The sequence below is a fragment of the Bacillus sp. FJAT-42315 genome (assembly GCF_002797375.1).
Taxonomy (GTDB): domain Bacteria; phylum Bacillota; class Bacilli; order Bacillales; family Domibacillaceae; genus Bacillus_CE.
In genome coordinates, this window is sequence record NZ_KZ454942.1 from 83,709 (window position 1) to 136,583 (window position 52,875).

Genomic DNA, 52,875 nt, shown 5'->3' on the forward strand with positions numbered 1-52,875 from the left:
TTAACACACTCATACTTGGGCTTGATAAAATGATCAGCAAGAAATTACCTAGCAATAAAGAAACATAGCTGATGTAGTAGAAAGGACTTTGAATTAAGTAGTCGGCTATATGATTGATGGACTCTCTTTTCACAACAACGATCAACAAAATAAAAGACGCCGATAATAAATGAATGATACTAAAGCTTGATGCATATAGACTTAAATCCGACAAGAGCCATAATTCTAATAAAAGCTTTGGAATGATCGTCTTAGCCAATGAAATAATAAACAGACTCATACTCGCAAAGTAAAAGCTTTGAACGATCGTCAATCCTTGCTTATATTTGAGCAATCCTATACAAAGTAAAAAAAGAATAGGAATGATCGCATTAAATTCAGGATAGCCCGTATAGCTAACTAAGAAAACAAGAAAAACAGTCATGAAGAAGGACAACAATATAAGACCGCCCCAAGAAAACTTAGGATAACCGATTAAATATACATAAAAAACAATGTGACATAACCCAATGATGAAAAAAACGAGCATATCAATCATTTATGTCTAACCACCATTCTTGGAAAGATAGTGCTGCCACGTTGTATTCACTTTTTTGAATAAACGACGAGATACGGGTACACGAGCCTCGTTCGTTAAAACAACCACTTTTTCTTTCATATTGAATTCAACAATTTTCTCTACATTCACGACATAAGATTGATGACAGCGGATTAAACGCTCATCACGATCCTCCACCTCTTTTAGCTTCCCGTAAAAACGAATGACTCGATTAGCTGTTATTAGCTCTAGACGATGAGGCTCGGCTGTCATCACATACTCAATGTCTGCAAAAGGAACTCGTATCGTCGCATGAGTATTTTCTAAAATGAAATCATTCACTGGTGCAAAGCCTTGATTCGATTGTTTATATTTTAATAAACATGTTTCAATACGAGCATAAAGCGTTTCCTGACTTAAATGTTTGTCAATAAACGTTAAAGCAGACACCATGTACTGGTATGAAATAGGGGCAAATTCCGAATGGGTCGTAATAAACGCAATAATCCCCCATTCATCTACTCTACGGATGTCCTGTGCCACTTTAAATCCTTTTTGCTCCTCATTCTTTATTTCAATATCTAAAAAATAAATGTTATTCCTGGAAGAATGAGCGATTCTTTCGATAATACGTTCACCTTTACTCGTAGCAAAAATGGGTACATCCCCCATCTTTTGTTCCTCACAAATGGCCCTGATCATTCGCTTTAATTTTTCCGCTTGAATCACATCATCTTCTAAAATAAAAACGCTCATGTCCTCACTCTTTCTGCCATAGAAAAGCTTTTTTAAACTAACCGCTCAACTTAAGGATACCACAACCTTTTTATATAATAGTTACCAAGCTCAATCTATAAAGCGGGTTTGAAGAATATAGTCGGAAGGTTGGAGAAATAAACCACAAAGTCGAAGAAACCCCAAAAAAAACCCTTTCTCGCAATTGCGAGAAAGGGTTTCGAAAACGCCAAATTAACGTTTTGAGAACTGAGGTGCACGACGAGCGCCTTTAAGACCGTATTTTTTACGTTCTTTCATACGAGCGTCACGAGTTAAGTAACCAGCGCGTTTTAATGTTGGACGGAATTCAGGATCTGCTTGAAGTAACGCACGAGCGATACCGTGGCGGATTGCTCCAGCTTGACCTGTGTAGCCGCCTCCGTTTACGTTTACATGTACATCGTAGCTGCTTACAGTTTCAGTAGCAACTAGAGGTTGCTTGATTACTGTACGTAAAGCTTCGAATGGGATATAGTCTACTACGTCACGTCCGTTGATGACGATTTTTCCATCTCCAGGTACTAAGCGCACGCGAGCAACTGAGCTCTTGCGGCGGCCTGTTCCGATATATTGAACTTGTGCCAAGATAATGACCTCCTCTTAATAATTATTAATTATCCGCGAAGTTCGTAAACTTCTGGTTTTTGTGCTTCATGCTTGTGCTCTGCACCAGCATATACGTGTAATTTCTTCGCCATTTGACGTCCTAAAGAACCTTTTGGAAGCATGCCTTTAATTGCAAGCTCAAGCATTCTTTCTGGATAGTTTGTGCGCATTTCTAAAGCAGTACGGGTTTTTAATCCACCTGGGTACATGCTGTGACGGTAATAAATCTTATCCGTTAATTTCTTACCTGTTAATTCGATTTTCTCTGCATTGATGATGATCACGTGATCACCAGTGTCAACGTGTGGTGTATATGTTGGTTTATGTTTACCGCGTAAAATAGACGCTACTTCGCTTGAAAGGCGACCTAAAGTCTTGCCTTCAGCATCAACAACGTACCATTTACGTTCGATTTCGCTAGCTTTTGCCATATAAGTCGTACGCATTTGTGTTTACCCTCCTAAAAAATATGTTTTTGGTTCACTGTATTTATATCACGAATTGCTTTCCGGGGCTCATCGTGGGGTTAAATAACATACCATATGATATAATATATCTTTCAGAAATCATTGTCAAGAAAAAATGTCACACCCGGATTAGTTGCCATAGAATACTTGCTGAAGATACAAGCCTTCTGCTGGTGCCGTTTTACCGGCTTGCCCCCGATCCTTCGCTTCTAAAATTTTTTTTACTTCATAGGGATCTCGTTTTCCCATCCCTACTTCCATCAATGTGCCTGTCATAATACGGACCATATTATATAAAAATCCATTTCCGACAAATTTCAGTTCAATTTCATGATCTCGCTGTTCAATAGTAATCTCTTTTACTTCTCTCACTTTATCCTGCACTTCCGTTTTCGCTGAACAAAAGCTCGTGAAATCGTGCGTACCGATCAAATAAGCAGCTGCCTGACGCATTGACTCCAAGTTAAGGTCAAATGGACAGTGATAGGCGTAAAAGCGCTTAAACGGGCTTCTATGCGGCTCTTGATAGATTTTGTACCGATACTCCTTCCCGATAGGCGAAAAACGAGCGTGAAACGATTGTGGAACGGTTTCCGCTGTTAATACGGCAATGTCTCCTGGAAGCTGGCTATTTAATGCGACAGACCAACGCTCAGCTGGTAGCTCGAGCGGCGTGTCAAAATGAATGACTTGTCCAACGGCATGAACACCAGCATCCGTGCGCCCAGAAGCGGTCACTTTCACACCGCGACCTTTATGCATTTTTTTCAGTACTTTTTCGAGTTCCTCTTGCACGGTGCGACCGTTCGGCTGAATTTGATAGCCAGAAAACAACGCTCCGTCATAAGAAATGATACATTTAATGCGATTCATCTTTCACCACTCCGTTAACTCCTTAAATAAAACAGGACGACAGCTAAAATTAGCAGCACCAGCAGCGAGATGGTGTCTTTCATCGACCACTGCAACAACCGATATTTCGTCCGTCCTTCGCCACCGCGATAGCCTCTTGCTTCCATCGCTGTTGCTAAGTCTTCTGCTCGCTTAAATGCGCTAACAAACAACGGAATCAAAAGTGGCACAATCGCCTTTACTCGTTCTTTGATTGGACCACTAGAAAAGTCCGCTCCCCGAGCCATTTGCGCTTTCATAATCTTCTCGGTTTCATCCATTAATGTCGGAATGAAACGCAGGGAAATCGACATCATTAACGCCAGCTCATGGACAGGTAGCTTCATCTTTTTAAATGGCTTCAGTAAGCTTTCTAGTCCATCTGTGATTGAAATAGGTGACGTCGTCAACGTCAATAGCGACGTCATAAAGATTAACAGTAGAAACCGCAAAGAAATAAATGCCCCTTGCTGTAAGCCGCCTTCATAAATTTCAATCCAGCCTGCTTTCCAAAGGAGATCGCCTTCCTTCGTCAAAAACAGATGCAATGAAAACGTAAAAATAATGATCCATAAGACCGGTTTTAACCCAATAATTAAAAAGCGAATATTAATTTTAGATAAAAAGATCGATAGAAAAGTAAATAAGAGCAATAAACCATAAGTGACTACGTTATTAGCTAGAAAGACGATCGCTACATAGACAAAAATAAATAAGAGCTTTGCCCGAGGATCTAGTCGATGGACAACAGAGTCCAGCGGCAAATAGCGGCCAAAGACCATTTTTTCCATCATCGACCCTCACCTCGCTTATGCACAAGTTGCAACTGCTCAACAAGCTCATCCATCGTCAAGCATGTTTTTTCGAGTTTGATACCAGACTCTTCTTCAAAACGATGCTGAAAACGAACGACCTCTGGTACACTGAGCCCTAATTGAAACAATTCTTCTCGTTTAGAAAATAGCTCGCGCGGCTTGCCTTTTTGATATACCTCACCTTGATGCATAATGACCATTTCATCGGCATACAGAGCGGCATCCTCCATGCTGTGCGTCACAAGAATGGTCGATAAGTTTCGCTCCTTATGAAGGGTAGCAAACATCTTCATCATTTCCTTGCGCCCTCTCGGATCAAGGCCGGCTGTTGGCTCATCTAATACAATGACTTCGGGTTCCATCGCTAGCACGCCAGCAATCGCTACTCGCCGCATTTGCCCCCCTGATAAGTCAAAGGGTGATTTGTTTAATATTTCCTCAGACAACCCCACCTGGCGGATCACTTGTTTTGCTCGTTGCTTCGCTTCTTCTTCCGATACACCGAAATTCATCGGACCATAGCAAATATCTTTTTCGACCGTTTCTTCAAACAGCTGATGCTCTGGAAACTGAAAGACAATCCCTACACGCTTGCGGACGTCTTTTAGATTCTTTTCCTTCTTTTCTGATGAAACGATCCGATCACCAATATGAACTTGACCGCTTGTTGGCTGTAGCAAGGCATTTAAATGCTGCAAGATCGTCGACTTCCCTGAGCCTGTATGTCCAATAATCGCTAAATAGGTGCCTCCTGGAATCGTGAAGCTGACATTGTGAAGGGCCTTATGTTCAAAAGGAGTGCCTGCCGCATAACGATACTCTACTTCTTGAAGTTGGATATCCATAATTCCCTCACCAGCTCTTCTTCTGTTAAATGATTTTGTTGAATCGAAAAGCCATGTGATCGTAACTGGTCACTTAATTTTACAGAAAAGGGTACATCTAGCCCTAATTGAACCAGCTCTTCATTCATTTGAAAAATCTCTTCAGGCGTACCGACCGTATGTACCGTCCCTTTATTTAACACAATGATTCGATCTGCTCGTGCGGCTTCCTCTAAATCATGTGTAATCGAAATAACAGTTAAGTCTTGTTCTTCGTTTAATTGGCGTACGGTCTGTAACACCTCTTCTCTCCCTCTGGGGTCAAGCATGGACGTAGCCTCATCCAATAAAATGATCTCTGGTTGTAAAGCAATGACTCCGGCGATTGCCACTCGTTGCTTTTGACCTCCAGATAGATGGTGCGGCTCTTGATTCAGAAAATCGAGCATTCCTACTTTCTGCAAGGAATCTTGTACCCTTTCTTTCATCGCCGCATACGGAACACCGTTATTTTCTAACCCAAAAGCCACATCATCCTGCACAGTTGTGCCAACAAATTGATTATCTGGATTTTGAAAGACCATCCCAAGCCGTTTGCGAATCTCCCAAACTTGCTCTTCCTCTAATAAAGTGCCACTAATGGTGACACTCCCCTTCTCAGGATAATGAAGACCATTTAACATTTTGGCGAGAGTCGACTTTCCTGAACCATTATGACCAACAATGGCTAACCATTCTCCTCGATGCACATTTAACGTAATATCTTTCAAAGCATGATCTGCTTGTTCTGGATATCGGAAATACACATGTTCAATCGAAATGATTGGCTCCTTCATGGCTCTCCCCCTCTCGACTTACCTATTCAAAAAAGTTGTCTATACAAAAAAAGCCCGCACCCCATTCCAAAGAAAAAGTACTTTTCTGCCAATAAAACGGCCTCTTAATACGAGTAAGAGCGGAAGGGGTGCATGAGCTAGACGAGTCACCCTAAGTTGCTCATCATAACGCTCAAGCTTCATACTATTCAGTCTTCAACGAAAATAAGAAAAGCGCGTACTGCTTTCTTATTGTTATAAAAAAAGGGCAAAACCCAAGCATAGCTGGAGTGTTCTGCCCTTGTAGTGGTTTCATTGATAATTACACAAGCTCAATAATAACCATTGGTGCACCGTCACCACGACGAGGACCCATTTTCATAATGCGAGTATAACCACCTTGGCGCTCGCTGTAACGAGGAGCAACGTCTGAGAAAAGTTTTTGTATTGCATATACAGGCTTTTCTTTCTTCTTGCCATTCTCGTCTTCTACTTCAACCACTGATGCTACTTCGTTACGAAGGAAAGCAGCTGCTTGACGACGAGCATGTAAGTCACCACGTTTACCAAGTGTAATCATTTTTTCCACAACTGAGCGAAGTTCTTTCGCACGTGCTTCAGTTGTTTCAATGCGCTCGCTGATGATCAAGTCAGTCGTTAAATCACGAAGCATTGCTTTACGCTGAGCGCTTGTACGTCCTAGCTTTCTGTAAGACATGAAGATACCCTCCTTTGTTGAAATCGTTTTTTATTCTGTCATCAATCTTCTTTTCTTAATCCTAAACCAAGCTCATCTAGCTTCGCTTTCACTTCTTCAAGTGATTTACGGCCAAGATTTCGAACCTTCATCATATCCTCTTCACTCTTGCTTGCAAGCTCTTGTACTGTGTTAATACCAGCACGCTTTAAGCAGTTGTAAGAACGGACAGAAAGATCAAGCTCTTCAATTGTCATTTCTAGAACTTTTTCTTTTTGGTCTTCTTCTTTTTCAACCATAATCTCAGCATTTTGAGCTTCGTCTGTTAAGCCTACGAAGATGTTTAAGTGTTCAGTTAAGATTTTTGCTCCTAAAGAAATTGCTTCTTTCGGACCAATACTACCATCTGTCCAAACATCCAATGATAATTTATCATAGTTTGTTAATTGTCCAACGCGCGTGCTTTCTACTTGGTAGTTTACACGCTCAACTGGCGTATAGATGGAGTCGATCGGAATCACACCAATTGGATGATCTTCCTTTTTGTTTTGAACAGCTGGATTATAACCTCTTCCACGCTGTGCTGTTAAACGCATACGGAAATGTGCATTCTCACCTAAAGTTGCAATATGCAAATCTGGGTTAAGAATTTCCACATCACTATCGTGCGTAATATCAGCAGCTGTGATTACGCCATTTCCTTGCACATCAATCTCTAGCGTTTTTTCCTCATCAGAGTAAATTTTCAGCGCTAGCTTCTTAATATTTAAGATGATTGATGTAACATCTTCCACGACGCCTTCAATTGTTGAGAACTCATGCAATACCCCGTCAATCTGAATAGATGTGACAGCAGCACCTGGGAGTGAGGATAATAGTATACGACGTAAGGAGTTACCCAAAGTTGTACCATATCCACGCTCAAGTGGTTCTACGACAAATTTTCCATGAGTGGCATCATCGCTGATCTCAACCGTTTCAATTTTTGGTTTTTCAATTTCGATCATTCAATTATACCTCCTTCAATACGTCGAAACCCCGGCTTAACATTCAACCGAAATTCCCCCATGTTTACGTTCCCGATTGCGCACAACAACTGGTTTACTAAGTCTGTATTGAACGTAACATTCTATTATATCCCATTATTGACAGAGATATAAAAATTATACAGAAAAATTAAACACGGCGACGTTTTGGAGGGCGACATCCGTTATGTGGAACAGGAGTTACGTCTTTAATAGCAGTAACTTCTAATCCTGCAGCTTGAAGCGCACGAATTGCAGCCTCACGACCAGAACCAGGACCTTTAACAGTTACTTCTAGAGATTTCATACCATGTTCGATTGATGTCTTCGCAGCTGTTTCAGCAGCCATTTGTGCAGCAAACGGCGTTGCTTTACGTGAACCTCTAAAACCAAGTGCACCTGCACTAGACCAAGACAGAGCATTACCATGAACGTCTGTAATAGTTACAATTGTATTGTTAAATGTTGAGCGAATGTGAGCGATACCTGATTCGATATTCTTTTTCACACGACGCTTACGAGTTTGTTGTTTACGAGCCATGTCGAAAATTGACCTCCTTTACCGATTATTTTTTCTTGTTAGCTACAGTTTTACGAGGACCTTTACGAGTACGAGCATTGTTCTTCGTATTTTGTCCACGAACTGGTAAACCACGACGATGACGTAGTCCACGGTAAGAACCGATTTCCATTAGACGTTTGATGTTAAGAGAGATTTCACGACGAAGGTCACCCTCAACTTTCAATTTGTCAATGACTTCACGGATTTTGTTTAATTCATCTTCCGTAAGGTCACGTACACGAGTGTCTTGAGAAACACCAGCTTCCGCTAAGATTTGTTCAGCAGTATTTCTGCCAATACCATAGATGTAAGTTAATGAGATAACTACACGCTTGTCGCGTGGAATATCAACACCTGCTACACGTGCCATATATATGTGCACCTCCCTTTATAATTATCCTTGTTTTTGTTTATGTTTAGGATTTTCACAAATCACCATAACTTTACCTTTTCTGCGGATGATCTTACATTTTTCACAGATTGGTTTTACTGATGGTCTTACTTTCATTTTTCCAACCTCCTTCATAGTCCGGAGTGCATTAATTATTTATAACGATAAGTAATTCTTCCACGAGTCAAATCGTAAGGAGAAAGTTCCACTGTCACTTTATCTCCTGGCAGAATACGAATGAAGTGCATACGGATCTTTCCAGATACATGAGCTAGAATCGTATGACCATTTTCTAATTCTACTTTAAACATTGCATTTGGTAATGTTTCAGCTACAATACCTTCAATTTCAATAACATCGTCTTTCGCCATGAATTTCTTCTCCCTTCTCTTTTCATACAGAACCCCGCTATACCGGTGTAAGCGAGCCTGGTATTATTCTTGAATCAACGTTTGGAAAACACCTTTTGATTTAGGCTTTCGTTAAAATTTCAAAACCTGATTCGGTAATCGCGACAGTATGTTCAAAATGAGCACACATTTTTCCATCTTGGGTAACGACTGTCCAGTTGTCTCCAAGAGTCTTGACGTAACGACTTCCAGCATTCACCATCGGTTCGATTGCAAGCACCATCCCAGGTTTGAGCGTTGGACCTTTGCCGGGCGTACCATAATGAGGAATTTGAGGATCCTCATGCAAGTTTTGACCGATTCCATGTCCTACATACTCACGAACTATTGAAAAGCCATTAGATTCAACATAGGTTTGAATCGCATGGGAGATATTTGAAAGACGTTCACCTGGTTTCGCTTCTTTTAAACCGATAAAGAGCGATTCCTCTGTTACCTCTAATAGCTTCTGAGTTTCAGGAGCGATCAAGCCAACAGGGTACGTCCAGGCAGAATCACCATGATAGCCTCGATAGTTTGCACCGATATCTAAACTGATGATGTCTCCTTCTTTTAATACTCGGTCTCCTGGAATGCCATGGACCAACTCTTCGTTCACTGACGCACAAATGCTGCCACGAAAACCATTATACCCTTTAAAAGAAGGAATTGCATCATGCTGTTTAATAAATTTCTCTGCAATTTCATCTAACTCTTTTGTTTTTATACCGGGAGAGATATGCTTTTGCAATTCTTTATGTGTCAAAGCGACAATTCGACCTGCTTCTCTCATAATCTCAATTTCTCGAGGGGTTTTGCAAATGATCATTTTATTTAAGTCCCTTAAGTAACTCATCGATGTCTTCAAAGACTACATGAATTTCCTGTTGACCGTTAATATTCTTTAAATAACCTTTTTGCTCATAAAAATCTAGTAATGGTTGAGTTTGTTTTAAATTCACATCCAACCGATTTTGAACAGTTTCTTCATTATCATCTGCGCGCTGATAAAGTTCGCCGCCGCAACGATCACATTTATCTTCAACAGCAGGTGCATTGAATACCATATGGTAAGTAGCTCCGCAGTCTTTACAAATGCGACGTCCAGTTAAACGTGCCATGAGAATATCTTTATCAACATCAACATTGATAACAAAATTGATGCTCTTACCAAGCTCCTCCATGATGCCTTCAAGTGCTTCTGCTTGAGGAACAGTTCTTGGAAATCCATCAAGAAGGAAACCACTTTCGCAGTCTGGCTTGCTTAGTCTTTCGCGAACAATTCCGATAGTCACTTCATCAGGAACAAGCGAGCCTTGATCCATAAAGGATTTAGCCTTAAGTCCTAATTCTGTACCTTCTTTCATTGCTGCACGGAACATATCTCCTGTAGAAATATGTGGAATGTTATATTTTTCAACAATTTTTTCGGCTTGAGTTCCTTTTCCGGCACCCGGTAGCCCCATTAACACTAGATTCATTTATATATACCCCCTCAGTCTGATTGGAGACGCGCAAAGAATGATTCTTTATTTAATAAAGCCTTTATAATGGCGTTTTACAAGTTGTGCTTCCAGCTGTTTCATTGTTTCCAATGCCACACCTACTACGATCAATAGACTTGTTCCGCCAATTTGAGCGGAATCTGGAAGGCCTGCAAACTTAATAAAGAATACAGGAAGAACTGAGATGACAGACAAGAAAATTGCACCAACAAACGTTAAACGATATAAAACACTAGTTAAATAATCTTGCGTGTTCTTTCCAGGTCGAATGCCTGGAATATATCCGCCTTGTTTCTTCAAGTTATCCGCAAGTTGTTCAGGATTCACTTGAATAAACGCGTAAAAATAAGTGAATGCAACAATTAAGCCAATATACAGTGTCATCCCAATAGGCTTGGTGTGATCGAATATGTCTTGAATTGTTCTTGTCACATCGTTAGAACCAAAGAACGAAGAAATCGTCTGTGGTGTAATTAAAAATGCTACAGCAAAAATTACAGGAATAACTCCAGCTGCATTTACTTTTAACGGTAAATGAGTTGCTTGAGCACCTGGTGTACTAATGCCACCATTTCCTGTCATTCGCTTCGCATACTGGATAGGAATTTTGCGCAATGCTTGCTGCACAAAAATAACTCCAACTACGATAGCCAATGCTGCTAATACGATCAATAGTAAAACAACTATCTTTAAGAAAAGTTGTTCTCCTGCACCCTCAATTTGCTGTGCATAAATTTGGTTCACAGCGTTAGGGAGCGCAGCAACAATTCCGGCTAAAATGATAATTGAAATACCATTCCCAACACCTTTAGAAGTGATTAACTCACCAAGCCACATTAAAAATGCAGTTCCGGCAGTTAAGACGAGTGCGATAACTAAATAAGAAGTCACGTTTTGACTCTCTACTAGCAAACCACCAAATAAACGGTTAAACCCATAAGACATTCCTAGTGCTTGGATAAATCCTAGAACAATTGTGAAGTATCTTGTGAATTGTGCCAGCTTACGTCGACCCACTTCACCTTGCTTTGACCATTCAGTAAACTTCGGAACGACGTCCATTTGAAGTAACTGCACGATGATAGAGGCCGTAATGTACGGCATAATCCCCATCGCAAGAATAGAGAAGTTTTGTAGGGCTCCTCCTCCAAAGGTATTAAGGAATCCGATCAGCCCAGCCTGATCCTGCATTTTTAATACGTCTGCATTAACATACGGAACAGGGATAAACGTGCCGATTCGGAAGACGACTAACATAAGAAGGGTGAATATAATTTTTCTTCTTATATCACCCACGCGCATAAAATTGGAGATTGTGCGAAACATTATAACACCTCAGTTGTACCGCCAGCAGCTTCAATTGCTTCTTTAGCAGCAGCAGAGAATTTGTGAGCTTTTACTGTTAGTTTCTTCTCTACATTCCCTTTAGCAAGAATTTTGATTCCTGCTTTTTCATTGCTGACTACGCCAGTTTCGATAAGAAGCTCTGGTGTAACTTCAGTGCCTTCTTCAAAACGGTTTAACACATCAAGGTTAACGATCGCAAATTCTTTTCTGTTGATATTAGTGAAACCGCGTTTTGGTAAACGTCTGAATAAAGGTGTTTGACCACCTTCAAAGCCTAAACGTACTCCACCGCCTGAACGGGCGTTTTGACCTTTATGACCTTTACCTGCAGTTTTACCGTTACCAGAACCAGGACCGCGACCTACACGATTACGCTCTTTACGAGCACCTTCAGCAGGTTTTAATTCATGAAGTTTCATGTTCGTGCACCTCCTTATTCGGTATTTTAAATTAGATTTCTTTTACAGTTACTAAATGAGACACTTTATTGATCATGCCTCGAATAGCAGCATTGTCTTGTTGTTCTACAGTTTGGTGCATCTTACGAAGACCAAGAGCTTTAACTGTTTCACGTTGATCTTGCGGACGACCGATCACGCTACGAGTGAGGGTAATTTGTAATTTTTCAGCCATGATAAATCCCTCCTTATCCTAACAGTTCTTCTACTGATTTTCCACGTAATTTAGCAACATCTTCTGCACGTTTCAATTGCTTAATTCCGTCGATTGTAGCACGCACCATATTGATTGGTGTATTAGATCCTAAAGACTTAGAAAGGATATCTCCAACTCCACCAAGCTCAAGTACCGCACGAACAGGTCCACCAGCGATTACTCCAGTACCTTCAGAAGCAGGTTTTAGGAGAATTTGACCAGCACCGAAACGACCGATGACTTCATGAGGTAAAGTTGTTCCAACCATAGGAACAGTTACAAGGTTTTTCTTTGCATCTTCAACAGCTTTACGGATAGCATCTGGAACTTCTTGTGCTTTACCAGTTCCAAAGCCAACGTGTCCGTTCTTGTCACCGACAACAACTAGTGCAGTAAAGCGGAAACGACGACCACCCTTTACTACTTTCGCAACACGATTGACCGTAACTACGCGTTCTTCAAGTTCAAGTTTATTTGGATCAATGCGACGCATTAATGTGTCCCTCCTTTTTATTAGAATTCTAATCCATTTTCACGAGCAGCGTCAGCTAAAGCTTTCACACGTCCGTGGTATAGGTATCCTCCGCGGTCGAATACTACGGATTTGATGCCTTTTTCACTTGCTCTTTTCGCAACTAATTCGCCAACTTTAGCAGCAGCTTCAGCGTTGCTTGTAGTCTCTAAATCGAAATCTTTTTCGATTGTAGAAGCGCTAGCAAGAGTTACACCGTTCATATCATCAATCACTTGAGCGTAAAGATGTTTGTTTGAACGGAAAATATTTAAACGTGGACGAGACTCTGTACCGTTGATTTTTGCACGGACACGAGCGTGTCTCTTTTTACGTGTTTTATTTTTATCTGGCTTAGTAATCATCGTGGTCACTCCTTTCCTTTACCTAAGCGACATTATTTACCTGTTTTACCTTCTTTACGACGTACATATTCACCTTCGTAGCGAATACCTTTGCCTTTATAAGGCTCTGGTGGACGAACGTCACGAACATTAGCTGCAAACGCACCAACGCGCTCTTTGCTAACACCTCTTACGATCACTTTCGTATTGGAAGGAACTTCAACTTCTACGCCTGCTTCTGGCTCCATTTCCACTGGATGAGAGTAACCTACGTTAAGAACAAGCTTGTTACCTTGTTTTTGCGCACGGTACCCGACACCGATTAATTCAAGTGATTTTTCGAATCCTTTAGATACACCTTCAACCATGTTCGCTAACAACGCACGTGTTGTACCGTGGTTTGTGCGGTGCTCTTTTGAATCAGAAGGACGTGTAATGTTAATCACATTGCCTTCGATTTCGATCTTCATATCTTTATGAAACGTACGAGTAAGCTCACCTTTAGGACCTTTAACAGTTACAGTATTGTTATCATTAGTTACTGTTACGCCTTCTAGTAGCTCGATTGGTTTTTTTCCTACGCGAGACATTCTGTTGCACCTCCATTCATTACAAAAATATTACCAAACGTATGCTAATACTTCTCCGCCCACTTGTTTAGCGCGAGCTTCTTTATCAGTTAATACACCGTTAGATGTTGAAACAAGAGCGATACCTAAACCGTTAAGTACTCTTGGTACCTCGTCAGCTTTTGCGTATACACGTAAACCAGGTTTACTGATACGTTTTAAACCAGTGATAACACGCTCGTTGTTTGCACCGTATTTTAAGAAGATACGGATCATGCCTTGTTTGTTGTCTTCGATGAATTCTACATCACGTACAAAACCTTCACGTTTAAGAATTTCAGCGATTTCTTTTTTGATGTTAGAAGCAGGTACTTCTAACTTCTCGTGACGCACCATGTTCGCATTACGGATGCGAGTTAGCAAATCTGCAATCGGATCTGTCATAACCATATTATTTACCTCCTTCCCAAGTCGTGGTATTACCAGCTAGCTTTTTTAACACCAGGAATTTGTCCTTTATATGCAAGTTCACGGAAACAAATACGGCAAAGCTTAAATTTACGATATACAGAGTGTGGACGTCCACAACGCTCGCAGCGTGTATACTCTTGTACTTTAAACTTTGGAGTGCGTTTTTGTTTCGCAATCATTGATTTTTTAGCCACGTTTTCGCCTCCCTTTTATAGCGATTACTTTTGGAACGGCATTCCAATTTGAGTTAACAATTCGCGAGATTCTTCATCGCTTTTTGCAGTTGTAACAATTACGATATCCATACCGCGTACTTTGCTTACTTTATCGTAATCAATCTCAGGGAAGATCAATTGCTCCTTCACACCAAGTGTGTAGTTACCGCGTCCGTCAAAAGATTTCTTTGAGATACCACGGAAGTCACGTACACGTGGAAGTGATACAGAGATTAATTTATCTAGGAATTCGTACATGCGCTCTCCGCGTAATGTAACTTTCGCTCCGATCGGCATACCTTCACGAAGACGGAAGCCCGCGATAGAGTTTTTCGCACGAGTTACTAGTGGTTTTTGACCAGTGATTAAAGCAAGTTCTTCAACAGCTACGTCAAGAGCTTTTGCGTTTTGAACTGCGTCACCAATCCCCATGTTAACTACGATTTTTTCAACTTTCGGTACTTGCATTACAGAGTCGTAATTGAATTTATTCATTAAAGCAGGTGTAATTTCTTCAATATACTTTGCTTTAAGGCGGTTCATATAGTGTACCTCCCTTCATTAACTAACTTATTATTTATCTAAAGTTTCACCGGATTTTTTTGCTACTCTTACTTTTTTACCGTCGACTGTTTTGAAGCCTACACGAGTAGGTTCGTTAGTTTTAGGGTCTAAAAGCATTACGTTAGAAACGTGAATAGGTGCCTCTTGGCTAATAATTCCGCCTTGCGGATTTACTTGTGAAGGTTTTGAGTGTTTCTTTACAATGTTTACACCTTCTACAAGTACACGGTCTTTTTTAGGAAACGCTGCAAGCACGATGCCAGTTTTCCCTTTATCTTTACCCGTGATAACCATGACTTTATCGCCTTTTTTTACATTCATTTTATCGCACCTCCTTGAATGACCAAGTTGATAAAATTTATTTTCATTAGATTACTTCTGGAGCAAGAGAAACGATTTTCATAAAGTTGTTGTCACGTAATTCGCGTGCAACTGGTCCGAAGATACGAGTTCCACGTGGGCCTTTGTCATCTTTAATGATAACACAAGCATTTTCGTCAAAGCGGATGTAAGATCCGTCGTTACGACGCATTCCACGTTTAGTACGAACGATTACAGCTTTAACAACATCACCTTTTTTGACAACGCCACCTGGTGTTGCTTGTTTTACTGTGCAGACGATAATGTCTCCAATGTTCGCAGTTTTACGGCCAGAGCCTCCAAGAACTTTGATCGTTAATACTTCACGTGCACCTGAGTTGTCAGCTACTTTTAAACGAGATTCTTGTTGGATCATTTATGTTACCTCCTTTCGGATGAGCATCTATCCGAACAATTATATATTAGATAATAACTGCTTTTTCAACGACTTCAACAAGACGGAAGCGTTTTGTAGCAGAAAGTGGGCGAGTTTCCATGATACGAACTACGTCGCCGATTTTTGCTTCATTCAACTCATCATGAGCTTTGAATTTTTTAGAGTACTTAACGCGTTTGCCGTAAAGCGAGTGCTTCTTGTAAGTTTCTACCATGACAGTAACTGTCTTATCCATTTTGTCAGACACAACACGTCCAGTATAAACTTTACGTTGGTTACGTTCACTCATAATGCAAACCTCCTCTCAATTATCGATTGTTAACATCGATCTCTCTTTGACGAATGACTGTTTTCATTCGAGCGATCGCTTTACGTACTTCACGAATACGAGCAGTGTTTTCAAGTTGTCCAGTCGCTAATTGGAAGCGAAGGTTGAAAAGCTCTTCTTTTAAAGACTTAAGTTTTTGTTCAATTTCGGCAGTGGTTAGTTCAATAATTTCATTAGCCTTCATTTGATTCACCACCAATTTCTTCTCGTTTTACAAACTTACATTTAACTGGAAGTTTGTGTGCTGCAAGACGAAGTGCTTCACGAGCTACCTCTTCTGATACACCAGCGATTTCAAACATAATTTTTCCTGGTTTAACTACAGCTACCCATCCTTCAGGAGCACCTTTACCGGAACCCATACGTACCTCTAGAGGCTTAGCTGTGTAAGGCTTATGTGGGAAAATTTTAATCCATACTTTACCGCCACGTTTCATGTAACGAGTCATAGCAATACGAGCTGATTCGATTTGACGGTTCGTGATCCAAGAAGCTTCTGTAGCTTGTAGACCGAATTCACCAAATGCTACTTCAGTACCGCCTTTTGCTTGACCGCGCATTTTACCACGGTGAACACGACGATGTTTAACGCGTTTAGGCAATAACATAATTATTTTCCTCCTTCCTCAGACTTCTTCTTTGTAGGAAGGACCTCTCCACGATAAATCCATACTTTCACACCAAGCTTACCATAAGTAGTGTCAGCTTCAACATGAGCATAGTCGATGTCCGCACGAAGTGTATGAAGTGGAACTGTTCCTTCACTATAATGTTCAGCACGAGCGATGTCTGCTCCGCCAAGACGTCCAGAAACTTGTGTTTTAATTCCTTTCGCTCCAGAACGAATAGTACGTTGGATCGCTTGCTTTTGCGCACGACGGAAAGATACACGATTTTCTAATTGACGAGCAATGTTTTCTGCTACTAATTTAGCATCTAAATCCGCTCTCTTAATTTCAACGATGTTAATATGAACACGTTTGCTAGTTAATTGGTTTAAAGCTTTGCGAAGTGCTTCAACCTCTGAACCACCTTTACCGATAACCATACCAGGCTTAGCTGTATGAACCGTGATATTGATGCGGTTAGCAGCACGTTCGATTTCTACACGAGATACAGAAGCATCTTTTAAGCGCTCTTCGATATATCCGCGTACTTTAAGGTCTTCATGTAAAAGATCTGCATAATCTTTTTCAGCGTACCATTTTGAATCCCAGTCACGAATGATACCAACACGTAAACCATTAGGATGTACTTTTTGACCCACGATTTATCCCTCCTTCTTTTCTGATACCACGATTGTGATGTGGCTAGTGCGTTTGTTAATTTGGCTTGCGCGTCCCATAGCACGTGGACGGAAACGTTTTAAAGTTGGACCTTCATCAACGAATGCTTGTTTTACAACAAGGTTGTTAACGTCCATATCATAGTTATGCTCTGCATTAGCAACAGCAGATTTCAATAATTTTTCAATGACAGGAGATGCAACTTTTGGCGTGTGACGCAAAATAGCTACAGCCTCTCCTACTTGCTTTCCTCGAATCAAGTCAATCACTAAGCGTGCTTTACGAGGAGCAATACGAACTGTTCTTACGACAGCTTTTGCTTCCATTAGGATACCCTCCTCTCATTAGCGTCTTGTTTTCTTATCGTCACTAGCGTGACCTTTATACATACGAGTTGGTGCGAATTCACCAAGTTTATGTCCAACCATATCTTCCGTTACAAATACAGGAACGTGTTTGCGACCATCATACACAGCGATTGTGTGACCGATGAAAGCTGGGAAGATTGTTGAACGACGAGACCAAGTTTTCACAACTTGTTTCTTATCAGTTTCGTTTAACTTTTCGATCTTGTTAAATAAATGATCATCAACAAAAGGTCCTTTTTTCAAGCTGCGGCCCATAGTAGTACCTCCCTTCGTAACTGGTCTACGGTTCGACGAGGGAACCGTAGTTCAATTACGTTATTTTTTACGGCGACGAACGATGAATTTATCGCTTTTGTTTGTTTTCTTACGAGTTTTGTAACCAAGAGTTGGTTTACCCCATGGTGTAACAGGTGATTTACGTCCGATTGGTGAACGTCCTTCACCACCACCGTGTGGATGGTCATTAGGGTTCATAACAGATCCGCGAACAGTAGGTTTCTTACCTAACCAGCGAGAACGACCTGCTTTACCAATATTGATTAATTCGTGTTGCTCATTACCAACTTGACCGATAGAAGCGCGGCAAGTAGCAAGAATCATACGAACTTCTCCAGAAGTTAAACGTACAAGAACGTATTTACCTTCTTTACCTAATACTTGTGCAGAAGTACCAGCAGAACGAACTAATTGTCCGCCTTTTCCAGGTTTTAATTCAATATTGTGAATAACCGTACCTACAGGAATGTTAACTAAAGGAAGAGCGTTTCCTACTTTAATGTCAGCTTCTGGGCCAGACATTACTTCCATTCCAACTTTAAGGTTTTTTGGTGCTAAGATATAACGTTTTTCACCGTCTACATAGTTGATTAATGCAATGTTTGCTGAACGGTTTGGATCATACTCAATCGTGGCAACGCGTCCTGGTATACCATCTTTATCGCGTTTGAAATCGATAATACGGTATTGACGCTTATGGCCGCCACCATGATGACGAACAGTAATTTTACCTTGGTTGTTACGGCCGCCTTTTCTTTTAATAGGCGCTAACAATGACTTTTCTGGAGTGCTTGTTGTAATCTCAGCAAAATCAGATACCGTCATGCCGCGACGACCATTTGTGGTTGGTTTATACTTTTTAATCGCCATGTCTTTTCCCTCCTCTTCTAATATTTTTTAATTATACTTCAAAAAGTTCGATTTCTTTGCTGTCTTGAGTTAATGTAACAACCGCTTTACGGCGTTTGTTCGTATAACCTGCATAACGACCCATGCGTTTGAACTTACCTTTGTAGTTCATGATGTTGACTTTAGCAACTTTCACACCAAAGATCTCTTCGATAGCATCTTTAACTTGTGTTTTGTTCGCTCTTACATCAACTTCGAATGTATATTTTTTATCAACCATAATTTCAGTTGAATGTTCAGTAATAACGGGGCGCTTAATGATATCGCGAGCTTCCATTATGCAAGCACCTCCTCTACTTTTTCAACCGCTGCTTTAGTCATAATTAATTTATCATGACCAACTAGATCTAAAACACTAATGCCGTTTGCTTCTACAACTGTTACACCAGGGATGTTACGAGCTGATAGAGCAACATTTTCGTTTAAGCTTTCTGTTACGATCAATGCTTTAGTATCTACAGAAAGGTTTTTAAGAACGCTTGCGAATTCTTTTGTTTTAGGAGCTTCTAAAGTTAAAGCTTCTAATACTAGAATGTTTTGTTCTGCCACTTTTGAAGATAAAGCAGATTTGATCGCTAAGCGACGTACTTTTTTAGGTAATTTGTAGCTATAGCTACGTGGAACTGGTCCAAATACAGTACCACCACCGCGCCATTGTGGAGATCTGATAGATCCTTGACGTGCGCGTCCAGTACCTTTTTGGCGCCATGGTTTACGACCACCGCCACGTACTTCAGAGCGTGTTTTTACTTTGTGTGTTCCTTGGCGTAATGAAGCTCTTTGCATCATTAATGCTTCAAACACAACATGTTCATTAGGTTCAATACCGAATACAGATGCGTTAAGTTCGATTTCTCCAACTTGCGCTCCGCTTTGGTTTAATAATGTAACTTTTGGCATTCTTGTTTCCTCCTTTCTCGGAAAATTATATTATTTCGCTTTTACAGCGCTTTGGATTTTTACTAGTGATTTTCTAGGTCCAGGTACATTACCTTTAACTAGAATTACATTGCGTTCCGCATCCACTTTTACTACTTCTAGGTTTTGGATAGTGATTTGCTCTCCACCCATACGACCAGGAAGTAATTTGTTTTTGAATACGCGGTTAGGCGCTACAGGTCCCATTGAACCTGGGCGGCGATGGTAACGTGAACCGTGGGACATTGGTCCGCGGCTTTGTCCGTGGCGTTTAATTGCACCTTGGAAACCTTTACCTTTTGATACTCCTGTTACGTCGATGATATCTCCCTCAGCGAAAATATCTACTTTGACTTCTTGACCAACCTCTAGTTCTCCGTCGAAGTTACGGAATTCACGAATGAAGCGCTTAGGTGCAGTGTTTGCTTTTGCAACGTGACCTTTAGCTGGTTTGTTAGCAAGCTTTTCGCGCTTGTCAGCAAAACCTAATTGGATCGCTTCGTAGCCGTCGCTTTCGATTGTTTTCTTTTGTAGTACAACGTTTGCTGCTGCTTCAACTACAGTTACAGGGATTAAATCACCGTTTTCAGCAAACACTTGTGTCATACCGATTTTTCTTCCTAAGATTCCTTTGGTCATGAGTCACACCTCCTAAAATTATTAGTTTTATATGAATTAAAGTTTAATTTCAATGTCAACGCCTGATGGTAAATCTAAACGCATTAATGAATCAACTGTTTGTGGAGTTGGATTCACAATGTCGATTAAGCGCTTATGCGTGCGCATTTCGAACTGCTCACGAGAATCTTTGTACTTATGAACCGCACGTAAGATAGTGTAAACAGACTTTTCAGTTGGCAATGGGATTGGACCCGATACACTTGCACCAGAACGTTTTGCTGTTTCAACGATCTTTTCTGCTGATTGATCTAAAATTCTGTGATCATATGCTTTTAAACGAATGCGAATTTTTTGTTTTGCCATTATTTTCCCTCCTTTATCGCCTATTTGATAATAGACATTCTCCGCGGAAATATCCTAACGACACGCGCCATGGCAAAGCGGCCGGGTGTGTCAGCAACCTTCCACATCATCGCTGTCAAAAACCAACATTGTTAATTATACATGGTTATCGAACTATGTGCAACTATTTTTTAAAACTTTCTTCAGCAACACACTTTTATTATTATACATAGATCTATCTTTCATTTCAACTATGGAATAAAACGAATTGATTTATTAGACAAAAAAATAGTAGGCGGATGTTCCGCCTACTATTTAGTCGTTCGATTATTTTTCGATTGTAGCTACAACGCCAGCGCCTACTGTACGTCCACCTTCACGAATAGAGAACTTAGTTCCTTCTTCGATCGCGATTGGAGCAATAAGCTCAACTGTCATTTCGATGTTATCTCCAGGCATAACCATTTCTACGCCTTCAGGAAGGTTACAGATACCAGTTACATCAGTTGTACGGAAGTAGAACTGAGGACGGTAGTTAGTGAAGAATGGAGTGTGACGTCCACCCTCTTCTTTAGATAATACGTAAACTTCAGCTTTGAATTTAGTGTGTGGAGTGATTGAACCTGGCTTAGCAAGTACTTGTCCACGTTGGATTTCTTCACGAGCAACCCCACGAAGAAGAGCACCGATGTTGTCTCCAGCTTCTGCATAATCAAGAAGCTTACGGAACATTTCTACACCTGTTACAGTTGTAGATTTTGGCTCTTCAGTTAAACCGATGATTTCGATTGTGTCACCAACTTTAACTTGTCCACGCTCAACACGTCCTGTAGCAACTGTACCACGACCTGTGATTGAGAATACATCCTCAACAGGCATCATGAATGGTTTGTCAGTGTCGCGCTCTGGAGTTGGGATATACTCATCAACTGCAGCCATAAGCTCAAGAATTTTTTCTTCCCACTCAGCTTCACCTTCAAGAGCTTTAAGAGCAGAACCTTTGATTACTGGTACGTCATCTCCAGGGAAATCGTACTCAGAAAGAAGGTCACGAACTTCCATTTCTACTAATTCAAGAAGCTCTTCGTCATCTACCATGTCACATTTGTTTAAGAACACAACAAGGTAAGGTACACCTACTTGACGAGAAAGAAGGATGTGCTCACGTGTTTGTGGCATTGGACCGTCAGCAGCAGATACTACTAGGATACCACCGTCCATTTGAGCAGCTCCAGTGATCATGTTTTTAACATAGTCAGCATGTCCTGGGCAGTCAACGTGTGCATAGTGACGTGTTTCTGTTTCATACTCAACGTGAGAAGTGTTGATTGTGATACCACGCTCACGCTCTTCTGGAGCGTTGTCGATTTGATCGTAACCGCGTGCTTCACTACCACCTGCTTTTGCAAGAACAGTTGTGATTGCTGCTGTTAAAGTTGTTTTACCATGGTCAACGTGACCAATTGTACCGATATTCGCATGTGTTTTCGAACGGTCGAATTTTTCCTTAGCCATTAGGAAATCCTCCTTTGAGTTATAAAAGTTTAAGTATATATTTTGGCTTTGAAGGTAGAAAGACTTCCACCTTCAAAGATACCAAAGCTTACAATAGTATTTATACTTTATTAGAAAGTATAAATCAATTATTCGCCTTTATTTTTTTTAATAATTTCTTCAGAAACTGATTTTGGTACTTCTTCATAATGATCGAAGTGCATTGAATATGTTCCACGACCTTGCGTGTTAGAACGCAATGAAGTTGCGTAACCAAACATTTCAGAAAGAGGAACGAACGCTTTAACTACTTGAGCATTTCCGCGAGCTTCCATACCTTCTACACGACCACGACGAGAAGTAACGTCACCCATGATATCTCCTAGATATTCATCAGGAATAACAACTTCTACTTTCATCATTGGTTCAAGGATAATTGGGTTACATTTAGATGCTGCATTTTTAAGCGCCATAGAAGCAGCGATTTTGAATGCCATCTCACTAGAGTCAACATCATGGTATGAACCATCAAATAGTCTAGCCTTAACATCAACTAGTGGATAACCAGCTAGAACACCATTTTGTAACGCATCTTCAAGACCAGCTTGGACTGCAGGGATGTATTCACGTGGAACAACCCCACCTACGATTCCATTTTCGAATTCGAAGCCCGCGCCTTCTTCGTTTGGAGAGAATTCAATCCAAACGTGTCCGAATTGTCCGCGTCCACCAGATTGGCGAGCAAATTTACCCTCAACTTGAGCAGATCCACGGAAAGTTTCACGGTAAGCAACTTGAGGAGCACCAACGTTTGCTTCTACTTTAAACTCGCGACGCATACGGTCAACAAGGATATCAAGGTGAAGCTCACCCATTCCAGAAATGATAACCTGTCCAGTTTCCTGGTTAGTTTCAGCACGGAAAGTTGGATCCTCTTCTTGAAGCTTTTGTAAAGCTGTAGACATTTTAGCCGAGTCAGCTTTTGATTTTGGTTCCACAGATAATGAAATTACCGGTTCAGGGAATTCCATTGATTCTAAGATAACAAGATTTTTCTCGTCACATAGAGTGTCACCAGTAGTTGTATCTTTCAAACCAACCGCAGCAGCAATATCTCCAGCATGTACTTCAGAGATTTCTTCACGTGAGTTCGCATGCATTTGTAGAATACGACCTACACGTTCACGCTTACCTTTAGTTGAGTTTTGAACGTATGATCCAGAATTAAGAACTCCAGAATATACGCGGAAGAAAGTTAATTTACCAACATAAGGGTCAGTCATAACTTTAAATGCAAGCGCTGAGAAAGGAGCATCGTCACTTGAAGGACGAGTTACTTCTTCATCACTATCTGGTAATGTACCTTTAATTGATGGTACGTCAGTTGGAGCTGGAAGGTAATCAATTACTGCGTCTAGCATTAATTGTACACCTTTGTTTTTGAATGCAGTTCCGCATAGAACAGGGAAGAATTCAACATTAGTTGTACCTTTACGGATCGCAGCTTTGATTTCTTCTTTCGTAAGCTCTTCTCCACCAAGGTATTTCTCCATTAAATCTTCATCTAATTCAGCAACTGCTTCAATTAACTTTTCACGGTACTCTTCTGCTTGGTCTTGATACTCAGCAGGAATTTCACCTACTTGAACATCAGTTCCAAGATCGTTACCGTAGAAAGTTGCTTGCATTTCAACTAAATCGATGATACCGCGGAACTCATCTTCTGCACCAATTGGTAATTGGATTGGATGAGCATTTGCCATCAAACGATTGTGAATTGTTCCTACAGAGTATAAGAAGTCCGCACCGATTTTATCCATTTTGTTAACGAATACGATACGAGGAACTCCGTAAGTTGTAGCTTGGCGCCAAACAGTTTCTGTTTGAGGCTCAACACCAGATTGAGCATCTAATACAGTTACTGCACCATCAAGTACACGAAGAGAACGTTCAACTTCAACAGTGAAGTCTACGTGTCCTGGTGTATCAATGATGTTTACGCGGTGACCATTCCATTGTGCAGTTGTTGCAGCGGAAGTGATCGTGATACCACGCTCTTGCTCTTGCTCCATCCAGTCCATTTGAGAAGCACCTTCGTGAGTCTCACCAATTTTATGGATACGGCCTGTATAATAAAGAATACGCTCGGTTGTTGTTGTCTTACCGGCATCGATGTGAGCCATGATACCGATATTTCGAGTGTTTTCCAAGGAGAACTCTCTTGCCATGGGTGTCTTTCTCCTTCCTTAATTGGGTTGTTTTTTATAGTAAATTTAATCTTACCAGCGATAGTGAGCAAACGCTTTGTTTGCTTCCGCCATTTTGTGAGTATCTTCACGTTTCTTAACAGAAGAACCTGTGTTGTTAGCTGCATCTAGAATTTCAGCAGCAAGGCGTTCTTCCATTGTTTTCTCTCCACGAAGGCGAGAATAGTTTACTAACCAGCGAAGACCAAGAGTTGTACGGCGCTCAGGGCGAACCTCAACTGGAACTTGGTAGTTAGCTCCACCTACACGGCGTGCTCTAACCTCTAATACTGGCATGATGTTTTTGATTGCTTGATCGAATACTTCCATAGGGTCTTTACCCGTACGTTCGCGAATAAGATCAAATGATGCGTAAAGAATTGCTTGTGATTTACCTCTTTTACCGTCTACCATCATTTTGTTGATAAGACGCGTAACTAGCTTAGAGTTGTACATTGGATCTGGAAGTACGTCTCTTTTCGCTACAGGACCTTTACGTGGCATTTGTTTTCCTCCTTTCAAAAGGTTGCTTTAATTTATTTTGTAATTAGTTTTTAGCTGGTTTTGGACGCTTCGTACCATACTTAGAACGACCTTGACGACGAGTTTCAACACCCGCAGTATCAAGCGCACCACGTACGATATGATAACGTACCCCTGGTAAATCCTTTACACGTCCGCCACGGATAAGAACAACACTGTGCTCTTGTAAGTTGTGACCGATACCAGGAATATAAGCAGTTACTTCGATACCGTTGCTTAAACGAACACGAGCATACTTACGTAAAGCTGAGTTCGGTTTCTTCGGTGTCATTGTACCAACACGTGTACAAACTCCACGTTTTTGTGGTGAAGATACATCTGTTTGAGCTTTCTTGAAGCTGTTGTATCCCTTGTTAAGTGCTGGTGATTTAGAAGTAGTAGATTTTGATTTACGAGGTTTACGCACTAACTGATTAATAGTAGGCATGTAAATATCCTCCCTTCCTTTTTTTCTTAAGCCCACACATCCAGGTGGCTCATTTAAAGTTAAAAACAAAGCCTTTGCAGTACTCTGCAAAAACATTATTTACTAATAATAGCAACAGCAACTGCCTTGACATCAATTCCACATGTCTTTCCAAGCTTTCGCATGGAATCAACATAAGTAATAGGCACTGCTTTTTCGTTCGCAAGCTCAACTATTATTTGACTAATAGCTGGGTTGGCGTCAGCAGCGAGAACTATTTCTTGTGCTTTGTTTCTTTCAAGAGCTTTCACTGTTTGTTTTGTTCCTATTTTAAGGCTTTTCGCCTTTGCTACTTTTTCATAAGACATACGAACATCCTCCAAAGTAACAAGGTTCATAGGAGCACCTTGATTATCTTATCATCGACATTTTTAAATGTCAACACTGAAAATGAAATATTGTATCGGAGCCAATGTTTTATTGGCTCCGATACGATTATTTATTCTACAGTTACTGATTCTTCAGTTCGGGCTAATACCGGTTCAGATCTGCGATATCTTTGCATACCTGTTCCAGCTGGAACGAGCTTACCAATGATTACATTCTCTTTCAAACCAAGAAGTTCGTCTCGTTTTCCTTTAATTGCCGCGTCTGTAAGTACACGAGTTGTTTCTTGGAACGAAGCAGCAGATAAGAACGAGTCTGTTTCAAGCGATGCTTTCGTAATACCAAGAAGAACTGGTCTTCCCGTTGCTGGCATGCGACCTTCAAGCAATGCTTTTTCGTTCGCATCTCTAAATTGGTGTACATCAAGAAGACTTCCCGGTAGCACTTCTGTTTCGCCCGCATCAATTACGCGAACTTTACGAAGCATTTGGCGTACCATTACTTCAATGTGCTTGTCACCAATTTCTACCCCTTGCATACGGTATACCTTTTGTACTTCACGCAATAAGTATTCTTGAACAGAGGAAACATCTGTGATCTTCAAGTATTCTTTCGGATCGATCGACCCTTCCGTTAATTCCTGTCCGCGAATAACCTCATCGTTCACAGCTACTTTTAAGCGAGCCGTATATGGCACTGTATATGTGCGAGTTTCGACTTGACCTTGTAAGACGATTTCTTGTTGACGATCGCGACCTTCATTAATAGCTGTTACAGCTCCATCAATTTCAGAAATGACCGCTTGACCTTTAGGGTTACGCGCTTCGAACAACTCTTGAATACGCGGTAAACCTTGAGTGATATCGTCTCCGGCTACCCCACCTGTATGGAATGTACGCATCGTAAGCTGTGTACCTGGCTCACCGATAGATTGGGCAGCGATGATACCAACTGCTTCTCCCACTTCCACCTGTTGACCAGTTGCAAGGTTACGGCCATAACATTTTTTACATACGCCATGACGAGTATTACAAGTAAAGGCTGAACGAATCCATACTTGTTCAAGACCCGAATCAACGATCACTTTAGCTAAGTCCTCATCGATTAGCTCATTTTCCTGCACAAGAACAACGCCTGTTTCAGGATGCTTAATCGTTTTTCTAGCATAACGACCGATTAGACGTTCTTCTAACGCTTCGATCACTTCTGTACCATCTTTAATCGAACCGATTAGTAGACCACGATCCGTTCCGCAATCGTCTTCACGAACGATTACATCTTGGGCTACGTCTACTAGACGTCGAGTTAAGTAACCTGAGTCAGCTGTTTTCAGAGCGGTATCCGCAAGACCTTTACGCGCACCATGTGTCGAGATAAAGTACTCTAATACGGTTAAACCTTCACGGAAACTTGATTTGATTGGTAACTCGATGATTCGACCAGCCGGGTTGGCCATCAAACCACGCATACCGGCAAGTTGCGTAAAGTTAGACGCGTTACCACGGGCTCCAGAGTCACTCATCATGAAGATCGGGTTGCGTTTATCTAGGGAAGCCATTAGCTTACCTTGGATGATATCTTTCGCCGCACTCCAGATGGAGATGACGCGATCATAACGCTCATCTTCAGTGATAAGACCACGTCTGAATTGCTTCATGACGTTATCGACTTTGCCTTGAGCTTCTTGAAGAATTTGTTCTTTTTCACCTAATACAACGATGTCTGCTACACCGACTGTAATACCAGCTTTAGTTGAATATTTAAAACCTAAGTCTTTCATGCGATCAAGCATTTTTGACGTTTCTGTGATCTTAAACTTCTTGAAGACTTCAGCAATGATATTACCAAGAATTTTCTTCTTAAACGGAGCAATTAGCTCTTGCTTTTGAATATGTTCTTTTACGTTTACTGTCGGATGAACGAAATATTTCTCTGGTGTTTTCACTTCCAAGTTTGTTCCCGTTGGTTCATTGATATACGGGAAGGAATCAGGAAGGATTTCATTAAAGATTAATTTCCCTACAGTCGTGATTAGCAACATCTTTCTTTGCTCATCAGTAAATGTTTGATTGCTTAAAGAAGACGTTGCGATTGCTACACGCGTATGAAGATGAACATATCCATTTTGGTAAGCAGTTAGCGCTTCGTTCGTATCTTTGAAGATCATACCCTCTCCAATTGCACCTTCGCGTTCAAGAGTTAAGTAGTAGTTACCTAATACCATATCCTGTGAAGGGGTTACAACTGGCTTTCCATCCTTAGGGTTTAGGATGTTTTGTGCAGCAAGCATAAGCATACGAGCTTCGGCTTGAGCTTCGGCTGATAAAGGTACGTGAACGGCCATTTGGTCACCGTCAAAGTCCGCATTGTAAGCTGTACAAACGAGCGGATGAAGACGAATAGCACGCCCTTCAACAAGCGTCGGTTCAAATGCTTGAATCCCTAAACGGTGAAGTGTTGGGGCACGGTTAAGAAGAACCGGATGCTCTCTAATTACTTCTTCAAGCACATCCCATACCTCTGGATGCACGCGTTCGATTTTGCGCTTCGCACTCTTAATATTATGAGCTAATCCCTTTTCAACAAGCTCTTTCATCACAAACGGTTTAAACAGCTCTAATGCCATTTCTTTCGGAAGTCCACATTGATACATTTTCAAGTTAGGACCTACAACGATAACGGAACGACCAGAGTAGTCAACACGTTTACCTAATAAGTTTTGACGGAAGCGTCCTTGCTTCCCTTTCAGCATATGTGAAAGAGATTTAAGCGGGCGGTTACCTGGTCCTGTGACCGGTCGTCCGCGACGTCCGTTGTCAATTAAGGCATCAACTGCTTCTTGAAGCATACGCTTTTCATTTTGCACGATGATGCTTGGCGCACCTAAATCTAACAAACGTTTCAAACGATTGTTACGGTTGATCACACGACGATATAAATCATTTAAATCCGATGTCGCAAAACGACCACCATCTAGTTGAACCATCGGGCGTAATTCTGGTGGAATAACCGGAAGTACGTCTAAAATCATCCAGTCTGGGTTGTTGCCTGAATGACGGAATGCTTCAATGACTTCAAGGCGTTTAATTGCTCTTGTACGACGCTGCCCTTGAGCACTCTTTAACTCTTCTTTAAGAACTTCTACTTCTTTTTCAAGATCGATGTCAGCAAGAAGCTTTTTGATCGCTTCAGCTCCCATAGACGCTTGGAATTTGCTACCGTATTTATCACGGTATGCACGGTATTCCTTTTCAGATAGCAATTGTTTCTTCTCTAATGAAGTATCTCCTGCTTCTGTTACTACGTATGAAGCGAAATAAATGACCTCTTCAAGAGAACGTGGAGACATATCTAATACAAGTCCCATACGGCTTGGGATTCCTTTGAAATACCAAATATGCGACACTGGAGCGGCCAGTTCAATGTGACCCATACGTTCACGACGAACCTTTGCCTTTGTTACTTCCACACCACAACGGTCACATACTACGCCTTTATAACGTACTCTTTTATATTTTCCACAATGACATTCCCAGTCTTTTGTTGGTCCAAAAATACGCTCACAAAACAAACCATCTTTTTCTGGTTTTAATGTACGATAGTTGATCGTTTCTGGTTTTTTGACCTCTCCAAAAGACCAAGATCGAATTTTATCTGGTGATGCTAAGCCGATTTTCATATATTCGAAGTTATTAACATCTAGCAAGGGGCCTACCTCCCTTTTAGTCTACAGGTTTTACCCAAGATAGCTTAGTTGCTTTTAGTCAAGATAGCCGGAGAAGCCCGCATAAGACTTCTCCGGCATCATTAATTAATCCGTTGAACTTACTTTTTCAGTTGCTGTTTCTTCAGGGGCAATATTTAATGTATCTGCCTGCTGAATGTCATCCTCATCTTCTAAATCACGCATTTCAATTTCTTGATCGTCGCCAGACATGATCTTCACGTCCATACCTAAACTTTGAAGCTCTTTAATTAAAACTTTAAATGATTCTGGAACACCTGGCTCTGGAACATTTTCACCTTTAACAATCGCTTCGTATGTTTTCACACGACCCACAATGTCATCCGATTTAACAGTAAGGATTTCTTGAAGTGTATAAGCAGCTCCATATGCTTCGAGCGCCCAAACCTCCATCTCTCCGAAACGCTGACCACCAAACTGGGCTTTACCACCTAGAGGTTGTTGTGTCACAAGAGAGTAAGGTCCAGTTGAACGAGCATGAAGCTTATCATCAACCATGTGGGCTAACTTGATCATGTACATAATTCCAACTGATACACGGTTATCAAATGGCTCTCCGCTTCGACCATCGTAAAGAACAGTTTTCGCATCACGAGACATTCCCGCTTCTTCAATTGTTTCCCATACATCATCCTCTGTCGCACCATCGAATACCGGAGTAGCTACATGGATACCAAGGTATCTAGCTGCCATTCCAAGATGAAGCTCAAGCACCTGGCCGATATTCATACGAGAAGGTACCCCTAATGGGTTTAACATGATGTCGATTGGCGTACCATCCGGCAAGAAAGGCATATCCTCTTCCGGTAAAATACGAGAGATTACCCCTTTGTTACCATGTCGTCCGGCCATTTTATCTCCTTCAGAAATTTTACGCTTCTGAACGATATAAGCACGAACAAGCTGGTTCACACCCGGTGGAAGCTCATCTCCATCTTCACGGTTAAATACTTTTACATCAAGGACAATTCCGCCCCCACCGTGTGGTACACGAAGGGATGTATCGCGCACTTCACGTGCTTTTTCACCGAAGATCGCATGTAATAGACGTTCTTCAGCCGTAAGTTCTGTAACCCCTTTTGGCGTTACTTTACCTACAAGTAAATCGCCATCTTTCACTTCTGCTCCTACGCGAATGATTCCACGCTCGTCTAGATTGCGAAGCGCGTCTTCACCTACGTTAGGGATGTCGCGAGTAATTTCTTCAGGTCCTAATTTCGTATCACGAGACTCTGATTCATACTCTTCAATGTGAATAGATGTATACACATCATCTTTCACGAGTCTTTCACTCATGATGATGGCATCTTCATAGTTATAACCGTCCCATGTCATAAATCCGACCATTACGTTACGACCGAGGGCAAGTTCGCCTTTTTCCATCGATGGACCATCGGCAAGGATTTCGCCTTTGACAACACGATCTCCTAAGCTAACAATTGGACGTTGATTATAGCATGTTCCTTGGTTAGAACGAATAAACTTCAGTAAACGATATTTATCAAGATTTCCTTTAACCTCTTGTCCGTCGATTTCTTGAATGCGACGAACCCAAATTTCACGAGATTCAACATGCTCAACGATACCTTCATGCTTACAAATGACCGCAGCACCAGAATCTTTTCCTGATACATATTCCATTCCTGTTCCTACAATCGGAGCTTCTGGCTGCATTAATGGCACAGCCTGACGTTGCATGTTCGCTCCCATTAAGGCACGGTTGGAGTCATCATTTTCTAAGAAAGGAATACATGCCGTCGCGGCAGAAACAACTTGTTTAGGTGAAACGTCCATGTAATCTGCACGTTCGCGTTTAACGACCGTGTTTTCTCCACGGAAACGTGCAACTACTTCCTCTTCAAGGAATGAGCCGTCTTCATCTAAAGGTACGTTCGCCTGAGCAACAACATAGTTATCTTCTTCATCAGCAGTCAAGTAGTCGATTCGACTCGTTACTTTTCCTGTTTCTGGGTCCACTCGACGGTATGGTGTTTCAATAAAACCAAATCGGTTAACTTTTGCATAAGATGATAAAGAGTTAATCAAACCGATGTTCGGACCCTCTGGCGTTTCAATTGGACACATACGACCATAGTGAGAGTAGTGAACGTCACGGACTTCAAAGCCTGCTCGCTCCCTTGTTAAACCACCAGGCCCTAATGCAGATAAACGACGCTTATGCGTCAATTCCGCTAGCGGGTTTGTTTGGTCCATGAACTGAGAAAGCTGAGAGCTTCCAAAGAACTCTTTAATAGACGCAATAACCGGGCGAATATTAATTAGCTGCTGTGGTGTAATTGTATTTGTATCTTGGATCGACATTCTTTCACGAACGACACGCTCCATACGTGATAAACCAATTCGGAATTGGTTTTGCAACAATTCACCAACAGAACGAAGGCGACGATTACCTAAATGGTCAATATCGTCTGTATTTCCTACTCCATAAAGAAGGTTAAAGAAATAACCAATCGAAGAAATGATATCTGCTGGAGTGATGTGTTTGACATCAAACTCAGGGAAACCATTACCAATAACATTGATTGCTTTTTCTTCTTCATTGTTTGGAGCATAGATTTTAATTGATTGAACGACAATATCTTCTTCTACTACACCACCAGATTGGCGGAACGTTTTAAATCCTGCCCCATTTTCAAGGTTAGGAATAATTTTGTCCAGCGCACGGCGGTCAAGAAGAGTACCTGCTTCAGCGATAATTTCACCTGTTTCTGGATCAGCAAGCGTTTCAGCTAAACGTTGACCAAACAAGCGGTTTTTCGTATGAAGCTTCTTATTGATTTTGTATCGTCCTACACTTGCTAAATCGTATCGTTTCGGATCAAAGAAACGAGAGATCAACAAGCTTTTTGCATTTTCAACAGTTGGTGGTTCACCCGGACGAAGACGCTCATAAATTTCAATCAGCGCTTTTTCCGTGCTCTCCGTATTATCCTTTTCAAGCGTGTTACGGATGTATTCATTATCGCCGATTAGATCGATGATTTCTTGATCAGAGCCAAACCCTAGCGCACGAAGCAATACTGTGATTGGCAATTTGCGCGTACGGTCTATGCGGACATAAACAATGTCCTTTGCATCTGTCTCATACTCGAGCCAAGCACCACGGTTTGGGATCACTGTAGCAGTAAAACCTTTCTTCCCGTTCTTATCCAGTTTTCCGTTGTAATATACACTTGGAGAACGGACTAGCTGGGAAACGATAACACGTTCTGCTCCATTGATAATGAATGTTCCTGTTTCAGTCATAAGCGGGAAGTCGCCCATGAACACTTCCTGGTCTTTCACTTCACCAGTCTCTTTGTTTAAAAGACGGACTTTTACTCGAAGCGGAGCGGAATACGTTACATCGCGCTCCTTAGACTCGTCGACTGGATATTTCGGGTCGCCAAGACTATAATCGATAAATTCCAATGCAAGATTACCAGTGAAATCTTCAATAGGAGAAATGTCCTGAAACATCTCTCTTAAGCCCTCATCAAGAAACCATTGATAGGAGGATGTTTGGATTTCAATAAGATTTGGTAATTCTAAAACTTCGCTAATACGTGCATAACTTCTACGTTGGCGGTGTCGTCCATACTGAACTAGTTGACCTGTCAACTGATTCACCCCTCAAATCAAGCGTTTTAGTTGCCTATATATTCCTTATAGTAGACGGCCAGTCTATTCTATAAGACAAAAAGAAAAAGGGTTTTTCAAAGAAAACCTCATTTTTTTCACATAATGAACTATTATTTTTTCATTGTTCCCATCTACTTAAAAAATCATACATCAATTTTCGAGAAAATGGACACAAATATTATATTGGCATTTTACAATAATACCATAGAGATTTTAGCCAGTCAATGCTTTTCTGCTTTAAGAATGTAATATCCTTTGGAGCGTTCGACTGTTTCCACCTCACCAAATAGGCTTTCTAATTCTTTGATCGCCGATGGAGCTCCTTGCTTCTTTTGGATTACAACCCAAAGGTGACCTCCAACTGCTAATTTTCGAAAGCTTTGACGGAAGATATCCATCACTACTTGTTTCCCTGCACGAATAGGCGGATTCGTTAAAATCGCAGCAAATTGATCTTCTACGACAGCTTCTAAGCGATCACTCTCGTAAACGGTAACATTGCTAATCCGATTCAACTCCGCATTATCTTTCGCCAGAGCTAATGCGCGTTGATTGACATCTATCATATGAACAAGACGTTCTGAAGATTGTGTAGCGATCGATAAACCAATCGGACCATAACCACAACCAACATCAAGTAGCGGCCCTTCTATTTGAGGCAACTCGAAATGTTCAATTAACAAACGTGAACCAAAGTCTACTTCCTTTTTCGAAAACACCCCTGCATCTGTTTTAAAACGAAACATCTTGTTTTTTAGCGTATATTCCCAGTATGTTGGGTTGCTTTCACTCTCAGGAGTTGATGAATAATAATGATTTGCCATGCAGGTCCCTCCAATCATCTTCAAGCGAGGCGACTGCTCAGGTGCCATGTGCACGTGAAGGCCTTAGCTACTCTCATTTAACCAAAGTTCGAGTCGATATGCAAAGACAAAACAAAAGCCCGCTGAATTCAGCGAGCCCTTGTTGTTGGTTACTACTTTATTACTTAACTTCTACGCCAGCGCCAACTTCTTCAAGTTTAGCTTTGATTTCTTCAGCTTCTTCTTTAGAAGCGCCTTCTTTAATTGCTTTTGGAGTGTTGTCAACAAGTTCTTTTGCTTCTTTAAGACCAAGACCTGTGATTTCGCGAACAACTTTGATAACTTTGATTTTTTGTCCACCTGCTTCAGTAAGAACAACATCAAATTCAGTTTTCTCAGCAGCAGCGTCTCCACCAGCAGCTCCACCAACCATTGCTACAGGAGCAGCAGCAGTTACACCAAATTCTTCTTCAATAGCTTTTACTAAGTCGTTTAATTCAAGAACGGACATTTCTTTAATCGCATCAATGATTTGCTCTTTAGTCATTTTAAATTTCCTCCTTAATTTTTACATTATGTTTTATTAATTTAGGCTGTTGCTAAATAGATTAGCTTACGCGCCTTGTTCTTCTTTTTGTTCTGCAACAGCTTTTGTCGCAAGAGCGAAGTTGCGCATAGGAGCTTGCAATACGCTGAGTAGCATTGAAAGAAGTCCTTCGCGTGATGGAAGTTCAGCAAGAGCTTTAACTTCTTCAACAGTAACAACGTTTCCTTCAAGTACACCCGCTTTAATTTCTAACGCTTCGTGCTCTTTCGCAAAATTGTTAAGAATTTTCGCTGGTGCAATCGCATCTTCTGTACTGAACGCAATCGCGTTCGGACCTGTAAGAGATTCTTCTAAACCAGAGACCTCTGCCATTTCAGCAGCACGGCGAGTTAATGTATTTTTGAATACTTTGAACTCAACACCCGCTTCACGAAGTTGCTTACGAAGTTCTGTTACTTCACTTACTGTTAATCCGCGGTAGTCTACTACAACTGTAGTTGCACTATTTTTGAATTTGTCAGCGATTTCGGTAACTAACTGTTTCTTTTGTTCAATTACACTGCTCATCTTTACACCTCCTGTAGATTTCTTCGAAAAAGAAATATTGTTCTTTTTCGCTTTACTTTGTCATTCATACCTCGAAGCAAGTAAAAACCTCCACGCTTTGCAGACATGGAGGTACGAAAAGTACAGCAAGATGCTACACTATATATATTCGTATTACCTCGGCGGGAAATTAAGCTATTAAAGCCCCTGCTGTCTACGGTATAAATGTTAAATTTATTTTGCAACAGATTGTATTCTATCAAATACAATTCTGATTGTCAACTTATTATTTTACAGCTACAGATGAAGGATCTACTTTGATACCAGGAGCCATTGTTGAAGTAATTGTTACATTCTTCATGTATGTTCCTTTAGCTGCCGCTGGCTTCACTTTCATCATTGTATCGAAAATTGTGTTGAAGTTTTCAACTAATTTCTCGTTTTCAAATGATACTTTACCGATTGGTACGTGAATGTTACCAGCTTTATCAACACGGTATTCTACTTTACCAGCTTTGATTTCTGCAACTGCTTTTGTTACATCAAATGTAACTGTTCCAGTTTTAGGGTTTGGCATTAAACCTTTTGGTCCAAGCACACGACCAAGTTTACCAACTTCACCCATCATATCAGGAGTAGCAACGATTACATCGAATTCGAACCAACCTTGTTGGATTTTGTTGATGTAATCAGCATCACCAACGTAGTCAGCGCCCGCTGCTTCTGCTTCTTTTGCTTTTTCACCTTTAGCAAATACTAAAACTTTTTGAGTTTTACCAGTTCCGTTTGGAAGAACAACTGCTCCACGGATTTGCTGATCTGCTTTCTTAGGGTCAACGCCTAAACGGAAAGCAACCTCTACTGTTGCATCAAATTTTGCGAAGTTTGTTTTCTTCACTAACTCAACTGCTTCTTCGATCGCATACGCTGTTGAACGGTCAACAAGCTTTGCTACTTCTTGAAACTTTTTACCTTTTTTAGCCATTATTAAAAATCCTCCTTATGTGGTTTTAGCGGAATAACCTCCCACGAATAAAGGTTGCGAGTGAAGTATATTTAACTACATCCACATCGCAACCCTTGAACAACAACTTCAACTAGACTAACAATTAGTCTTCGATCACAATACCCATGCTGCGGGCAGTACCTTCAACCATGCGCATAGCTGCTTCAACGCTAGCTGCATTAAGGTCAGGCATTTTTGTTTCAGCGATTTCGCGAACTTTATCGCGTTTCACTGTTGCTACTTTATTGCGGTTTGGCTCACCAGAACCAGACTCGATACCTGCTGCTTTCTTAAGAAGTACAGCAGCTGGTGGAGTTTTTGTGATAAATGTAAATGAACGGTCTTCAAATACCGAAATTTCAACCGGAATGATTAAACCAGCTTGATCCGCAGTACGAGCATTAAATTCTTTACAGAATCCCATGATGTTAACACCAGCTTGACCAAGTGCAGGACCTACCGGTGGCGCAGGATTAGCTTTACCTGCAGGAATTTGCAACTTAACAACTTTAATAACTTTTTTAGCCACGAGACACACCTCCTTAAGTCCGTGATGTGGTATTTGGGGATTTTCCCCTCCCACTCAAATAATATCTTTATTTCAAATAAAGATGATCAATTAAAATTAGTCTCAATTTCCGAGACATACCGACTTAAAAATATTATCATTTTTTGTTTAACATTTCAAGCAGTTTTCATTTTAATTTATTTACTTGGTCAAAGTCAAGCTCAACAGGCGTTTCTCGACCAAACATATTGACAAGAACTCTTAATTTAGCTTTGTCGTAATCAATCTCTTCAACTGTACCTTCAAATTCAGCAAATGGACCTTCATTGACGATGACGGTTTCTTTGATTTCAAAGTCTACTTCTTTTCGTTTTTCATCCATACCCATTTGCTTTAAGATATTCTTCACTTCATCCGGCAATAGCGGTGTCGGTTTTGAGCCATGACCAGCAGAACCAACGAAGCCCGTTACTCCAGGTGTATTTCGAACGACATACCAAGAATCATCAGTCATAACAATCTCTACCAGAACATATCCAGGGAATACTTTTCTTTTCGTTACTTTTTTCTTGCCGTTTTTAATATCCGTTTCTTCCTCTTCAGGAACGATGACACGGAAAATTTTATCTTGCATGCCCATTGACTCTACACGCTTTTCAAGATTCGCTTTTACTTTATTTTCATATCCAGAATATGTGTGAACAACATACCAATTCTTCTCCATTGAAAGGGACTAAGCGTCCTTCCCTCCTTTACTTGTTAAAAGCAAATTAAAAAACCCGTTGAAGCGGGCTTTTTATTGTCTCTATGATGTTTCATTATACCATATAAAAAAACAGTATATTCAAGCCTTAGTAATAAATCAGCCAATTACTTTGACATTGCCCAATTAATAACGGCAGAAATACCTTGGTCGACAGCTAAAAAGAACAGAGCAAGAAAAACGACTGTTGAAATAACAGTAATCGTATAGCCAGTTAATTCTTTTTTCTTCGGCCAACTAACTTTTCGCATTTCGGAACCTACATTGCGAAAAAATTGTGTAATGTTAGACATTTCTAGAACCTCCGTATGATGACTTGCACACCGGTTCTTTACTTCGTTTGCTTATGAACGGTATGCTTGTTGCAAGTGCTACAAAACTTTTTGATTTCTAATCGTCCATCGCCCGTTGCTTTCCCTTGAGTGGAATAATTTCTTGATCCACACTCTGAGCAAGCTAAAATTAATTTATTTGCCATTATGAAATCACCTTCTCTATCTCAATTGTAAAAAATATCATTGTTATAGAAACTAGTCAAGTGATTCCCTACATTGTAATTTCTTTAAATTCAAGGTAACGCTCTAGTTTTCGTTTCACCCGTTGAAGCGCATTATCAATCGATTTCACATGACGATTTAGCTCTTCTGATATCTCCTGATAGGATTGCCCATCTAAATATAGTGCTAATACTTTTCTTTCTAAATCGCTCAACAACTCATTCATCTTATCTTCAATGCTATTGAATTGCTCTCGATTAATAATTAATTCTTCCGGGTTCATCGCTTTTGCTCCCGTAATCACATCCATCAATGTGCGATCTGACTCTTCATCATAAATGGGTTTATCTAGTGATACGTAAGAGTTTAGCGGAATGTGCTTTTGTCTAGTGGCTGTCTTAATAGCTGTAATAATCTGTCTTGTAATGCATAGTTCAGCAAAAGCTTTAAAGGTGGTTAACTTGTCCTCTTTGTAGTCACGAATGGCTTTATATAGACCGATCATTCCCTCTTGGACAATGTCCTCCCGATCCGCTCCGATTAAAAAATAAGAGCGCGCCTTTGCTCGCACAAAATTTCTGTACTTGTGGATCAAGTAATCTAGAGCATCACTATTCCCGTTATGAACAAGTTCTATGAGTTGCTCGTCATTAAGCGTTTCTAGTGCTAAACTATTTGAACGTTTCAAGCCCACACATCCCTTCCGCTTGCAAAAACATAGACTAGCAATATTATACAGTACCGTTTTTTTGAACGTCAACTACTCATTTCTGTCCACGCCGCCACTTTTCAAAAATTTCTGCCACTTCATCACTAAGCGGAATTTTCGCACTCGGCCGCTTTTGTTCGATTTTCTTCATGCTGCTTCCGATCTTTTTGTTAACTGATTTCACTTCTGTCAAAAGCTCTCTTGCTGAAATTCGCAAAGCTCCCTGAGCGAAAATGACCCATTGCTCTGTAAAATCTGAAGTGGCGACTGAAATTTGATTTTTTATATGATTCAGCTCGATAGCCAGCTTTTCAATACGTTCATCTGCTGTTTCATTTTCTTTTGTGAAAATAACTTCTATTTTTGAATCCCGATACTTCTTTTCCGTGCCTTTGACGAAGTGCGCGTCAAACACAACGATCACTCGACTACCTGTAAACCCCTGGTATTCAGCCATCCGCTCAATCAATCGATCCCGAGCGGAGGCAAGGTCATGCTTCTTCAGTTCTCGAAGTTCCGGCCAATCTCCTATAATGTTGTATCCATCAACAAGCAGGATGTTCATGTCCTACTCCCCTATAGGATGGCGTCTTCGATAAACCTCATACATGAGTAATCCTGCGGCAACAGAAGCATTTAAAGATGTAACACGGCCAGCCATTGGTAGCTGAATGAGAAAATCACATTTTTCTTTCACAAGGCGGCTAATTCCTTTGCCTTCACTTCCAATCACTAACCCTAAAGGCATGGTCCCGTCAAAATTGCGATAATCATCGGCACCTTTAGCATCCGTACCAGCAATCCATAGTCCACGCTCTTTTAGTTCATCCATCGTTCGCGATAAATTCGTCACACGTACAACTGGAATATATTCGATTGCCCCAGTGGAGGCTTTAGCTACAGCTGCCGTCAAGCCAACTGCGCGACGTTTTGGAATAATAATACCGTGAGCTCCTACCGCATCAGCTGTACGCATAATAGAGCCGAGGTTATGCGGATCTTCAATTTCATCAAGCAATAGAAAGAACGGCGCTTCCCCACTTTCTTCTGCTTTCGCAAATAGATCATCAAGCTCGGCATAGTTATAAGCAGCGACTGACGCCACCACTCCTTGATGATTTTCATCACTCATTTGATCAACTTTTTGTTTAGGAACAAATTGGACAAGTACATTTTGCTCTTTTGCCATTTTCATAATTTGCTGCATCGGCCCCTTTTGAGCACCTTCTGCAATCCAAATTTTATTAATTTCACGCTCTGAGCGCAATGCCTCTAATATAGGGTTTCTACCCGCGATAAATTCTTTCGACATATATTTTTCCTCCTCTCCTCAGATTTCCTGATTTAGACAATATTCGATAATTTCAACAAGGCGATCATCTTGACCGGTTAAAAAAAGGGAGCCGAGAAGAGCCTCGAATGCCGTGCTATACCGATATGTTTGTATATCCGTATTTTTTGGTACTGTTCCTGATTTAGCATTGCGCCCTCTTCGAACAATCGCTAACTCTTCTTCTGTTAGCTTTTCCTCTTCGATCATTTGAAATAACACTTTCGCCTGTGCTTTTGCCGACACATATTTGGTCGCTTCTTTATGCAATAGTTGTGGCTTCACCTTACCTAACTCAAGAAGGTGACGTCGTACATATACCTCGTATATACCATCACCCATATAGGCGAGGGCCAAACTATTCATTTGTTTAGCGTCTTTCAGCGGTGCAAACTCTAGCATATTTATCCTCTTTTCCAGCGGATTCCTTGCGGTGTATCTTCTACAATAATATTCATTTCCTTCAACTTATCACGAATCTCATCAGCTAATTGGAAATTGCGTTCTTTTCTTGCTTGAACCCGCTGTTGAATTAGTTCATCAATTTCCTCATCAAGCAGCTCTTTCTCCTCTTCAAGGGTTAAACCAAGAGCAAAAAATAAGTCTTCAAATTCTTTTAAGAAAGCATCGATCACTTCTGTCGACGTATGCTTTTCCATTAAGTAATAGTTCGCCTGTTTCGACAACTCGAATAAAATAGAAATAGCATTCGCTGTATTAAAGTCGTCATCCATTTCTTGCGTAAACGCTTGATGGATTTCTTGAATTTTCGCAAGCCACTTTTCATTACCTTCAGTCAAGTTCGTGCTCGTTTGCTTGCGATGTTTTAAATTTTCATAAGCCGTTTTTAAGCGATCCAACGAAGTTTTCGCTTGTTCAAGTAGCTCTTCGTTATAGTTAATTGGATGGCGATAATGAACGGATAACATGAAAAAGCGTAACACTTGTGGGTCGATTTGTTGAATAATGTCGTGAACAAGAACAAAGTTCCCGAGCGATTTCGACATTTTTTCATTATCGATGTTAATATATCCGTTATGCATCCAGTAACGAGCAAATGGTTTTCCTGTTAATGCTTCCGACTGAGCAATTTCATTCTCATGGTGCGGAAACGCTAAATCTTGTCCACCCGCATGTATATCTATTGTATCACCTAAATACTTTCTCGCCATTGCGGAGCACTCAATATGCCAGCCTGGACGACCTTGCCCCCATGGACTTTCCCAATAAATTTCGCCTTCTTTCGCCGCTTTCCATAGAACAAAATCAAGCGCTTCTTCTTTCTTTTCACCAACGCCGATACGCGCACCGACTTTTAGCTCATCTACCGATTGCTGTGACAGCTTTCCATAACCGTCAAACTTTCTCGTACGGTAATACACATCACCGGCTGACTCATAGGCAAACCCTTTTTCAATCAGTTGCTCAATAAACTCAATAATTAGTTCGATATTTTCAGTAACGCGTGGATGCACATCGGCCTTTTGGCAACCTAGTGCTCCTGTATCTTCAAAGTACGCTTTAATAAATCGTTCCGCAATCGCCGGCACGTCTTCACCAAGCTCATTGGCCGCTTTAATTAATTTATCATCAACATCGGTAAAGTTAGAAACAAACGTGACATCATAGCCACGATATTGTAAATAACGTCGAACAGTGTCAAATACAATCGCTGGGCGAGCGTTACCGATGTGAATATAGTTGTATACGGTTGGACCGCATACATACATTTTTATCTTTCCTTCTTCTAAAGGAATCAACTCTTCTTTCTTACGCGTTAAAGTATTATACAGACGAATGGTCATTTTGATATTCTCCCTTCCGTAACTCATTAAGTTCTTGTTTTAGCTGGGTTATTTCTTTTTCCATTGCTTTAAGGCGATCTGCCACTGGATCAGGTAAATCCCGATGATTTAAATCTTTTGTGATCTTTTTGCCATCACGAATGACTATTTTCCCTGGAATGCCGACCACTGTTGAATCAGGCGGGACATCCTTTAATACGACAGAGCCCGCTCCTATTTTCGAGTGCTCACTAACGGTAATCGAACCAAGCACTTTCGCTCCAGTCGCAATCAGCACATGATCTTTCACTGTCGGATGCCGCTTTCCTTTTTCTTTCCCAGTTCCTCCAAGTGTTACTCCTTGATAAATAGTAACGTCATTGCCAATCTCGCACGTTTCACCAATAACCACTCCCATACCATGATCAATGAATAGCCGACGGCCAATTTGAGCACCTGGATGAATTTCGATCCCAGTAAAAAAACGGCTGATTTGCGAGATTAGACGAGCGATGAAATAGAACTTTCTTTTATAAAAAGCATGCGCCAGACGGTGTCCCCAAATGGCGTGCAACCCGGAATACGTTAAAATGACCTCTAAATAGCTCCGTGCCGCTGGGTCCTGTTCAAATATCGTATCGATGTCTTCTTTTAATACTTTAAACATGCTCACTCCTCCTCTCACCCTGTTGATTTCCGATTCAAAGGCAAAACAAAAACGCCTCTGGTCTGACAGAGACGTTTTATTTACGCGGTTCCACTCTGTTTGAGAAATAGGCATGCCTATCTCCCCAACTTAAAACTGTTAACGGGAGTTCCCGCTGTCGCTTACTGTTAGTTCAGCCACAGACTCAGAGGGGCACTTCAATAATCGAGTCACTTAAATCGCTCGCAGCCGGTGACGATTCTCTCTGGAAAGCTTCGATTACCTACTTTTCCTCTTCAACGCTTTATTATCGAATTTCATCTAACTATAATATATTACATTTGAGCGAAAATGTTAATCGATAATCTGTTGTAGACGCTCTTTCACTGTTTCTTTTCCGATCAACTCAATGGCTTTTGGTAAATCTGGACCATGCGTTTGCCCCGTTACCGCTGCACGAATTGGCATAAATAACTTTTTACCTTTATGACCTGTTTCCTTTTGAACAGCTTTCATCGCTTTTTTAATTTCTTCTGCTTCAAATGCTTCTAGTTCATCGACTTTCGCAAGGAAAGAAGTCATCACTTCACGCACTTGCTCTTCTTGAAGTACCTCTTTCGCTTCTTCTTCAAACGTTAGTTCCTTTTTAAAGAATAGCTCAGATAATTCGACAATCTCTGCTCCGTAGCTCATTTTTTCTTGGAAAAGAGCAATCAGTTGCTTCGTCCATTCAAGCTGATCTGCAGATGGGTTTTCATCGATACGACCCGCTTTAATTAAATGCGGAAGAGCTAACTCAACAACTTTTTCAACATCCGCTTTTTTCATGTATTGATTATTCATCCACTGCAATTTTTGTTGATCAAATAAAGCAGGAGATTTCGATAAGCGGTCAGCTGTAAAAATATCGATGAATTCTTCTTTAGAAAAGATCTCTTCTTCCCCTTGTGGAGACCAACCAAGCAATGTAATGAAATTGAAAAGAGCTTCCGGCAAATAACCAAGTTCTTTATATTGTTCAATAAATTGAATAATCGATTCATCCCGTTTACTTAGCTTCTTACGGCTTTCGTTCACGATTAACGTCATATGTCCAAAAGCAGGTGGCTCCCAGCCTAAAGCTTGGTAAATTACTAGCTGCTTCGGTGTATTTGAAATATGGTCATCTCCACGAAGAACGTGAGACATTTCCATTAAATGATCATCGATTGCAACAGCAAAGTTATACGTTGGCGTTCCATCTTGTTTCACAATAACATAGTCAGAAATGCCATCCGACTCAAAAGACACTTCACCTTTCACCATATCGTTAAAGGATAGAATCTCGCCTTTTGGTACTTTAATACGGATGCTCGGTGTGCGACCTTCCGCCTCTAGCTTCGCTTGTTCTTCCGCTGTTAAATGACGGCACTTGCCAGAATAACCCGGCATATCTTTACCTGCTGCTTGCTGAGCTTCGCGCTCCGCTTCTAGTTCTTCCGACGTGCAATAGCATTTATAAGCTTTGCCTTCTTCTAATAATTGATCATAATATTTTTTATAAATATCATTGCGTTCAGATTGACGATATGGCCCATATTCTCCACCAACATCGACACCTTCATCCCAATCAATACCGAGCCAGCGCAAGTAAGTTAATTGACTTTCTTCGCCGCCTTCAATATTTCGCTTTTGATCAGTGTCTTCAATCCGAATAATAAATTTCCCGCCTTTATTGCGAGCATATAAATAGTTAAACAGCGCTGTACGTGCATTCCCAATATGTAAGTGACCTGTCGGGCTTGGCGCATACCGCACGCGAATGTCATTGGCCATGCTGTTTCCTCCTCAATTTTCCCTATAGCTTGAAATAATTATTTTTTTATTTTACCACTGTTACTAATTAGAAGAAAGATGGTTACATCGCAGGTTTGACTAAAAGAACAGTCGCTTGTGAAGCAATTCCTTCTTCTCTACCAACAAAACCTAGCTTCTCCGTTGTTGTTGCCTTCACATTCACCTGTGTAGCATCCGCTTCTAAAAGCTCGGCAATTCTTGTACGCATCTTTTCTATATGTGGAGCCATTTTCGGCTGTTGGGCCATGATCGTGCAATCTACATTACCTAAAACATACCCTTTTTCTTTGACTAGCTTCCAAACATGCTGTAGTAAAACAGCGGAGTCCGCATCTTTAAATGCAGGGTCGGTATCTGGAAAGTGCTTACCGATGTCCCCTTCTCCAACCGCCCCAAGGCAAGCATCAGCAATCGTATGCAATAATACATCTGCATCCGAATGTCCGAGCAATCCTTTTTCATATGGAATCTCAATTCCTCCAATAATTAACGGACGTCCTTCCGTTAATTGATGAACATCAAAGCCTTGTCCAATACGAAACATCATTCCGTCTCCTTTATTTTCTTTTTTGAATAATTGCCTCAGCAAAGACCAAGTCCTCCGGCGTTGTCAATTTAATATTATCATAGTCCCCTTCTACAATTTGAACAGGAAGGTTGATTCTTTCGATCAGAGATGCGTCATCAGTTCCTAAAAAGCCATCCTTTTCTGCTTGTTCGTGTGCTTGAAGTAGAGAAGACAAGCGAAAAGCTTGTGGTGTTTGCACCGCCCACAAGCTAGAGCGCTCGACTGTCTCAACAACAGTCCCGTCTTTTACACGCTTAATTGTATCTTTCACAGGAACAGCAGCAATCGCTGCTCCTGATATTTTCGCTTCCTTAACTAATTCATCAATCATCTTTCTCATCATAAATGGACGAGCGCCATCATGAACAAGCACAATGTCCGCATGCTCAAGTTGCTTTAAGCCGCTATATACACTTTGCTGCCGCTCTTCTCCACCTGTCACAAGCTTGTAAACTTTTGACATATTATACTCAGTGATCAAATTAGTAAATAGCGGTTTCTCCTCTTCTTTAACAGCTAAAACTATACCATCACAAGCTGGGTCCTTTTCAAATACTTCTAATGTATGAATAATGACCGGGCGGCCTTGTAGCGAAAGTAGCAGCTTGTTACAATCTGCTTTCATCCGCTTCCCTTGACCTGCTGCCGGAATCACTACTTGATACGCCATTCTGCGATTCCCCTTTAAAGCGCTTTTTCAATCATTTTCGGTTTAGCAAAGATCATTCGTCCTGCTGATGTTTGTAGCACACTTGTCACTACTACATCGATATGCTTGCCGATATAGTCTCGTCCTTCTTCTACAACGATCATTGTGCCATCATCCAAATAAGCAATCCCTTGTTTCTGCTCTTTCCCATCTTTAATGACAAGCACATGCATTTCCTCTCCAGGAATAACTAACGGCTTGACCGCATTGGCTAAATCGTTAATATTCAGCACTTGAACCTTTTGTAGTTCACATACTTTATTTAAATTAAAATCATTCGTCACAACGATTCCATTCATTTCTTTGGCTAGCTTTACGAGCTTGCTATCAACTTCGTGAATATCCTCAAAATCTCGCTCAATAATCTCCACATCGACCGGGATGTCTTTTTGAATGCGATTTAAAATATCTAATCCTCTTCGTCCTTTTGTTCGCTTTAACGTATCAGAAGAGTCCGCAATATGCTGTAATTCTTCAAGGACAAATTGAGGGATGATAATACACCCTTCTAAAAAGCCCGTTTGACAAATGTCTGCAATTCGCCCGTCAATAATCACGCTTGTGTCTAAAATTTTATAAAACTTCTTCGGTACTACTGGCTCCTCAACAACTTCTTTTTTCTTTGCACCTTTATTAATGGAGAAAAGACTAGTAATCTCATCTCGCTTTTTAAAGCCTACTTGAAATCCTAAATAACCAAGTAATATCGTTAAGAGAATTGGTACTACCGTATCCACAAGTGGAATTTCAACGGAATAGAGAGCATTCCCCGCCAAAAAAGCTACAATTAACCCTAAAATCAAACCTAAACTTCCAGAAAGAATGTCCGTCAATGGAGCGGTGACAATACGATCCTCTAACCATTTCACAAAATGAACGATATGATCAATGGCCCAAAAAGTTAGCACATAGAAAAGTACTGCTCCTAATATAGCTGCGACGTACGGGTTATTAATTAAGTGAACTTGATCTAATTTAATTAATTGTAATAAGTCCGGAATCAAAATAATACCTAATGTACCACCTAAAATAATAAAACCCGCCTGTACAAGACGTTTTAACATCCTATCTTCACCTCCTTGTATTATTATAAACACTTTTTTCCACTTAAAACCGTTTTTTTGAAAAAACTATTTTTATTCATTTATAAATCTAAAAATAGTTATTTACCAAAAATAATTTTGAGGGCTTCATTAACAGTAGAGACAGCAGCTATTTCTACTCCTTCAGGTACTTTCCACCCACCTAAATTATTAGCTGGTACAATAATACGAGTAAACCCTAGCTTAGCGGCTTCAGAGACTCGCTGTTCAATTCTTGATACTCTTCTCACTTCACCTGTCAATCCAACCTCTCCAATAATGCAATCAGTCGGACTTGTTGGCTGATCACGAAAGCTTGAAGCAATACTCACAGCAATCGCTAGATCAATCGCTGGTTCATCTAATTTTACTCCACCGGCTACTTTTAAGTAAGCATCTTGATTTTGCAACAATAACCCAACTCGCTTTTCAAGTACCGCCATTAAAAGCGTCACGCGGTTGTGATCAATACCTGTTGCCATTCGGCGAGGATTCCCAAAAACAGTTGGTGATATGAGCGCTTGGATTTCAACAAGAACGGGGCGTGTTCCTTCCATTGAGGCAACAACAGTGGAACCAGATGTACCTTGAGAACGTTCTTCTAAAAAAATTTCCGACGGATTCGCTACTTCTTCTAGTCCATCTTCCTTCATTTCAAAAATACCCATTTCATTCGTGGAACCGAAACGATTTTTCACCGCTCGTAAAATTCGGTACGTGTGATGACGTTCTCCTTCAAAATATAACACAGTATCGACCATATGTTCCAACAATCGAGGTCCGGCAATCGAACCTTCTTTTGTCACATGACCGACAATAAAGATCGCAATCCCATTCATTTTCGCAATTCGCATCAATTCAGCTGTACATTCACGTACTTGGGACACACTTCCTGGAGCGGACGTCACTTCAGGATGATACACCGTCTGAATGGAATCAATAATCACAAAGGATGGTGCCAACTCTTCAATCGCAGAATGAATGAGTTGCAAATTCGTTTCAGAATAGATAAATAGATTATCATCCTTCACCGCTAGTCGATCGGCTCGCAATTTTGTCTGCTTAATTGATTCCTCACCAGAAATATATAACACTTTACTCGCTTTAGCACTCAGCTGCGAAGAAACTTGTAATAGTAACGTCGACTTCCCTATTCCTGGATCTCCTCCAATTAAAACGAGAGATCCTGGTACAACGCCTCCACCTAGCACTCGGTTAAATTCCTGTAAATCCGTTGTCACTCTTGGCTCTTGGACTGTTTCTACTGCTGACAACTTAGCCGGCTTTGTAGAAACCGTTGTTTCTGAATGCATAAATGTCCGCTTTGGTGTGCCGGTAATCGATACTTCTTCCACCATTTGATTCCACTGATTACAGCCAGGACATCTTCCCATCCATTTCGGTGATTCATAGCCACATGACTGACAAATAAATTTCGTTTTCTTCTTCGCCATATCTGATTCCTTTCTAATATTACCTTATATTCATCAAATTTAAAAAAAGGATGCACTATGAATTCTTGTTGTGCATCCTTTCCTGTTAATTAAAAAGCGGATGGTTCCTTTATTTTCACGACAAATTCATTATTATCAACATCGACGATCACGTGCTGACCCGTTAATACTTTTCCTTTTAATAACTCTTCAGATAAGCGATCTTCCACTTGCTTTTGCAACGCACGACGCAGTGGACGAGCTCCGTACTCTGGATCGTATCCTTCATCGGCAATTTTTTCTTTCGCCTGATCGGTCAGCTCAACGATAATATCTTGCTCTTTTAAGCGACTCGTTAACTGATCAGACATCAATGTCACAATTTCTTTCAAATGCTTTTTCTCTAAAGCATGGAACACAATAATTTCATCAATCCGGTTAAGGAATTCTGGTCGGAAGGCACGTTTTAACTCTTCCATCACTTTACCCTTCATATCTTTGAAATCTTGCTCTCCATCTTGAATATTAAAGCCTACATATTTATTGCGTTTCAGTGATTGAGCTCCTACATTGGACGTCATAATGAGCACCGTGTTACGGAAATCTACTGTGCGTCCCTTAGAATCTGTTAAACGACCATCCTCAAGCACTTGCAATAAAATATTAAATACATCTGGATGCGCTTTTTCGATTTCGTCTAATAAGACAACGGAGTATGGTTTGCGACGAACTTTTTCCGTTAGCTGACCGCCTTCTTCGTAACCGACATATCCTGGAGGTGAACCAACAAGGCGAGATGTCGAATGCTTCTCCATGTATTCAGACATATCAATACGAATCATCGCATCCTCATCACCAAACATCGATTCAGCCAACGCTTTTGCTAGTTCCGTTTTACCGACACCAGTTGGTCCTAAGAAAATAAATGAACCTATTGGACGTTTCGGATCTTTCAAACCAGCTCTTGCACGACGAACAGCTTTAGAAACAGCTTTCACAGCCTCTTCCTGTCCGATCAGACGCGAATGTAAAATTTCTTCTAAGTTTAACAGTTTTTCTGTTTCTGTTTGAGCCAGTTTAGAGACCGGAATACCGGTCCAGCTAGAGACAACAATCGCAATATCCTCAACTGTGACTTCGCTGTTTTCTTTTCCCTGCTTTTCCTTCCAGCTGTTCTTCGTACGCTCTAGTTCTTCACGAAGCTTTTGCTCTGAATCGCGTAAAGATGCCGCTTTTTCAAATTCTTGACTTTGTACCGCCGCATCCTTTTCGTTTCGGATACTCTCTAATTTCACTTCCAATTCTTTTAAATTTGGAGGTGTTGTAAAGGAGCGTAACCGAACTTTAGAGCCTGCCTCATCAATTAAGTCGATCGCTTTATCTGGAAGAAAGCGATCTGAAATGTATCGATCCGACATTTTCACAGCCGCTTCAATCGCTTCATCTGTGATGGATACACGATGATGTGCTTCATAACGATCTCGTAATCCTTTTAAAATTTGAATGGATTCGTCTAATGTTGGTTCATCTACTTGAATCGGTTGGAAACGACGCTCAAGCGCAGCATCTTTTTCGATATATTTACGATACTCATCTAGTGTAGTTGCACCAATACATTGTAGTTCTCCGCGAGCTAAAGATGGCTTTAAAATATTAGAAGCATCGATCGCACCTTCTGCTCCGCCTGCACCAATGAGTGTATGCAATTCATCAATGAATAAAATGATATTTCCTGCCTGACGAATTTCATCCATTACTTTCTTTAAACGATCTTCAAATTCACCACGATATTTCGTACCAGCCACAACCGTACCCATATCCAATGTCATAACTCGCTTATTACGGAGAGTTTCCGGCACTTCATTATTAATAATTTGCTGAGCCAAACCTTCTGCAATAGCTGTTTTTCCGACGCCTGGCTCACCAATCAACACAGGGTTATTTTTCGTTCTTCTACTTAATACTTCAATAACCCGTTGAATTTCTTTGCTACGGCCAATAACAGGATCTAGACTACCTTCTCTCGCGATCACCGTTAAGTCTCGTGCTAGACTATCAAGCGTCGGCGTGTTCACACTAGATGCTGCTCCCCCTTGATGCCCATTGGCTTCATTGCTACCTAACAATTGAAGAACTTGCTGGCGAGCCTTATTTAAACTTACCCCTAAATTACTGAGAACTCGTGCCGCCACACCTTCTCCTTCTCGAATCAATCCAAGCAAAATATGCTCTGTTCCGACATAAGAGTGCCCTAGTTTTCTTGCCTCATCCATCGATAATTCAGTTACTTTTTTTGCACGAGGAGTGTAATGGACAGTTTGCGCGCTTCCTTCTCCTCGACCAATCAATTTCTCAACTTCTTGCTGAATTTTCTCCGAGCTAAGTCCAAGTCCGTATAAAGCTTTTGCCGCAATTCCTTCTCCTTCTCGTACTAAGCCTAAAAGAATATGTTCTGTTCCTATATTGCTATGCCCAAGACGAATTGCTTCATCCTGTGCTAGTGCTAAAACCTTCTGAGCTCTTTCAGTAAATCGACCGAACATCATGTCCATCCATCTCCTTTACATCAACAGTTTTCTTCCATTTTCAGCCGCTCACGAATAAGCGCTGCTCGTCTAATATCTCTTTCTTCCGGGTGAAGGGCTTCACCCGCATATTGTTGTAAAAACCCCGGTTGCGTTAAAATCATTAATTCATTTAGAATGCTCTTTGAATTGTGTTTAATATATCCAATATCAATTCCAAGTCTCACATCAGAAAGGCATTGAGCTGCTTCCTTTGTTTCAATAATACGTGCACTAGTTAAAACACCATACGATCGAAAAACTCTATCTTCCAAACGGGTAGCAGAAGTACTCATTAACATTTCTCTTGCTGATTGTTCTTGTGCAATCAGCTGATGAACTACACTCAATAAATCCTCCACAATATCAGCTTCGGATTTCCCAAGTGTAAGTTGGTTAGAGATTTGAAATATATTCCCTAACACTTCGCTACCCTCACCATAAATTCCTCTAACAACTAATCCCAATTGATTAATTGCCGGAATAATTCGATTAATCTGCTGGGTTAATATTAAACCAGGAAGGTGCATCATTACCGATGCTCTTAACCCTGTTCCAACATTCGTCGGGCAGCTTGTTAAATAACCTCTTTGCTCGTCAAAAGCAAACTGTACTTGTTCTTCAATCGCATCATCAATTGCATTCGCTTTTTCTAGCGTTTCTTTTAATTGTAACCCAGGTGACAAACATTGGATTCGAATATGATCTTCCTCATTAATCATGACGCTAATGTCTTCCACTTCGGAGAGAAAGACCGCCCCATAAGGAGAGGAATCTGCTAGTAGAGGGCTTATTAAATGCTTCTCTACTAATACTCTTTTTTGCAAGGAAGACAAGTCTTTCATTGTGAGTAATTCGACAGGAGAGTAAGATTGTACCGCTTTAGCAATCTCTTCCGTCATCTCTGCTGCTTCTTCAGCTGTTAAAAAAACAGGAAATTTATATTGTGCCAAGTTCCTAGCTAAACGAATTCTGGAACTTAATACAATATCAGAATGAGGACCTTCACTACTCATCCATGAGCTAACAGCCTGATTAATAAACTTTTCTAGAGACATGAAGACTCTCCTCCTTCAAAATGTAAATTTTTTTCGAGAGAGCGAATTTTGTCTCTTATTTCAGCGGCCTGCTCAAACTCTTCATGCATAATCAACTGCTGCAGTTCTTCTTTAAGAGCGCCTATTTCCTTTTTCAATTGAAGAGCCCCACCTGTTCTTTCAGGAATCTTCCCTACGTGTATATTATTACCATTTTGAAGCCTTTTTAAAATGGGGCCTAACTGCTCACTAAATGCTTCATAACAATGAGGGCAGCCAAACTTACCCATATTGACGAATTGCTGAAAGGTTACTTGACAATGATCACATTTTAATGGCTTTTGTTGTGGATATTGAGCGGGCTTTGATGAAAAAATGGAATCGAGACTAAACAAGCCACTAAGCAAATTATTAATAGAAAACTGGGGATGGCCACTGAGCATATATTGCTCTCCTCTTTCTCGTGCGCACCTTTCACATAAGTGCAGTCCTGTTTTTTCGCCATTTATTGTTTTAGTAAAATGTAAGGTAGCTGGATTTTCTTTGCATTCTTGACAAACCAAAACAAAACCCTCCTTTTATTTGTATTTCAACGCCATTAACATAGCTATGATCATTCTTGCTCTAAGTTCGTCTCGATCAGGAAGATCCATATCTAAAACAGATCGGTCCATCACACTCATCATTATTTTTGCTTCTCGATTCGAAATCACTTCTTCTTCCACTAAGCGAGAAATAATATCATCGGCACTCGACTGTGAAACCCGTTTCCCAACAAGTGTAATGATTTGATCAATTAAATCCTGTTGATCATGAATTTGCACTTTAATAATTCGAATATATCCTCCACCGCCTCTTTTACTTTCAACAATATATCCTCTTTCAATAGTAAAACGAGTATTAATGACGTAATTAATTTGCGAAGGGACACATTGGAATTTATCAGCGATTTCATTTCTTTTTATTTCTACTATTTCACTACCGTTTGTTTTCAACACTCTTTTCAAATAATCCTCAATGATATCAGATATATTTCGCACTAATACCTCCTCCATTTCTGACTTTGACTATATTTGACATTAATTATACATGATGAGGTTTGTCTATGGCAATTTATATGTATAGATTAGCATGAACCAATTTATATTTTTCTATAGCAAAAAAGAACAGCTTGAGCTGTTCTTTTTGTTGATGCCTGGCAACGTCCTACTCTCACAGGGGGAAACCCCCAACTACCATCGGCGCTGAAGAGCTTAACTTCC

At 40.7% G+C, this 52,875-nt stretch carries 68 protein-coding genes, 1 rRNA gene and 2 other annotated features (1 of these 71 cut by a window edge); all 69 genes read right to left on the reverse strand.

Annotated features, from left to right (window positions below; translation table 11 throughout):
• On the reverse strand, positions 1-538 hold the 5' portion of the coding sequence (locus CEF22_RS18005) for a GHKL domain-containing protein (protein WP_100404137.1). The gene continues 821 nt to the left of window position 1, outside the view; only the first 538 of its 1,359 coding nucleotides appear in the window; its start codon is at positions 536-538; the stop codon falls past the left edge of the window.
• A gap of 6 nt (positions 539-544) precedes the next feature.
• Entirely contained in the window at positions 545-1,294 is a 750-nt protein-coding gene (locus CEF22_RS18010; protein ID WP_100404138.1) for a response regulator transcription factor, read from the reverse strand.
• Between the two features lie 213 nt (positions 1,295-1,507).
• Positions 1,508-1,900: a 30S ribosomal protein S9 gene (gene rpsI / locus CEF22_RS18015; protein WP_100404139.1), complete on the reverse strand. Its 393-nt coding sequence runs from the start codon at positions 1,898-1,900 to the stop codon at positions 1,508-1,510.
• Between the two features lie 29 nt (positions 1,901-1,929).
• On the reverse strand, positions 1,930-2,367 hold the full coding sequence (rplM, locus tag CEF22_RS18020) for a 50S ribosomal protein L13 (RefSeq protein WP_100404140.1): 438 nt from the start codon (positions 2,365-2,367) through the stop codon (positions 1,930-1,932).
• Between the two features lie 150 nt (positions 2,368-2,517).
• Entirely contained in the window at positions 2,518-3,261 is a 744-nt protein-coding gene (gene truA, locus CEF22_RS18025; RefSeq protein ID WP_100404141.1) for a tRNA pseudouridine(38-40) synthase TruA, read from the reverse strand.
• Between the two features lie 14 nt (positions 3,262-3,275).
• Positions 3,276-4,073, reverse strand: a complete 798-nt coding sequence (locus CEF22_RS18030) for an energy-coupling factor transporter transmembrane component T family protein (protein ID WP_100404142.1) — start codon at positions 4,071-4,073, stop codon at positions 3,276-3,278.
• Entirely contained in the window at positions 4,070-4,939 is an 870-nt protein-coding gene (locus CEF22_RS18035) for an energy-coupling factor ABC transporter ATP-binding protein (protein ID WP_100404143.1), read from the reverse strand. The genes CEF22_RS18030 and CEF22_RS18035 overlap by 4 nt, the downstream gene beginning before the upstream one ends.
• Positions 4,915-5,754, reverse strand: coding sequence for an energy-coupling factor ABC transporter ATP-binding protein (locus CEF22_RS18040; protein WP_100404144.1), 840 nt, complete (start codon positions 5,752-5,754; stop codon positions 4,915-4,917). Before CEF22_RS18040 ends, CEF22_RS18035 begins: the two co-directional genes overlap by 25 nt.
• A gap of 301 nt (positions 5,755-6,055) precedes the next feature.
• A complete protein-coding gene (gene rplQ, locus CEF22_RS18045; protein ID WP_100404145.1) occupies positions 6,056-6,451 on the reverse strand; it encodes a 50S ribosomal protein L17 in 396 nt (131 codons plus the stop codon).
• A gap of 41 nt (positions 6,452-6,492) precedes the next feature.
• Positions 6,493-7,437: a DNA-directed RNA polymerase subunit alpha gene (locus tag CEF22_RS18050; RefSeq protein WP_100404146.1), complete on the reverse strand. Its 945-nt coding sequence runs from the start codon at positions 7,435-7,437 to the stop codon at positions 6,493-6,495.
• Positions 7,438-7,606: 169 nt separating this feature from the next.
• Entirely contained in the window at positions 7,607-7,996 is a 390-nt protein-coding gene (rpsK, locus tag CEF22_RS18055; protein ID WP_095479261.1) for a 30S ribosomal protein S11, read from the reverse strand.
• Between the two features lie 25 nt (positions 7,997-8,021).
• Positions 8,022-8,387 (reverse strand): 30S ribosomal protein S13, encoded by a 366-nt coding sequence (gene rpsM, locus CEF22_RS18060; RefSeq protein WP_094833993.1) that lies wholly within the window; start codon positions 8,385-8,387, stop codon positions 8,022-8,024.
• 24 nt (positions 8,388-8,411) lie between these two features.
• Positions 8,412-8,525: a 50S ribosomal protein L36 gene (gene rpmJ, locus CEF22_RS18065; protein WP_016205879.1), complete on the reverse strand. Its 114-nt coding sequence runs from the start codon at positions 8,523-8,525 to the stop codon at positions 8,412-8,414.
• Positions 8,526-8,560: 35 nt separating this feature from the next.
• Positions 8,561-8,779 carry a translation initiation factor IF-1 gene (gene infA, locus CEF22_RS18070; RefSeq protein WP_094833992.1) on the reverse strand — a complete coding sequence of 73 codons (219 nt, stop codon included), beginning with the start codon at positions 8,777-8,779 and terminating at the stop codon, positions 8,561-8,563.
• Between the two features lie 100 nt (positions 8,780-8,879).
• Complete coding sequence (gene map, locus CEF22_RS18075) at positions 8,880-9,626, reverse strand: type I methionyl aminopeptidase (RefSeq protein ID WP_100404147.1); 747 nt, start codon at positions 9,624-9,626, stop codon at positions 8,880-8,882.
• A 1-nt stretch (position 9,627) separates the two neighbouring features.
• The gene (locus CEF22_RS18080) at positions 9,628-10,278 is read right to left on the reverse strand and encodes an adenylate kinase (protein ID WP_100404148.1); all 651 of its coding nucleotides are present in this window, start codon (positions 10,276-10,278) and stop codon (positions 9,628-9,630) included.
• Positions 10,279-10,326: 48 nt separating this feature from the next.
• The gene (gene secY, locus CEF22_RS18085; RefSeq protein WP_095479264.1) at positions 10,327-11,628 is read right to left on the reverse strand and encodes a preprotein translocase subunit SecY; all 1,302 of its coding nucleotides are present in this window, start codon (positions 11,626-11,628) and stop codon (positions 10,327-10,329) included.
• Positions 11,628-12,068 (reverse strand): 50S ribosomal protein L15, encoded by a 441-nt coding sequence (gene rplO / locus CEF22_RS18090; protein WP_094833989.1) that lies wholly within the window; start codon positions 12,066-12,068, stop codon positions 11,628-11,630. Before rplO ends, secY begins: the two co-directional genes overlap by 1 nt.
• 31 nt (positions 12,069-12,099) lie before the next feature.
• Entirely contained in the window at positions 12,100-12,282 is a 183-nt protein-coding gene (gene rpmD, locus CEF22_RS18095) for a 50S ribosomal protein L30 (protein ID WP_094833988.1), read from the reverse strand.
• A 13-nt stretch (positions 12,283-12,295) separates the two neighbouring features.
• Positions 12,296-12,796: a 30S ribosomal protein S5 gene (rpsE, locus tag CEF22_RS18100; protein WP_095479265.1), complete on the reverse strand. Its 501-nt coding sequence runs from the start codon at positions 12,794-12,796 to the stop codon at positions 12,296-12,298.
• Positions 12,797-12,816: 20 nt separating this feature from the next.
• A complete protein-coding gene (gene rplR, locus CEF22_RS18105; RefSeq protein WP_095479266.1) occupies positions 12,817-13,179 on the reverse strand; it encodes a 50S ribosomal protein L18 in 363 nt (120 codons plus the stop codon).
• Positions 13,180-13,211: 32 nt separating this feature from the next.
• Complete coding sequence (rplF, locus tag CEF22_RS18110) at positions 13,212-13,748, reverse strand: 50S ribosomal protein L6 (RefSeq protein ID WP_100404149.1); 537 nt, start codon at positions 13,746-13,748, stop codon at positions 13,212-13,214.
• A 30-nt stretch (positions 13,749-13,778) separates the two neighbouring features.
• Positions 13,779-14,177, reverse strand: a complete 399-nt coding sequence (gene rpsH / locus CEF22_RS18115; protein ID WP_100404150.1) for a 30S ribosomal protein S8 — start codon at positions 14,175-14,177, stop codon at positions 13,779-13,781.
• A gap of 29 nt (positions 14,178-14,206) precedes the next feature.
• Complete coding sequence (gene rpsN, locus CEF22_RS18120) at positions 14,207-14,392, reverse strand: 30S ribosomal protein S14 (protein WP_001085700.1); 186 nt, start codon at positions 14,390-14,392, stop codon at positions 14,207-14,209.
• Between the two features lie 24 nt (positions 14,393-14,416).
• Complete coding sequence (gene rplE / locus CEF22_RS18125) at positions 14,417-14,956, reverse strand: 50S ribosomal protein L5 (protein WP_095479269.1); 540 nt, start codon at positions 14,954-14,956, stop codon at positions 14,417-14,419.
• Between the two features lie 30 nt (positions 14,957-14,986).
• Positions 14,987-15,298 (reverse strand): 50S ribosomal protein L24, encoded by a 312-nt coding sequence (gene rplX / locus CEF22_RS18130; RefSeq protein ID WP_100404151.1) that lies wholly within the window; start codon positions 15,296-15,298, stop codon positions 14,987-14,989.
• A 46-nt stretch (positions 15,299-15,344) separates the two neighbouring features.
• Entirely contained in the window at positions 15,345-15,713 is a 369-nt protein-coding gene (gene rplN, locus CEF22_RS18135) for a 50S ribosomal protein L14 (RefSeq protein ID WP_094833981.1), read from the reverse strand.
• A gap of 46 nt (positions 15,714-15,759) precedes the next feature.
• Positions 15,760-16,023, reverse strand: coding sequence for a 30S ribosomal protein S17 (gene rpsQ / locus CEF22_RS18140; RefSeq protein ID WP_095479271.1), 264 nt, complete (start codon positions 16,021-16,023; stop codon positions 15,760-15,762).
• A 19-nt stretch (positions 16,024-16,042) separates the two neighbouring features.
• On the reverse strand, positions 16,043-16,246 hold the full coding sequence (gene rpmC, locus CEF22_RS18145) for a 50S ribosomal protein L29 (RefSeq protein ID WP_041101766.1): 204 nt from the start codon (positions 16,244-16,246) through the stop codon (positions 16,043-16,045).
• Positions 16,236-16,670 (reverse strand): 50S ribosomal protein L16, encoded by a 435-nt coding sequence (rplP, locus tag CEF22_RS18150; RefSeq protein ID WP_100404152.1) that lies wholly within the window; start codon positions 16,668-16,670, stop codon positions 16,236-16,238. The genes rpmC and rplP overlap by 11 nt, the downstream gene beginning before the upstream one ends.
• A gap of 2 nt (positions 16,671-16,672) precedes the next feature.
• Entirely contained in the window at positions 16,673-17,329 is a 657-nt protein-coding gene (gene rpsC / locus CEF22_RS18155) for a 30S ribosomal protein S3 (protein WP_094833978.1), read from the reverse strand.
• Positions 17,330-17,332: 3 nt separating this feature from the next.
• Positions 17,333-17,674 (reverse strand): 50S ribosomal protein L22, encoded by a 342-nt coding sequence (gene rplV / locus CEF22_RS18160; protein ID WP_100404153.1) that lies wholly within the window; start codon positions 17,672-17,674, stop codon positions 17,333-17,335.
• Positions 17,675-17,692: 18 nt separating this feature from the next.
• On the reverse strand, positions 17,693-17,971 hold the full coding sequence (rpsS, locus tag CEF22_RS18165; protein WP_094833976.1) for a 30S ribosomal protein S19: 279 nt from the start codon (positions 17,969-17,971) through the stop codon (positions 17,693-17,695).
• 60 nt (positions 17,972-18,031) lie between these two features.
• Positions 18,032-18,862, reverse strand: a complete 831-nt coding sequence (gene rplB, locus CEF22_RS18170; protein ID WP_094833975.1) for a 50S ribosomal protein L2 — start codon at positions 18,860-18,862, stop codon at positions 18,032-18,034.
• 31 nt (positions 18,863-18,893) lie between these two features.
• Positions 18,894-19,178, reverse strand: coding sequence for a 50S ribosomal protein L23 (rplW, locus tag CEF22_RS18175; protein ID WP_094833974.1), 285 nt, complete (start codon positions 19,176-19,178; stop codon positions 18,894-18,896).
• Entirely contained in the window at positions 19,178-19,801 is a 624-nt protein-coding gene (gene rplD / locus CEF22_RS18180) for a 50S ribosomal protein L4 (protein WP_095479273.1), read from the reverse strand. The genes rplW and rplD overlap by 1 nt, the downstream gene beginning before the upstream one ends.
• A gap of 30 nt (positions 19,802-19,831) precedes the next feature.
• Positions 19,832-20,458 (reverse strand): 50S ribosomal protein L3, encoded by a 627-nt coding sequence (gene rplC, locus CEF22_RS18185; RefSeq protein ID WP_100404154.1) that lies wholly within the window; start codon positions 20,456-20,458, stop codon positions 19,832-19,834.
• A 36-nt stretch (positions 20,459-20,494) separates the two neighbouring features.
• Complete coding sequence (gene rpsJ / locus CEF22_RS18190) at positions 20,495-20,803, reverse strand: 30S ribosomal protein S10 (protein WP_025729837.1); 309 nt, start codon at positions 20,801-20,803, stop codon at positions 20,495-20,497.
• Between the two features lie 306 nt (positions 20,804-21,109).
• Positions 21,110-22,297, reverse strand: coding sequence for an elongation factor Tu (tuf, locus tag CEF22_RS18195; protein ID WP_100404155.1), 1,188 nt, complete (start codon positions 22,295-22,297; stop codon positions 21,110-21,112).
• Between the two features lie 128 nt (positions 22,298-22,425).
• Positions 22,426-24,504: an elongation factor G gene (gene fusA, locus CEF22_RS18200; RefSeq protein ID WP_100404156.1), complete on the reverse strand. Its 2,079-nt coding sequence runs from the start codon at positions 24,502-24,504 to the stop codon at positions 22,426-22,428.
• 51 nt (positions 24,505-24,555) lie between these two features.
• Complete coding sequence (gene rpsG, locus CEF22_RS18205) at positions 24,556-25,026, reverse strand: 30S ribosomal protein S7 (protein WP_100404157.1); 471 nt, start codon at positions 25,024-25,026, stop codon at positions 24,556-24,558.
• A gap of 43 nt (positions 25,027-25,069) precedes the next feature.
• On the reverse strand, positions 25,070-25,492 hold the full coding sequence (gene rpsL, locus CEF22_RS18210) for a 30S ribosomal protein S12 (protein ID WP_094833969.1): 423 nt from the start codon (positions 25,490-25,492) through the stop codon (positions 25,070-25,072).
• A gap of 95 nt (positions 25,493-25,587) precedes the next feature.
• Positions 25,588-25,839 (reverse strand): 50S ribosomal protein L7ae-like protein, encoded by a 252-nt coding sequence (locus CEF22_RS18215; protein WP_095479277.1) that lies wholly within the window; start codon positions 25,837-25,839, stop codon positions 25,588-25,590.
• Between the two features lie 131 nt (positions 25,840-25,970).
• Positions 25,971-29,564, reverse strand: a complete 3,594-nt coding sequence (gene rpoC / locus CEF22_RS18220; protein ID WP_100404158.1) for a DNA-directed RNA polymerase subunit beta' — start codon at positions 29,562-29,564, stop codon at positions 25,971-25,973.
• A gap of 105 nt (positions 29,565-29,669) precedes the next feature.
• The gene (gene rpoB / locus CEF22_RS18225; protein WP_100404159.1) at positions 29,670-33,224 is read right to left on the reverse strand and encodes a DNA-directed RNA polymerase subunit beta; all 3,555 of its coding nucleotides are present in this window, start codon (positions 33,222-33,224) and stop codon (positions 29,670-29,672) included.
• Positions 33,225-33,466: 242 nt separating this feature from the next.
• Positions 33,467-34,069, reverse strand: coding sequence for a class I SAM-dependent methyltransferase (locus CEF22_RS18230; protein ID WP_100404160.1), 603 nt, complete (start codon positions 34,067-34,069; stop codon positions 33,467-33,469).
• 160 nt (positions 34,070-34,229) lie between these two features.
• Positions 34,230-34,595 (reverse strand): 50S ribosomal protein L7/L12, encoded by a 366-nt coding sequence (gene rplL / locus CEF22_RS18235; RefSeq protein WP_100404161.1) that lies wholly within the window; start codon positions 34,593-34,595, stop codon positions 34,230-34,232.
• Between the two features lie 66 nt (positions 34,596-34,661).
• Complete coding sequence (gene rplJ / locus CEF22_RS18240; protein WP_100404162.1) at positions 34,662-35,162, reverse strand: 50S ribosomal protein L10; 501 nt, start codon at positions 35,160-35,162, stop codon at positions 34,662-34,664.
• A gap of 71 nt (positions 35,163-35,233) precedes the next feature.
• Positions 35,234-35,379 (reverse strand) — a sequence feature (ribosomal protein L10 leader region).
• A 48-nt stretch (positions 35,380-35,427) separates the two neighbouring features.
• On the reverse strand, positions 35,428-36,126 hold the full coding sequence (gene rplA, locus CEF22_RS18245) for a 50S ribosomal protein L1 (protein ID WP_095479282.1): 699 nt from the start codon (positions 36,124-36,126) through the stop codon (positions 35,428-35,430).
• 124 nt (positions 36,127-36,250) lie between these two features.
• Positions 36,251-36,676 (reverse strand): 50S ribosomal protein L11, encoded by a 426-nt coding sequence (gene rplK / locus CEF22_RS18250; RefSeq protein ID WP_041101809.1) that lies wholly within the window; start codon positions 36,674-36,676, stop codon positions 36,251-36,253.
• Between the two features lie 166 nt (positions 36,677-36,842).
• On the reverse strand, positions 36,843-37,379 hold the full coding sequence (nusG, locus tag CEF22_RS18255; protein ID WP_100404163.1) for a transcription termination/antitermination protein NusG: 537 nt from the start codon (positions 37,377-37,379) through the stop codon (positions 36,843-36,845).
• 146 nt (positions 37,380-37,525) lie between these two features.
• Positions 37,526-37,711, reverse strand: coding sequence for a preprotein translocase subunit SecE (secE, locus tag CEF22_RS18260; protein ID WP_094836516.1), 186 nt, complete (start codon positions 37,709-37,711; stop codon positions 37,526-37,528).
• Positions 37,712-37,749: 38 nt separating this feature from the next.
• Positions 37,750-37,896, reverse strand: coding sequence for a 50S ribosomal protein L33 (gene rpmG / locus CEF22_RS18265; RefSeq protein ID WP_094836515.1), 147 nt, complete (start codon positions 37,894-37,896; stop codon positions 37,750-37,752).
• A gap of 68 nt (positions 37,897-37,964) precedes the next feature.
• Positions 37,965-38,609 carry an RNA polymerase sporulation sigma factor SigH gene (gene sigH / locus CEF22_RS18270; RefSeq protein WP_095479285.1) on the reverse strand — a complete coding sequence of 215 codons (645 nt, stop codon included), beginning with the start codon at positions 38,607-38,609 and terminating at the stop codon, positions 37,965-37,967.
• A gap of 70 nt (positions 38,610-38,679) precedes the next feature.
• Positions 38,680-39,189, reverse strand: coding sequence for an NYN domain-containing protein (locus CEF22_RS18275; RefSeq protein WP_100404164.1), 510 nt, complete (start codon positions 39,187-39,189; stop codon positions 38,680-38,682).
• A 3-nt stretch (positions 39,190-39,192) separates the two neighbouring features.
• Positions 39,193-39,936 carry a 23S rRNA (guanosine(2251)-2'-O)-methyltransferase RlmB gene (gene rlmB / locus CEF22_RS18280; RefSeq protein WP_100404165.1) on the reverse strand — a complete coding sequence of 248 codons (744 nt, stop codon included), beginning with the start codon at positions 39,934-39,936 and terminating at the stop codon, positions 39,193-39,195.
• A gap of 18 nt (positions 39,937-39,954) precedes the next feature.
• On the reverse strand, positions 39,955-40,356 hold the full coding sequence (locus tag CEF22_RS18285; protein ID WP_094836511.1) for a Mini-ribonuclease 3: 402 nt from the start codon (positions 40,354-40,356) through the stop codon (positions 39,955-39,957).
• A gap of 2 nt (positions 40,357-40,358) precedes the next feature.
• The gene (cysS, locus tag CEF22_RS18290; RefSeq protein WP_100404166.1) at positions 40,359-41,759 is read right to left on the reverse strand and encodes a cysteine--tRNA ligase; all 1,401 of its coding nucleotides are present in this window, start codon (positions 41,757-41,759) and stop codon (positions 40,359-40,361) included.
• The gene (cysE, locus tag CEF22_RS18295; protein WP_100404167.1) at positions 41,740-42,405 is read right to left on the reverse strand and encodes a serine O-acetyltransferase; all 666 of its coding nucleotides are present in this window, start codon (positions 42,403-42,405) and stop codon (positions 41,740-41,742) included. The genes cysS and cysE overlap by 20 nt, the downstream gene beginning before the upstream one ends.
• A gap of 64 nt (positions 42,406-42,469) precedes the next feature.
• Positions 42,470-42,693, reverse strand: a binding site (T-box leader).
• 45 nt (positions 42,694-42,738) lie between these two features.
• A complete protein-coding gene (gene gltX / locus CEF22_RS18300; protein ID WP_100404168.1) occupies positions 42,739-44,199 on the reverse strand; it encodes a glutamate--tRNA ligase in 1,461 nt (486 codons plus the stop codon).
• A gap of 82 nt (positions 44,200-44,281) precedes the next feature.
• Complete coding sequence (ispF, locus tag CEF22_RS18305; RefSeq protein WP_100404179.1) at positions 44,282-44,764, reverse strand: 2-C-methyl-D-erythritol 2,4-cyclodiphosphate synthase; 483 nt, start codon at positions 44,762-44,764, stop codon at positions 44,282-44,284.
• Between the two features lie 13 nt (positions 44,765-44,777).
• Entirely contained in the window at positions 44,778-45,458 is a 681-nt protein-coding gene (gene ispD, locus CEF22_RS18310) for a 2-C-methyl-D-erythritol 4-phosphate cytidylyltransferase (RefSeq protein ID WP_100404169.1), read from the reverse strand.
• A gap of 14 nt (positions 45,459-45,472) precedes the next feature.
• Entirely contained in the window at positions 45,473-46,561 is a 1,089-nt protein-coding gene (locus CEF22_RS18315; RefSeq protein ID WP_095479294.1) for a PIN/TRAM domain-containing protein, read from the reverse strand.
• Positions 46,562-46,659: 98 nt separating this feature from the next.
• Positions 46,660-48,033, reverse strand: a complete 1,374-nt coding sequence (gene radA / locus CEF22_RS18320) for a DNA repair protein RadA (RefSeq protein ID WP_095479295.1) — start codon at positions 48,031-48,033, stop codon at positions 46,660-46,662.
• An 89-nt stretch (positions 48,034-48,122) separates the two neighbouring features.
• Positions 48,123-50,558, reverse strand: a complete 2,436-nt coding sequence (gene clpC, locus CEF22_RS18325; RefSeq protein WP_100404170.1) for an ATP-dependent protease ATP-binding subunit ClpC — start codon at positions 50,556-50,558, stop codon at positions 48,123-48,125.
• Between the two features lie 20 nt (positions 50,559-50,578).
• Positions 50,579-51,634: a protein arginine kinase gene (locus CEF22_RS18330; protein WP_100404171.1), complete on the reverse strand. Its 1,056-nt coding sequence runs from the start codon at positions 51,632-51,634 to the stop codon at positions 50,579-50,581.
• Positions 51,625-52,056: a UvrB/UvrC motif-containing protein gene (locus CEF22_RS18335; protein ID WP_332849185.1), complete on the reverse strand. Its 432-nt coding sequence runs from the start codon at positions 52,054-52,056 to the stop codon at positions 51,625-51,627. Before CEF22_RS18335 ends, CEF22_RS18330 begins: the two co-directional genes overlap by 10 nt.
• 135 nt (positions 52,057-52,191) lie before the next feature.
• Complete coding sequence (locus CEF22_RS18340) at positions 52,192-52,668, reverse strand: CtsR family transcriptional regulator (RefSeq protein WP_442857417.1); 477 nt, start codon at positions 52,666-52,668, stop codon at positions 52,192-52,194.
• Between the two features lie 138 nt (positions 52,669-52,806).
• A 5S ribosomal RNA gene (rrf, locus tag CEF22_RS19195) occupies positions 52,807-52,875 on the reverse strand; the annotation flags it as partial.

Excerpts from the sequence above, each read along its gene's own strand:
- rpsS (WP_094833976.1), bottom strand. The coding sequence starts at position 17,971 with ATGGGCCGCAGCTTGAAAAAAGGACCTTTTGTTGATGATCATTTATTT.
- rplP (WP_100404152.1), bottom strand. The coding sequence starts at position 16,670 with ATGTTATTGCCTAAACGCGTTAAACATCGTCGTGTTCACCGTGGTAAA.
- rlmB (WP_100404165.1), bottom strand. The coding sequence starts at position 39,936 with ATGTCGAAAGAATTTATCGCGGGTAGAAACCCTATATTAGAGGCATTG.
- CEF22_RS18050 (WP_100404146.1), bottom strand. The coding sequence starts at position 7,437 with ATGATCGAAATTGAAAAACCAAAAATTGAAACGGTTGAGATCAGCGAT.
- CEF22_RS18040 (WP_100404144.1), bottom strand. The coding sequence starts at position 5,754 with ATGAAGGAGCCAATCATTTCGATTGAACATGTGTATTTCCGATATCCA.
- rpsE (WP_095479265.1), bottom strand. The coding sequence starts at position 12,796 with ATGCGTCGCATTGATCCAAATAAACTTGAACTTGAAGAACGCGTAGTT.
- CEF22_RS18335 (WP_332849185.1), bottom strand. The coding sequence starts at position 52,056 with ATGCTCAGTGGCCATCCCCAGTTTTCTATTAATAATTTGCTTAGTGGC.
- rplA (WP_095479282.1), bottom strand. The coding sequence starts at position 36,126 with ATGGCTAAAAAAGGTAAAAAGTTTCAAGAAGTAGCAAAGCTTGTTGAC.
- nusG (WP_100404163.1), bottom strand. The coding sequence starts at position 37,379 with ATGGAGAAGAATTGGTATGTTGTTCACACATATTCTGGATATGAAAAT.
- cysS (WP_100404166.1), bottom strand. The coding sequence starts at position 41,759 with ATGACCATTCGTCTGTATAATACTTTAACGCGTAAGAAAGAAGAGTTG.
- rplF (WP_100404149.1), bottom strand. The coding sequence starts at position 13,748 with ATGTCTCGCGTAGGAAAAAAACCAATCGAGCTACTAGAAGGCGTAACA.
- CEF22_RS18315 (WP_095479294.1), bottom strand. The coding sequence starts at position 46,561 with ATGTTAAAACGTCTTGTACAGGCGGGTTTTATTATTTTAGGTGGTACA.
- secE (WP_094836516.1), bottom strand. The coding sequence starts at position 37,711 with ATGTCTAACATTACACAATTTTTTCGCAATGTAGGTTCCGAAATGCGA.
- rpsM (WP_094833993.1), bottom strand. The coding sequence starts at position 8,387 with ATGGCACGTGTAGCAGGTGTTGATATTCCACGCGACAAGCGTGTAGTT.
- rpsG (WP_100404157.1), bottom strand. The coding sequence starts at position 25,026 with ATGCCACGTAAAGGTCCTGTAGCGAAAAGAGACGTACTTCCAGATCCA.
- cysE (WP_100404167.1), bottom strand. The coding sequence starts at position 42,405 with ATGTTTAAAGTATTAAAAGAAGACATCGATACGATATTTGAACAGGAC.
- rplD (WP_095479273.1), bottom strand. The coding sequence starts at position 19,801 with ATGCCAAAAGTTACATTATTAAACCAAAGCGGAGCGCAAGTTGGAGAA.
- rplR (WP_095479266.1), bottom strand. The coding sequence starts at position 13,179 with ATGATTACTAAGCCAGATAAAAATAAAACACGTAAAAAGAGACACGCT.
- CEF22_RS18030 (WP_100404142.1), bottom strand. The coding sequence starts at position 4,073 with ATGATGGAAAAAATGGTCTTTGGCCGCTATTTGCCGCTGGACTCTGTT.
- rplM (WP_100404140.1), bottom strand. The coding sequence starts at position 2,367 with ATGCGTACGACTTATATGGCAAAAGCTAGCGAAATCGAACGTAAATGG.
- rpmJ (WP_016205879.1), bottom strand. The coding sequence starts at position 8,525 with ATGAAAGTAAGACCATCAGTAAAACCAATCTGTGAAAAATGTAAGATC.
- CEF22_RS18080 (WP_100404148.1), bottom strand. The coding sequence starts at position 10,278 with ATGAATCTAGTGTTAATGGGGCTACCGGGTGCCGGAAAAGGAACTCAA.
- tuf (WP_100404155.1), bottom strand. The coding sequence starts at position 22,297 with ATGGCTAAGGAAAAATTCGACCGTTCGAAAACACATGCGAATATCGGT.
- clpC (WP_100404170.1), bottom strand. The coding sequence starts at position 50,558 with ATGATGTTCGGTCGATTTACTGAAAGAGCTCAGAAGGTTTTAGCACTA.
- CEF22_RS18035 (WP_100404143.1), bottom strand. The coding sequence starts at position 4,939 with ATGGATATCCAACTTCAAGAAGTAGAGTATCGTTATGCGGCAGGCACT.
- rplL (WP_100404161.1), bottom strand. The coding sequence starts at position 34,595 with ATGACTAAAGAGCAAATCATTGATGCGATTAAAGAAATGTCCGTTCTT.
- rplV (WP_100404153.1), bottom strand. The coding sequence starts at position 17,674 with ATGGAAGCAAAAGCTGTCGTAAGAACAGTTCGTATTGCTCCTCGTAAA.
- rplE (WP_095479269.1), bottom strand. The coding sequence starts at position 14,956 with ATGAACCGCCTTAAAGCAAAGTATATTGAAGAAATTACACCTGCTTTA.
- rpsL (WP_094833969.1), bottom strand. The coding sequence starts at position 25,492 with ATGCCTACTATTAATCAGTTAGTGCGTAAACCTCGTAAATCAAAATCT.
- ispF (WP_100404179.1), bottom strand. The coding sequence starts at position 44,764 with ATGTTTCGTATTGGACAAGGCTTTGATGTTCATCAATTAACGGAAGGA.
- rpsK (WP_095479261.1), bottom strand. The coding sequence starts at position 7,996 with ATGGCTCGTAAACAACAAACTCGTAAGCGTCGTGTGAAAAAGAATATC.
- CEF22_RS18275 (WP_100404164.1), bottom strand. The coding sequence starts at position 39,189 with ATGAACATCCTGCTTGTTGATGGATACAACATTATAGGAGATTGGCCG.
- rpmD (WP_094833988.1), bottom strand. The coding sequence starts at position 12,282 with ATGGCTGAAAAATTACAAATTACCCTCACTCGTAGCGTGATCGGTCGT.
- CEF22_RS18285 (WP_094836511.1), bottom strand. The coding sequence starts at position 40,356 with ATGCTAGAGTTTGCACCGCTGAAAGACGCTAAACAAATGAATAGTTTG.
- rplB (WP_094833975.1), bottom strand. The coding sequence starts at position 18,862 with ATGGCGATTAAAAAGTATAAACCAACCACAAATGGTCGTCGCGGCATG.
- rpmC (WP_041101766.1), bottom strand. The coding sequence starts at position 16,246 with ATGAAGGCTAATGAAATTATTGAACTAACCACTGCCGAAATTGAACAA.
- rplQ (WP_100404145.1), bottom strand. The coding sequence starts at position 6,451 with ATGTCTTACAGAAAGCTAGGACGTACAAGCGCTCAGCGTAAAGCAATG.
- CEF22_RS18215 (WP_095479277.1), bottom strand. The coding sequence starts at position 25,839 with ATGTCTTATGAAAAAGTAGCAAAGGCGAAAAGCCTTAAAATAGGAACA.
- rplO (WP_094833989.1), bottom strand. The coding sequence starts at position 12,068 with ATGAAACTTCATGAATTAAAACCTGCTGAAGGTGCTCGTAAAGAGCGT.
- rpsQ (WP_095479271.1), bottom strand. The coding sequence starts at position 16,023 with ATGAGTGAACGTAACCAACGTAAAGTTTATACTGGACGTGTTGTGTCT.
- gltX (WP_100404168.1), bottom strand. The coding sequence starts at position 44,199 with ATGGCCAATGACATTCGCGTGCGGTATGCGCCAAGCCCGACAGGTCAC.
- CEF22_RS18230 (WP_100404160.1), bottom strand. The coding sequence starts at position 34,069 with ATGGCAAATCATTATTATTCATCAACTCCTGAGAGTGAAAGCAACCCA.
- CEF22_RS18010 (WP_100404138.1), bottom strand. The coding sequence starts at position 1,294 with ATGAGCGTTTTTATTTTAGAAGATGATGTGATTCAAGCGGAAAAATTA.
- radA (WP_095479295.1), bottom strand. The coding sequence starts at position 48,033 with ATGGCGAAGAAGAAAACGAAATTTATTTGTCAGTCATGTGGCTATGAA.
- CEF22_RS18330 (WP_100404171.1), bottom strand. The coding sequence starts at position 51,634 with ATGTCTCTAGAAAAGTTTATTAATCAGGCTGTTAGCTCATGGATGAGT.
- rplJ (WP_100404162.1), bottom strand. The coding sequence starts at position 35,162 with ATGAGCAGTGTAATTGAACAAAAGAAACAGTTAGTTACCGAAATCGCT.
- rpmG (WP_094836515.1), bottom strand. The coding sequence starts at position 37,896 with ATGGCAAATAAATTAATTTTAGCTTGCTCAGAGTGTGGATCAAGAAAT.
- CEF22_RS18340 (WP_442857417.1), bottom strand. The coding sequence starts at position 52,668 with ATGGAGGAGGTATTAGTGCGAAATATATCTGATATCATTGAGGATTAT.
- ispD (WP_100404169.1), bottom strand. The coding sequence starts at position 45,458 with ATGGCGTATCAAGTAGTGATTCCGGCAGCAGGTCAAGGGAAGCGGATG.
- infA (WP_094833992.1), bottom strand. The coding sequence starts at position 8,779 with ATGGCGAAAGACGATGTTATTGAAATTGAAGGTATTGTAGCTGAAACA.
- rplN (WP_094833981.1), bottom strand. The coding sequence starts at position 15,713 with ATGATCCAACAAGAATCTCGTTTAAAAGTAGCTGACAACTCAGGTGCA.
- rpsJ (WP_025729837.1), bottom strand. The coding sequence starts at position 20,803 with ATGGCAAAACAAAAAATTCGCATTCGTTTAAAAGCATATGATCACAGA.
- truA (WP_100404141.1), bottom strand. The coding sequence starts at position 3,261 with ATGAATCGCATTAAATGTATCATTTCTTATGACGGAGCGTTGTTTTCT.
- rplX (WP_100404151.1), bottom strand. The coding sequence starts at position 15,298 with ATGAATGTAAAAAAAGGCGATAAAGTCATGGTTATCACGGGTAAAGAT.
- map (WP_100404147.1), bottom strand. The coding sequence starts at position 9,626 with ATGATCATTTGCAAAACCCCTCGAGAAATTGAGATTATGAGAGAAGCA.
- rplC (WP_100404154.1), bottom strand. The coding sequence starts at position 20,458 with ATGACCAAAGGAATCTTAGGAAGAAAAATCGGTATGACACAAGTGTTT.
- rpsH (WP_100404150.1), bottom strand. The coding sequence starts at position 14,177 with ATGGTTATGACAGATCCGATTGCAGATTTGCTAACTCGCATCCGTAAT.
- secY (WP_095479264.1), bottom strand. The coding sequence starts at position 11,628 with ATGTTTCGCACAATCTCCAATTTTATGCGCGTGGGTGATATAAGAAGA.
- fusA (WP_100404156.1), bottom strand. The coding sequence starts at position 24,504 with ATGGCAAGAGAGTTCTCCTTGGAAAACACTCGAAATATCGGTATCATG.
- rplW (WP_094833974.1), bottom strand. The coding sequence starts at position 19,178 with ATGGAAGCTCGCGATATCATTAAGCGCCCCGTTATTACTGAACATTCA.